The organism is Collinsella sp. SGI.178 (assembly GCF_050313495.1).
GTDB lineage: Bacteria > Actinomycetota > Coriobacteriia > Coriobacteriales > Coriobacteriaceae > Collinsella.
In genome coordinates this window covers 1-56,816 of record NZ_JBNPLM010000003.1, presented here as the reverse complement: position 1 = coordinate 56,816, position 56,816 = coordinate 1, and the positions used below count along the sequence as shown (strand labels likewise).

The window sequence follows — 56,816 nt, the reverse complement described above, 5'->3', positions numbered from 1 at the left end:
TTTGCACGTCGCGCGACAAGGACGTGTGGGCGGAGTTGAGCAAGAATCCCAAGTTTGAGGTATCGGGCTGGAAGCCGGGGGAGTGCTGGATCGTGTTAACTGGCGAGGCCGCACTCGAGGACGATGCATTCGTGAGTGACAAGGTGCGCCAGACGGGCTTTAAGCATATGGTGGGCATTGGCGAGCAACACGATAGTGCCAACGATGGCCGCCTTGCGTTCTTCTCGGTCCGCAACATCGCCGCGCGGTTCTGCGATATCGACGGCAGCGAAGAGCTCCTCGAGCTTTAATTTCCCAAATTAGCTGCCCATTCCAAAAAGACTGGTCAGATGACAGGAGGAAACGTGGACGGATTGAATACGGTGCTGGAGTATCTGACGTCGGTGCCGGCGTGGTACCTAGCGACGAGCGTGGATGGGCAGCCGCATGTGCGTCCGTTCTCGTTTGCGCAGATTCAGGACGGCAAGCTGTGGTTTGTAACGGCGCGCACCAAAGATGTGTGGCAAGAGCTGCTGCAAAACCAGCGCTTTGAGGCCACGAGTTGGTGGCCGGGCCATGGTTGGTTGATCCTGCGCGGGCGTGCGGGTCTGGACGACCGGGCTTCGGATGAAATGCGCGAGGTCGGGTGGAAGCATCTTGAGCGCTTGAGCGAGCACTATGAGGGGCCTAACGACCCCACGCTCGTCTTCTTTAGCGTCGAGGACCCCGAGGCTTTTATCTGCAATCACGACGAATGGGTTCCGGTCGAGCTCTAGGCTGCTCTGGGCGACCCTTAAGTTTGGTATTCCGTATAAGGTGGGCTCCGCATTGGCCAGCAGTATGATGCGCTGCGGCTAATGCAGAGCTCGCTTATTTTTTTGTCAATTCCTTCAAGCGAATGTGTCGGGTATGTTTCAATGCATGAAGACACAAATTATTTGCGTAAATATGCATTCTCGGGTGCTAAAGTTTCAACCTACCTCATAACGACAGCTGCGGAATGCGCAATGACGCATAAGACCGCAGACAAGGAGTCCGATATGTCTTTAAAGGTTGGAATCGTCGGCGCGGCTGGATATGCCGGCGCCGAGCTTATTCGCCTCGTGCTCGGCCATCCCGAGTATGAACTTGTTGCCATTACGTCCAACGCCGATGCCGGCCAGCTGCTGTCCGCGGTGTATCCGAGCTTTGCTGGCGTGAGCGATTTGGTTTTCACCACGCATGACGCCCCTGAACTCAAGAGCTGCGATGCGGTTTTTCTCGCCGTGCCGCACACGGCTGCCATGGCACAGGTGCCCGCTCTGCTTGCATCGGGTGTCTCTTGCTTTGATCTTTCGGCCGATTACCGTCTGAGCGACGCGTCTGTCTTTGAGACATGGTATGCCGCCGAGCACACGAGCCCCGAGTTGCTTAAAACACGTGCCTTCGGTCTGCCCGAGTTGTTCTGCCAGGACTTAGAGACCGCTGCATCCGACCACGCCGACGGCAAGCCCGTACTGGTCGCCTGCGCCGGTTGCTATCCCACCGCAACGAGTCTTGCTGCCGCGCCTGCCGTGCGTGCGGGCTGGGTGGCCCAGAGCGGCCCCGTAGTCGTCGACGCCATCAGTGGCGTGACGGGTGCCGGTAAGTCGTGCAACACCCGCACCCATTTTTGCAGCGCGGACGAGAATCTGGAGGCCTATGGCGTAGGAAAACATCGCCATACGCCAGAAATCGAGCAAATTCTGGGCCTTACCGATCGCGTCGTCTTTACTCCGCACCTGGCACCGCTCAAGCGCGGCCTGCTCTCTACGGTGACGCTGCCGCTCGCAACGCAGGCTCTCGAAGCGCTGACTCTTGAGGATGCCGTCGACCATTACAAGAAGTTCTACGCCGGTCGTACCTTTGTGCGCGTGCTCGATGCCGGCCAGCAACCCAAGACGGCTTCGGTTGTCGGTACCAATGCCGCCCAGATCGGCCTTGCGCTCAACAAGCGTGCGGGCGTGCTGGTGGCGACGGACGCCATCGACAATTTGTGCAAGGGCGCTGCGGGCCAGGCGGTCCAGTGCGCCAACATCGTCTTTGGTTTTGACGAGCGACGAGGCTTGCCCACAGTGGCGTGCCCGGTGTAGCACATTCGATTATTAACGATTTGGTAGTCGGGTATCGAGTTTGGCGCCACTTTTAAGCTGGTCTCATGATTGTGGCTGGCATGGCGCACCAACCGATGCCCATTTTTTGTTTGACATAAGGAGTCGTAAAGACGATGAATGCTGAGCAGTTCGATATCAAGATTCGCGCCGTCGAGGGCGGCGTAACGGCGGCAGCCGGCTTTAAGGCGGCGGGCATCCATGCCGGATTCCGCAAGAATCCCGAGCGCCTGGATTACGCGCTCGTTGTGCCCGATAAACCCTGTCCCGGGGCCGGCGTGTTTACGACTAACCGCTTTTGTGCGGCGCCCGTGCAGGTGAGCCGTGCCAACCTGGGCGGTACGGACAAGGGCTATGGCATCATCGCCGGTGTTTCAATCAACTCCGGCAACGCGAACGCCGCCACGGGCGAGACCGGCCTTGCCTGTGCGCGCGAGACGTGCAATATCGCCTCGCAGGTCATTGGCTGTGAACCCCAACAGATTTTAGTTGCCTCCACGGGCGTGATCGGACAGATTCTGCCGATCGACACGTTTGAGACGGCAATTCCGTCCGCCTACGAGGCACTCTCTGCCCATGGCGGCGCCGATGCAGCCCGTGCCATCATGACGACCGATACGCATTCCAAGGAGTATGCCGTTCGCTACAGCAGCGAGGCCGCGGGGCACGCAGGCAATACCTATACGGTGGGCGGCATGTGCAAGGGATCGGGCATGATCATGCCCAATATGGCCACCATGATCGCGGTCATTACTACCGATGCCCCCGTCGAGTCGGCGGCGCTCCACACCCTACTGCTCTCGACCGTTAAACAGACCTTTAATAAAGTGACGGTCGATTCCGATACCTCGACCAACGACACCTGTATCATGCTGGCTTCTGCCGCTGCCGCCGCGGATGCCGAGGCCATCGTCGAGGGCACTGACGCCTTTGACGAGCTGGCCTTTGCCGTGCACGAGGTGTGCGAGAGCCTGGCGCGTAACATCGCGGCCGATGGCGAGGGTGCGTCAAAGCTCGTGACGGTTAACGTCACCGGCGCCGCCAACGACGAGGAAGCCGATATCGCCGCCCGCGCCGTCGCCAACTCGCCGCTCGTCAAGACCTGCATCGCTGGCCACGACTGCAATTGGGGTCGCGTTGCCATGGCGCTCGGCAAGTGCGGCGTAAAGTTTAATCAGGAAGACGTTTCCATCGACATGATGGGCATGCCCGTCTGCCGCGAGGGCCTGACTGTTCCTTTTGACGAGGACGAGGCCCTGCGACGTTTTGAGGCGCCCGAGATCGTGATTTCGGCCGACCTGGGAGCAGGCGACGCGGCAACGACCGTGTGGACCTGTGATCTCACGCACGAGTACATCTCAATCAATGGTGACTACCGCTCCTAGACTCCAGGCACGCTGCGCATCTCGCCGCGATTGCGGGCAGCGGAGCACAGCGCGATAACGATACGAAAGACGAGGCAGATTATGAAATTCGCACGCGATTGTCGTTCGAGCGAATCCAACGAAGCAACTGCGCAGCTGCTGTTCGAAGCGCTGCCGTGGATTAAAAACCTGACTGGCAAGACGGTCGTTATCAAGTATGGCGGGGCCGCCATGGTAGACGAGCAGCTGCGTCGCGACGTGATGAGCGACATCGTTTTGCTCAAGATTATCGGCATGCGCCCCGTCATCGTGCATGGCGGTGGTAAAGCCATCAACGAGGCGCTGAGCCATTACGATATGCCCGTCGAGTTTAAGAACGGTCAGCGCGTGACCACGCCGGCGACCATGGATATCGTGCGCGAGGTGCTGGGCGGCAAGGTTAACCAAGAGCTGGTGGCGGCAATCAACCACCACGGTAACTTGGCCGTGGGCGTATCGGGCAGCGACGCCGGCACGCTCATCGCCGAGCCGCTCGACCCCGAGCTCGGACGCGTGGGCAAAGTGACGCATGTCAACACCGACTACATCGAGAACTTGCTCGATAGCGAGTATATTCCCGTCATCGCTACCGTCGCGGCGGGGGAGGACGGTGGCTTCTTCAATATCAACGCCGACACCGCCGCCGGTGCCGTTGCGGCGGCGCTCCACGCGCACAAGGCGATCTTTTTGACCGACGTCGACGGCCTGTACAAGGACTTTAGCGATAAAGACTCGCTCATCTCCAACCTAACGCTCGACGAGGTTAATGAGATGCTCTACGGTGGCGAGGTCGATAAGGGCATGATTCCCAAACTGCGCGCGGCCGTCGATGCGCTTGTCGGCGGCGTATTTCGCGCTCACATCATTAACGGTACCACGCCGCATTCGCTGCTCCTGGAGCTGCTGACCGATGCCGGCGTCGGCACCGTGATCCACTCTACCGAGACGGCCTACGAATTTGATACGCACCCGCACCCGCTTTCGACCTTTGCGGCGCGCCTGACCGAGAACCTCGACGAGGTCGAGAAGCTCCAGACGGTCTAGCTGGTTAGAAATCGTCACACCGTTACACCCACAGTCCGCGCCACCTGGCGCTTAACGAAAGGCATCTCATGTCACTTGCAGCTCAACAATCGCTCGAATCCCACTACGTTATGCAGACCTTTGGCCGCTCGCCGGTCGAGTTTGTCGAGGGCCACGGCATGAAGCTCACCGGCGACGATGGTCGCGAATATCTCGATTTTCTTGCAGGTATTGGCGTATGCAGCCTAGGCCACGGCAATCCGGCGGTGCTCTCGGCGCTCGAGGCCCAGGCCAAAAAGCTCCTGCATGTCTCCAACTACTTCTACATTGAGCAGCGCGGCCAGGTTGCGGCGTTGCTGTCCAAGCTCGCCAACGACGATGCGGACGGTGCGCGCGTGCTTGCCGACGCGATTGCCGCTGGCGACGAGACCACGGCGGCGGCGCTTGGCGCTCCGACTGCGGGCGAACAGGTGTGGGAGACGTTCTTTGCCAATTCCGGTGCCGAGGCCAACGAGGGCTCTATGAAGCTCGCGCGTCTGTACGCCAAGCGTGCCGGAAACGGTGGCAACACCATCGTGTGTATGCGCGGCGGATTTCATGGTCGTACGCTCGAGACCATTGCTGCGACCATGCAGGATTGGCTGCAGGACAGTTTCCGCCCGCTGCCGGGTGGCTTTGTGGCATGCACACCCAACGATGTAGATGAACTGCGTGCGATTTTTAAGCAGCTGGGAAGCGAGATTTGCGCTGTGATGCTCGAGCCGATCCAGGGCGAAAGCGGTGTGCATCCCATGACCGAGGAGTTTATGGCTGCGGCGCGCGACTTGGCACACGAGGTGGGTGCCGTGCTTATCGCCGACGAGGTCCAGTGTGGTATTTTCCGCTCCGGCAAGCCGTTCGCGTTCCAGACTTATGGTGTGGAGCCCGATATCATGAGTCTTGCCAAGGGCATCGCCGACGGCGTGCCCATGGGTGCCGTGGTGGCAAAGAAGGAAATCGCTGACATCTTTAAGCCCGGCGACCATGGTTCGACCTTCGGCGGCAGCTGCTTGGCCATCGCGGCGTGTGCCGCGACGCTATCCGCGCTTGTGCGCGGTGACTACGCAGACCATGCCGCCAAGGTGGGCGCCTATATGGAGGCAAGGCTCGCCAAGCTGCCGCATGTTACCGAGGTGCGTGGTCGCGGCCTAATGCTCGGCTGTGATTTGGACGATGCTGCGGGTGATGCGCACGACGTTGTGGCTCGCGCATTGGTGGCTGGTGCGGTGATTAACGCTACAGGTGCACATACACTGCGCTTCTTGCCGCCGCTCGTGTGCGAGGAAGCCGATGTGGACAGCTTAATCGAGATCCTGGCGGGTGTTTTAGCTTAGCGCCATCAGGCATAGCAATTTGAAGCGGGTTCCAGACCGTCACGTGCCGTTTGGCGCACGATTGGGCAAACTGGAGCCCGTTTTGCTATCGATTTACCATGGCTGGGATAGGCCGTGTGCAAACAAAAACGGTCCCCTTGCGAGGACCGTTTCCAATTCAGTGGTGGGCGATGAGGGATTCGAACCCCCAGCCTTGTGCGTGTAAAGCACCTGCGCTAACCGTTGCGCCAATCGCCCGCGGGAATTGAGTATAGCGGAAACCCTGCGGGGTTCACCGCTAATTCATAACGAAATCTAAGCGGAGACTTCGGTGCCCTTGTTCTCGTCGATAAAGAAGCGCTTGTACCAAATGAGGAACGTCAGCGTGGTATAGATCTTGCGCTGGTTGAGCGCGCGGCCCTCAAAGTGATCGTCGAGCAGCTTCATGAGCGCATCGGTGTCAAAGAAATCGGCAGCCCACGGTGCGGTGAAGTACTCCTTGACGTAGTCGTAGTATTTCTGCTCGCGCAGCCAGAACTTAACTGGCACCGGGAAGCCAACCTTCTTGCGTGTTGCCCACTCATCGGGCAGCGTGCGATTGGCGGCGTGGCGCAGGACAAGCTTGCAGCCCTCTTCGTTGACACGGTAGTTGGCGGGAATATGCTCGGCGAACTCCATGACCTTTTTGTCCAGGAACGGAACGCGGAGCTCCAGGGAGTGTGCCATGCACATCTTGTCTGCCTTGAGCAGAATGTCGCCCGGAAGCCACATGTTCATATCCAGATATTGCTTCTTAGAGAGCTCGCAGCAGTCGGGGACCTGCTTGTAGTACTCTGCGCACATTTCGGAGGCGTTCTTGCCGGTGTCGTAAGCTGGCTTGAGAACCTCGTCAACCTCGGACGGGTCGAACACCTTTGCCTGGCCCACGTACCAGCGCTCGGGGACCTCGGCGCACTTGGTCAGGAAGTTGTGACCCTTAAAGTAGGGGAGATGCTGAACGAGCGAGCCCAGGGCACGGCGCACGCCGAGCGGCACGCGCTTCTTGAAGGATCGCATCTCGGGGGTGTCCTCGTACCACTCGTAGCCGGCAAACAGCTCGTCGGCGCCCTCGCCCGAAAGGACGACGGTAACTTCCTCGGCGGCCATCTGTGCCAGATAGTACAGCGGTACGCTGGAGAGGTTCGATTGTGGCTCGTCCATGTGGTACTGGATATCGGGTAGCGCGTCGAAGAACTCGTCGGCGGTGATCATCTTGCGCACGTTCTTAATGCCAAGCTTGTCGGAAAGCTCGGCGGCGTAGTTGGTCTCGTTGAAGTTCTTGTAGTCAAAGCCGACGGAATACGTGGTATCGGGCATGAGGCAGGCGGCAATGTAGCTGGAGTCGACGCCGCCGGAGAGGAACGAGCCAACTTTAACATCGGCGATGCGGTGCGCGGCAACGCTCTCGTGCACGACCTTGTCGCACTCGTCCACGTACTCCTCGAAGCTCTTGGAGTTGTCATCGGTAAAGTCGCAGCTCCAGTAGCGCTTGATGTCCATAGTGTTGGTCGTAAGGTCGTACGTAAAGCAATGCGCGGGGGCAAGCTTGAACACGCCCTTAAAGAACGTCTCCTCCGTGGCAGGGAACTGCAGCGTGAGGTAGGGACGCAGCGCGTCGCGGTTGACGGCCTTCTCAAACTTGGGGTGGTCCAGGAAGCTCTTGATCTCGGAGCCAAACAGCAGCGAGCCGTCGGAGGCCCGGTAGTAATAGAACGGCTTGATGCCAAAGATGTCACGGGCGCCGAAGAGCTTGTTCCTGTTCTGGTCGTGAATCACGAACGCATACATGCCGCGCAGGCGGTTGACCAGGTCCTCGCCCCACTCCTCGTAGCCGTGCACCAGGACCTCGGTGTCGGCGTTGCAGTGGAAGACGTAGCCGGCAGCCTCGAGCTCGGCGCGAAGCTCCTGGAAGTTGTAGATCTCGCCGTTGAAGACGATGGTGACCTTGCCGTCATCGCTCGACATGGGCTGAGCGCCAGCCTCGGAAAGGTCGAGAATCGAAAGACGGCGGAAGCCGAGGGCGACGTTATCGACGATGTGCTGGCCACCCATATCCGGCCCGCGATGGATGATGCGATTCATCATGGCCGTGAGAACCAGCTCACTCTGTTCATCTGTACCGGTAAAACCGACAAAACCGCACATGCAAGATCCTTTCTGCTGACGGCTTAGGTGCGCTGCCGCAAGGTTTGCAGCAGTCGATATCAATCAATCCTTACTATCATGCCAATCTTTTGCTTCGTGATGGGGCATAAGCGCCGAGGGGACCGAAAAACCACGGCCCGCACGTTGGGTGAAGCGGCGGGCCGTGACTGCGCCGATTGCTGTGTGCGAGAGCGCGAGAGGGGCTAGCGCTTGCCGCGCTCGGCAAGGCGGTGCTCTACCTTGGCGACGACGTGGCTGAGCGGAATCGTCACAACCAGATAGTAGGGTGCGGCGCAAATGTAGGGTGTGATGTTGCCCGTGGTGGTCGTGAGGTTTTTGGAGAACAGCAGGAGTTCCATGACGACGACGCTCGAAAGCAGCGATGTGTCCTTGTAGAGCATGACAAACTCACTGGTCATCCCCGCATCGCGCGCATTTGTAGGGCGGGGGTTTTGTTATTTCGAATTAACCGTGCGCTGGTCCTTGCAATTTTTTAGGGTGCTGAGACACTCGCAAGGTCAGGTGGCATATTAGGATGGTTGATAATACAGGGGCGCGACCGGATTCATCTGGGACGGTTTTTGCTCTTTTAAGGTTAGGTTTAGCGAGAAAGGTCGTTATATGTCGGGTGCGACGAAGGAGAAGCTGGCTTTGATGCGCTATGTGGAGCTGCTCGAGGCCGAGGCCCTTGTTGTTTCCAAGCCGGATACTCTTTGCGACCAGCGCATCGAGTTTGCGACCGACGACTCGCGCCAGGTACGTCCGGGCACATTGTTTGTCTGCAAGGGCCGTGCGTTCAAGCCCGAGTATCTGGTCTCGGCGATTGCCGAAGGCGCCGTGGCGTACGTGTCCGAGGTTGATTACGACGTCGATATTCCCGCTGTGATCGTCAACGATATCCGCCGCACGCTCGCTGTGGTGGCGGACGCCTATTACGGTCATCCCTCGGGCAAGGTGAAGGTCTGCGCTTTTACGGGCACCAAGGGCAAGTCGACCTGCAGCTTTTATCTGCGTGGCATTCTTGCCAACGAGGCTAAGCTCACGGGCCGTCATCGACCAGCCCTCAACACGGGTATCGAGTTCGATGACGGTATCGAGGCCGGTCCTTCTAAGCTAACGACCCCCGAGTCCTTCCTTTTGCAGTCGCGTATCGCACATGCCGCCGAGGCGGGCGCTCCGTGGCTGGTCATGGAGGCGTCGAGCCAGGGCCTCAAATACGAGCGTACGGGCAAGATTGACTTTGAAGTGGGCGCCTTTACCAATATCGGTGAGGACCATATCTCGCCGATCGAGCACCCCACGCTCGAGGATTACTTTGCCAGCAAGCTCAAGATTTTTTCGCAGAGCCGCTTTGCCGTGGTCAACCTCGATATGGACCACGTCGACCGCGTGCTCGAGGCGGCGTCCCGCTGCGAGCGCACGGTGACGTTCTCGCTGACCGATGGACGCGCCGACGTGCGTGCGTTGGCCATTCGCAACGGCGATTGCGGCGTGATCGCCACGGTCCGCACGCCGCGCTTTACGCGTGACATCGTGATTCCCACGCCCGTCAAGTTCAACGTGTCCAATGCGCTTGCCGCCATTGCCTGCGCCGAGGCCCTCGGCATTTCCGAAGAGGGCATCGTCCATGGCTTTGAGGGCGTCTTTGTTCCCGGTCGCATGGAGCTCTATCCGTCTGCATCGGGCAAGATTTTGGGCGTCGTTGACTATGCGCACAACGGCATGAGCCTCGAGACGCTTTTGCGCGACCTGCGCGAGAACTATCCCGAGCGCGAGCTGGCGGTTGTCTTTGGTGCAACGGGAGGCAAGGGTGTCGATCGCCGTACTACGATGGGTATCGCTGCCGGCAAGTACGCCGATCGCATCGTGATTACCGAGGATGACCCGGGCCCCGAGGACGTCGAGGACATCTGCGCCGAGATTGCGCGCAATGTCCAGGCGCAGGGAAACGATAACTGGCAGATCGTGTGCGACCGCGCCGCCGCTATCGAGACGGCCGTGCGCGAGACCGACCGCCCCGCTGTGGTTATCGTGACCGGCAAGGGCGAGGAGGAGTGCATGCTGCGCAAGAACGGACCCGAGCCCTGCGAGCGTGATGGCTCGGTTCTCAAGCGCATCCTTGCGGCGTACGACGCCTAAGCGTCGCTGCCTTTAGGATGGCGTTTGCGAATCATCGACGCCCGATGATGCCGTGCCTCCCAAGCGTGTTCACCTTAGGGAAAACGCGGTACCAAGATTAAGCCTCTTCTACGTAATAAATGGAGTGACCATGTCCCACAACACCCTGCCGACCGTTGCCGAGCTTTCGGGCGAGATGCGCGAGCGCCTTGCCAAGGTCAAGTACGTCTTTACCGATCTGGACGCCACGATGCTCGCGCCCGGCTCGTGCGTGCTGCGCGACAACGACGGCAATCCCTCGACCAAGCTCGTCGAGGCCGTCGTGGCGCTTGCCCGCGCTGGCATCCAGGTAATTCCCACCTCGGGTCGCAACCGCACCATGATCCACGAAGATGCCCGCGTGCTCGGCCTCAACTCCTACATTGGCGAGATGGGTGGCCTGGTCATGTACGACCTCAAGGCCAACGACTGGGAGTATCTGACCGGCGACATGCCTTACGACCCCGCCTGCGGCCTTACGCCGCACCAGGTGATTGAGCAGACCGGCGTGTGCGAGAAGATTCTCGCTCGCTGGCCGCACAAGATCGAGTACCACAACGACATGTCGACTGGCTATAAGTACCGCGAGGTCACCGTCGGCATGCGCGGCGATATTCCCGATGACGAGGCGCAGGCCATCCTCGACGAGGCCGGCTGCGGTCTGGTTTGGGCCTGCAACGGCCACTTGACTCATCTGTCCAAGCCGACGACCCTCGAGCTCGATCGCGTCGAGGACGGTCGTGCCTTTAACATCAATCCGTCGGGTCTCGACAAGGGCGTGGCGGTCGCGCGTTTCTGCGAGCATCTGGGCATCGAGCGCGACGAGACGCTGGCACTCGGCGATTCCGAGTCTGATTTCTACATGGCCGACCACGTGGGCACGTTCTGCCTGGTCGAGAACGGTCTGACCAGCGCCGGCGCGTCCGAGTTTCTTGCGTCCTGCGATAACGCCTTTGTCACGCGCGGCAGGATCGTTGACGGCTGGGCGGCGACGGCGGAGCTGCTCGTTGCGGCCCGTTCATAGCGCAGTGCCGTTACGCTTGGCCATATCTTTTCGAGAGAGAATCTGGTGAGGTAATGTCCGATATCGAGAATCTGGCCGGTGATACGCGCCCCATTGGCGTGTTCGACTCGGGTCTGGGCGGCTTGACGGTTGCGCGCGCGATTGCGACGGCGCTTCCGCACGAGTCCGTCTACTACTTTGGCGATACCAAGCGCTGCCCTTACGGCACCCGCACCGAGGACGAGGTGCGCTCGTTTGCGCTACAGGCGGGGCGCTGGCTTTCGAGACACGACGTCAAGATCATGGTCATCGCCTGCAATACGGCGACGGCAGCGGCGCTTCGCCTGGCTCAGCAGGTGCTCGATGTCCCCGTGATTGGCGTAATCGCGCCGGGCGCGCGTGCCGCCATCAACAGCACCCGCACGCGCCGTGTGGGCGTGCTCGCCACCAACCTCACCATCCGCTCGGGCGCCTACACGCGCGCCATCCAGGACTTGGATGCCGGCGTGGACGTGTATGGCTGCCCTGCCTCGAGCTTTGTCGAGGTTGTCGAGCACGAGCTCGCCTCGGGCGCGCATCTGCAGGAGCAGTGGCTCGAGAACGAGGATATTTTTGATACGCCAGCCGTTCGCGCGCTGGTCAACGCCACTGTCGAGCCACTGCACGATCGTGGCATCGATACCGTGGTGCTCGGCTGTACGCACTTTCCGCTGCTGGTGGGCCCCATCCGTCATGCGTTGGGGCCCGGGGTGCGCGTGGTGAGCTCCGCCGAGGAGACCACCCGCGAGCTGACCGATATCCTCATGCGCCGTGAGCAGCTGGCGGGCAACACCGCCGAGCCGCAGCATCGCTTTGCCACCACGTCCGACAACATTGCCGAGTTTGCGGTGGCGGGCAGCTTTATCTTTGGCCAGCCGCTCAAAAGCATCGAGCATGTCGATATCGATGAACTCGGTTAGGCACGCAATGTCGCCGGAGTCTTCGCCACTCTTTTGCCGAAAGGATAGTTCCATGGAATATATGCAGGTCAACCGCGCCAACGGCCGCGCCGCAAACGAGCTGCGTCCCGTTAAGCTCACCCGCGGCGTCATGAAGCACGCCCACGGCTCGTGCCTGGCAGAGTTTGGTGACACGCGCGTGCTGTGCGCCGCCACCATCGAGGAGGGCGTTCCGGGCTGGCGCAAGGGCGCCAAGGCCGGTTGGGTAACGGCGGAATATGCGATGCTGCCGGCGTCGACCGGCAAGCGCTGCAAGCGCGAACATGCCAACCGCAAGGGCCGTTCCATGGAGATCGAGCGCTTGATCGGCCGCAGCCTGCGCACCGTCGTCAACATGAAGGCGCTCGGCGAGTACACCGTTACCGTTGACTGCGATGTGATCCAGGCCGATGGCGGCACGCGTACGGCGAGCATCACCGGCGCCTGGGTGGCGCTGCACGACGCCTTTGCCATGTGGGTCGAGGCGGGCAAGCTCGAGCGCATTCCGCTTACCGGTCAGGTTGCCGCTATTTCCATGGGCGTCGTCGACGGCAACACCCTGCTCGACTTGGATTATTCCGAGGACAGCCACGCCGAGGTCGACATGAACCTCGTCGCCACCGACTCCGGCGAGATGATCGAGCTCCAGGGTACCGGCGAGCAGGCGCCCTTCGACCGCAAGCGTCTCAACGCCCTGCTCGATCTGGGCGACAAGGGCATCGCCGAGCTCATCGAGCTTCAGCGTCAAGCCCTCGCCTAACCTGCCAAAAGGGGATGTTGATTTTGGCAGGTTTAATCTGCGAAAACGCCGAAGTATAAGACTGCCGTTGATTGAGAGGGGAGAGGCCGAGGCCCTCGTCGTCCTCTACACGGCATTGCTATAAGAGACAAGGAGGCCAGCTATGGCACTTGAGAAGATTGACATCGACACCCTCGACCCGGCGGCGACCATTGTTGTGGCCACGGGTAACGCCCATAAGCTCACCGAGATCGAGGCCATTTTGGGCAAGGTCATGCCCGAGGTGCGCTTTGTGGCGCTCGGCCAGCTGGGCGATTTTGAGGACCCCGAGGAAAACGGCACGACGTTTTTGGAGAACGCCATCATCAAGGCGCAGGCTGCGGTCGAGGAGACGGGCCTTATGGCCATCGCCGACGATTCCGGCTTGGTCGTCGACGCGCTGGACGGCGAGCCGGGTGTGTATAGCGCGCGTTATGCGGGCGTACACGGCGATGATGCCGCCAACAATGCCAAACTTCTCGTTAATCTGGAAGGCGTGGCAGACGAGGATCGCACCGCACGCTTTATGAGCGTCGTTGCGCTCATCGACCAAGACGGCCTGGTCACCTATGGCGAGGGTGCCTGCGAGGGCGTTATCGCACACGAGGGCCGCGGCGACCACGGCTTTGGCTACGACCCGCTGTTCCTGCCGGTCGATACGCCGGGCAAGACTATGGCCGAGCTCACAGCGGACGAGAAGAACGCCATCAGCCATCGTTTCCATGCACTCGAGCACCTGTCCGCCAAACTCACGGGCGAGGAGTAGGCCGTGCGTGCGGTGGTGCAGCGCGTGCTCAACGCCGGTGTGACGGTCGACGGCGAGTGCGTGGGCCGCATTGGGCGCGGCTATCTGGTATTGCTGGGTGTGGGCCATGGCGATACGCGTGCCGAGGCCGATAAACTATGGGGCAAGCTCCGCGGGCTGCGTATCAACGAGGACGAGAACGGCAAGACTAACTTGGCGCTTGCCGATGTCGACGGCGAGGTGCTCGTGGTGTCGCAGTTTACGCTGTTTGCCGATTGCCGCCACGGCCGTCGTCCGTCGTTTACGGATGCTGGCGCGCCCGATGTCGCCAACGAGCTTTATGAGTACTTTCTGACGCTCGTCGCCCAGGACGTCGACCATGTGGCGCACGGCATCTTTGGCGCCGACATGAAAGTCGACCTGGTCAACGACGGCCCGTTCACCATTGTCCTCGATACCGATAATCTGTAAGTAGCCTAATTAGCTACTTGCGTGGGGTTGTAACAGGGTGCTATAGTATTAGAGTTTTGTCTATCTTAGGGGTATTATCCCCTTTTTGAATTGCACCTTCTGGAGGCCCTGTTCATGGAAGAGATGGAAGTCAATTACGTCGACGACATCCACGAGAAGCTGACCGATATGGTGGGCGATCGCGTCAAGGTGAAGGCCAACATGGGCCGTACCCGCGTTGTCGAGCGCATGGGTACCATCAAGAGCGTCCACCCGGCTGTCTTTATCGTCGAGGTTGACGAGCGCCGCGGCCGCAAGTCGCGTCAGTCCTACCAGTACATCGACGTCCTTACCGGTCAGGTTGAACTGTTCGACCCCGAGAGCGGCGAGCACATCTTTACTCCGCTCGGCAACCAGCTCGAGGAGCATTAACGGTGACCGATCGGTCCCTCATCCTTACTGCGCCGGCAAAGATTAACCTCTACCTGGGGGTTCATACCGAGCGCGATACCCGCGGCTACCACAACGTCGATTCCCTGATGGCAGCTGTCGGCCTAGCCGATACCGTGACGGTCACGCCGGCGCAGGCGTTGACCGTCCAGACGGTTCCGGCATCAGATTTTCCCATGCAAAAGAATACTGCCTACCGCGCCGCCGTCGCCATGGCCGATCATTTCGGGCGCGAGGCAAACGTGTGCGTGACGATTGAGAAGCGCATCCCGCTGTGCGCCGGCCTGGGCGGCCCCTCGACGGATGCCGCGGCGGTTATCGTTGCCCTGGCTGAGCTGTGGGGCATCGACCGCACTGATCCTGCGCTGGACGAGATTGCGCGTGGCATCGGCGCCGACGTGCCGTTCTTTTTGCATACGAGCCCCGCATTCTACGTGGGTGGGGGAGACGTTCTGGCAACTGAGTACCCCGCGCTTCCTGTGACGCCCGTTGTGCTGGTCAAGCCTCGGGAGGCGCGCGTTTCGACAATTGAGGCCTATCGACGTTTTGACGAGGCCCCGGTGCCCGCGACTGCGCCCGGTGCCATTGCATCGGCTCTTAGCGTGAGTGATGCGAAGATGGCGTATTCGCTCATCCATAACAACTTGGGCGTCATTTCTGCTTTGATGGAGCCGCAGATCCAGGCGGTTCTCGACTGGCTGAGCGAACAGGAGGGAACCGTTGCCGTGGACGTGTGCGGGTCGGGTGCCTGCTCGTTTGCCATTTGCGACACCGCCGCCACGGCCGAAAGGCTTGCCGGGGCTGCCCAGCAAAATGGCTGGTGGTCCTGCGCGACTGAGCTTATTCACAACACGGTTCAAATCGACGCGCCAAAGAAATAAAAATTTCTCTAGCACGCGGCGAAAATCTTTGTTACTATAGTCGAGCTAACGGGTTGTGGCTCAGTTTGGTAGAGCACTGCGTTCGGGACGCAGGGGTCGCTGGTTCAAATCCAGTCAACCCGACCAGAGCATGAGGAGGGACCGCTTCTTGCGGTCCCTTTTTTTAGCTATTGTTGTGATACCGCGATACCCGCGGTATACTCATTCGAGCTTGTCTCGCTGTTTTGTGGAGGTCTACATGTTTGGACTGAGGGCTCCTGAGCTCATCATCATTCTCGTCGTTGTCCTGATTATCTTCGGGCCCAAGAACCTGCCGAAGCTCGGCAAGTCCCTCGGCTCTACCGTCAAGAATATCCGCGAGGGTATGGAGGGCGACGATAAGGACGAGACCAAGCAGGCCGAGGACGTTGTGGTCGAGGAGTCCGAGGAGGACAAGAAGATCGCAGAGCTCGAGGCCCAGCTCGCCGCCGCCAAGAAAAAGAAGGAAGAGGACGGCGACGCGGACGCAGAGTAGTCCCATCCCTTTGGGGTGAGCACCTGACCGGCTTGCCCGCAGGCTAGCCGGTCTTTTTCGTTATGTTGACAGTTGATTGTTACATCATAGTTGGGGAGATATCCGTATGGACGCAAGCCAGATCGTACTGACCGCTGAGGGCCGCCAGAAGCTCGTCGAGGAGCTCGCTTGGCGTGAGGGCGATTACGCCAAGGAGATCGTCGAGGACATCAAGGAAGCCCGCGCGTTTGGCGACCTTTCGGAGAACTCCGAGTACGATGCCGCCAAGGACAAGCAGGCTCAGAATGCTGCTCGCATTGCCGAGATTCAGGCTATTCTCGCCAACGCTCAGGTTGCTGCCACCACGGGCGATCTGACCGTCTCCATCGGTTCCACCGTTTCGCTGATTGATCCCAACGGTGAGGTCATGGAAGTCACGCTCGTCGGTACCACCGAGACCAACTCGCTCGAGCACAAGATCTCCAACGAGTCCCCGGTCGGCCACGCCATCATCGGCCACGGCGAGGGCGACTCCGTCGAGGTCGTTACGCCTTCCGGCAAGACTCGCGTCTACACCATCGCCAAGATCGCACGCTAGACCACGGTCCCGCGTAAAGGTATGTTTTCGCTCCCTGGGACCGAATCCTGGGGAGCGTTTTAGTTTGAGGAGCTAACTTATGGCAGAGAACCAAAACGCCGCCGAGCAGGCATCGACGCTCAACGACGAGCGCGCCACGCGCCTGGCCAAGCGCGCCGCCCTGTTCGAGGCGGGCCAGAACCCCTATCCCGAGCACTCCGAGATCGAGGACTACGTTGCCGACATCGAGGCTAAGTATGCCGATCTTGCCGATGGCGAAGACACCGAGGACGTCGTGAAGATCGGCGGCCGCGTGGTCGCCAAGCGTGGTCAGGGCAAGATCATGTTCATCGTCGTGCGCGACGCAACGGCCGAGATTCAGCTGTTCTGCCGCATCAACGACATGGACGAGGCAGCCTGGAATACGCTCAAGGCCCTCGACCTTGGCGATATCCTGGGTGTGACCGGTGTGGTTGTGCGTACTCAGCGCGGCCAGCTCTCCGTCGCCCCTAAGAGCGCGACCCTGCTCTCCAAGGCCGTTCGCCCGCTGCCCGAGAAGTTCCACGGTCTCTCCGACAAGGAGACCCGCTATCGTCAGCGCTATGTCGACCTGATCGCCAACGACGATGTTCGCGAGACCTTCCGCAAGCGCTCGCAGATCCTCTCCACCTTCCGTCGCTTTATGGAGTCCGACGGCTACATGGAGGTCGAGACCCCCATCCTGCAGACCATTCAGGGTGGCGCTACGGCTAAGCCGTTCATCACGCACTTCAACGCTCTCGATCAGGAGTGCTACCTGCGCATTGCTACCGAGCTGCACCTCAAGCGCTGCATCGTCGGTGGCTTTGAGCGCGTCTTCGAGATCGGTCGTATCTTCCGTAACGAGGGCATGGACCTCACCCACAACCCCGAGTTCACCACGATGGAGGCCTACCGTGCCTTCTCCGATCTCGAGGGCATGAAGGCGCTCGCCCAGGGCGTCATCAAGGCTGCCAACAAGGCCATCGGCAACCCCGAGGTCATCGAGTACCAGGGCCAGACCATCGATCTGTCCGGTGAGTGGGCAAGTCGTCCCATGACTGATATTGTCTCTGACGTGCTCGGCAAGAAGGTCACCATCGACACGCCTGTCGAGGAGCTTGCTGCCGCCGCGCGCGAGAAGGGCCTGGAGATCAAGCCCGAGTGGACTGCCGGCAAGATCATCGCCGAGATTTACGATGAGCTGGGCGAGGACACCATCGTCAACCCGACCTTCGTGTGCGATTACCCCATCGAGGTCAGCCCGCTCGCCAAGCGTTTTGAGGACGATCCGCGTCTGACCCACCGCTTTGAGCTGGTCATCGCCGGCCACGAGTACGCCAACGCATTCTCCGAGCTCAACGACCCGGTCGACCAGGCTGAGCGCTTTGCCGCCCAGATGGCCGAGAAGGCCGGCGGCGACGATGAGGCCATGGAGTACGACGAGGACTACGTGCGCGCCCTCGAGTACGGTATGCCTCCCGCGGGTGGCATTGGCATCGGTATCGACCGCGTGGTCATGCTGCTCACCAACCAGGCTTCCATCCGCGATGTCCTGCTGTTCCCGCACATGAAGCCCGAGAAGGGTTTCCAGTCCGGTGCCGCTGCCGCCAAGGCTGCCGAGGCCGGCAACGCCGCGAGCCCGTTCGTTAAGTCGCTCAAGCCCACGCTCGATTACTCCAAGATCGCCGTTGAGCCGCTGTTTGAGGAGTTCGTCGATTTCGATACCTTCTCCAAGAGCGATTTCCGCGCTGTGAAGGTCAAGGCATGCGAGGCCGTCAAGAAGTCCAAGAAGCTGCTGAACTTTACGCTCGACGACGGTACCGGTGCCGACCGCACCATCCTCTCCGGCATCCACGAATACTATGAGCCCGAGGACCTGGTCGGCAAGACCCTGCTTGCCATCACCAACCTGCCTCCGCGCAAGATGATGGGCATCCCCAGCTGCGGCATGCTCATCAGTGCCATCCACGAGGAGGAGGGCGAGGAGCGCCTCAACCTGATCCAGCTCGACGCCTCCATTCCCGCCGGCGCAAAGATGTACTAATTGGTTCCGCCGTTCTACCGAACGGCGGACCAGCCGACGCTGCGCGCCGCCCAGGGCGACAATTTGTCATTCAAAAGGCAAGGCATGACCAGAAGGTCTATGCCTTGCCTTTTTCATGCCAACTTGTTCGCCCTGGACGTCGCTCGCTGTCGTTGCCAAAACATCGGCGTTGCCGGAGTAGTCGTTGGGGACGTTCTTAAACGACTACCCAACGGCTATTGTGCACATGTCTCGCATGACAGTTGTCTCTTTTATGTTTCCTTTAGCTGTCGCTGTCTAGGATGGGGGTTAGTCGGCAGGAAGGGAGCGCCTATATGGACGATGCGAGCGAGCGCGCAATCGAAGAGGACATGCTCGATCAGTTCAATTACTTTGATGATGAGGACGAGGAGCTGATCGACCGTCGCGAGCCAGCGCCGCTTGATTCCTTTGATCTGGTCGCTGAAGAGGCTGATGAGGTTGAGGACGAATCAACGGAGTCCCCACAGTCTTCGCGCCTTAACTCGCTGCTTTCGAGAGCCCCCATGCACCACGGCGTTCGTGCCGGCGCGCTCCATATGAAAACTGACTGGCACCAGATCGTGACGGCAGGCGATGAACTTGCCGTCGATGCGCCGCTCACCGATAAATCATCCATCGTCTGCCGCACCGGTATGCTTATGCTCGCGAGTGGAACGGGTGCCTGGCGCGTACGCGATACCATGAATCGAGTCGCCGCCGTACTCGGTGTCACCATCCATGTTGACTTAAGTCTCCTGTCGTTTGAGTGTACTTGCATCGAAGATGGCCACTGCTTTAACGAGGTCGTCAGTCTGCCGACAACCGGCGTCAACACCCATCGCATTTGGATGATGGAGAGCTTCCTCAAGGAAATCGAGACCTATGGTCGTCGCTTCACGGTGCACGAGTACCACGAGATGCTCAAGACCGTTGAGAGTTCAAAACCTGATTACGCGCCCTGGCAACAGGGCCTTGCGGCAGCCTGCGCCTGTGGCGCCTTTGTCTTTTTACTTGGTGGCGGTCCCATTGAGATGGCATGCGCGTTCGTGGGCGCGGGTGTCGGCAACTTTGCCCGCTCCCATATTCTCAAGCAAGGCCTTGGTCAGTTCAGCGCTTTGACGCTCGGTGTCGCACTGGCCTGTATCTCATATTTGCTGGCATTGCTCGGCCTCGCCCAGGTTGTTCCGGGTGCAATGTCGCACCAAGAAGGCTATATCGGCGCCATGCTCTTTGTGATTCCTGGCTTTCCGCTCATTACGGCAGGTCTCGACATCGCTAAGCTCGACATGCGAAGCGGTATCGAGCGTCTTTCGTATGCTGTGTCGATTATTGTGATGGCGACCCTCGTAGGTTGGATGGTTGCCGAGTGTGTGGGACTGGCGCCGGACGACTTTGCCCCACTGGGCCTTTCGCCGCTTACCCTTACGCTCCTGCGCGTGGTGATGAGCTTCGTTGGCGTATTCGGCTTCTCGGTGATGTTCAACAGCCCGGTAAAGATGGCCGCGGCAGCTGGGTTGATCGGCGCCGTGTCCAATACCCTGCGTCTGACCCTTGTCGATGCGCCGACGATGATTCCCTTCCTGGGCCTCAGCACGGGAATGCCTCCCGAGGCAGCAGCGTTTATCGGCGCGCTGGTATCGGGTCTGCTGGCAAGTTTGGCCGAAGTCAAGCTCACCTACCCGCGCATCGCCCTCACGGTGCCTTCGATTGTCATTATGGTGCCCGGTCTGTATCTCTATCGCTCTATGTATTACATGTGCACCTTCGACACAGTCAATATGCTCGGCTGGTTTGTGCGCGCAGTGCTCATCGTAGCGTTTCTGCCCGTTGGGCTGGGTGTGGCGCGTACGCTCACCGACCCTCGCTGGCGCTACACCAGCTAATTGGTACAAGGGGGACAGGTTACTTTGCACCAAATGAGTTGCGGTGAAATAGGGACTGAATTGCTGCTTAAAGGGTCAAAACAGTCCGTATTCCACTGCAACTTATGGGGTCGGGGGATTATCGGTGCCCTGCATCTTCATAAACTCAACGCTTACGAAGCGCGCGCCGTTCGTGTTAGGGTAGTTCCACCACATAAGTAGTCGCAGACGCACGTACCACGGGCGGGCGAGATGAAGTCCCAGTAGCTCCATCTCGCCCGCCCGTTTTTGTTGTGCACCGCGGCGTAACACAGAAAGGATTTTGCCCTTTATGCCTATCAATAAACGAGAGAGCTTGCTGTTTACTTTTATCATGTGCTTTTGCATGGTGCTCTGGATGAGCATCTACAACGTTGCCCTGCAGCATGGGGCCATCAACGGCGAGGTCATTGCCGACGCGTGGCTCGGCTTCCCCGTTGCCTATATTTTTGCCATGTGCTGCGACTGGTTTGTTGCCAGTCCCCTTGCCAAGGGTTTCGCTTTTAAATTCCTGGTCACGCCGGGGTTGCTCGCTTTGTCTTCCGACGCGCCTTCCCCATGGGAACCGTCTTTGAAGAGCAGCATATGGAGCTCGTGCGCATGCCGGGCGCTTCCGTTGCCGATGTCGTCGATGACGTTGCCGAGAGCATGGACGCCGAGCCCGCCTGCTAGGCAAGAGCCTCTAATCTAGAGCGCCCGCCGCACCCGGCGATTCCTTTTTTGTAGACGTTGTCGTATGGCTGCACGCGGAAAAGGCCACAGCGGTTAACATATACTCCATATGGGTAAAGAGACCAAAGCGCCGCCACGAGTGGCGCTTTGCGTTTGAAAAACTAGCTCGTCTAAGAGGAACTAGCATGTTGGACCGTTTTACCGATCGCGCGCGCAAGGTCATGTCCATGGCCAAGCAGGAGGCGCTCGATCTTCACTCAAATAAGGTGGGTACCGAGCATCTGCTGCTCGCGCTCGCCAAGGAGGACGAGGGCATTGCCGCCGAGGCACTGCGCTCACTCGATATCTCCTACGATGACATCATGGACACGCTCAAGGAGGTCCAGACCACCGTTCCCGAGCCCAGCGAGGAGACCGAGGCCGCTAAGCTCGCCTTTACGCCGCTCGTCATCAGCGTGATGGAGCGTTCCTTCCGCGTGGCGCGCGAGAACAACCAGACCTATGTGTCGACCGAGCACCTGCTCATCGGTATCGTCGAAGAGGGCAACGGCATGGCCATGGACATTCTCATGCGCCTGGGTGTTTCGTCCGCTTCCATTAAAAAAGCCATCGAGAAGCTTACCGCCAAGGATCAAGACAAGAAGCGCCCGCTCGCCGGTGCCGGTGCCGGGCGTCCCGGTACAGGCCTGCCGTTCTTTAGCGGCTCGGACGCCTCGCAGCAAAAGGGGAGCGGCACCGACACGCTCAAGCAGTTCGCCACCAACCTTACGCAGAAGGCGCGCGACGGCGAGCTCGACCCGGTGATCGGTCGCGAAAAGGAAGTCCAGCGCATGATGGAGATCCTTTCGCGCCGCACCAAGAACAACCCGCTTATCTTGGGTGACCCCGGCGTGGGCAAGACGGCCATCGTCGAGGGCTTGGCGCAGCAGATCGCTGCCGGCAACGTGCCCGAGAACCTTATGAACCAGAACATCTGGACGCTCGACTTGCCGGGTCTTGTCGCGGGCGCCAAGTATCGCGGTGAGTTTGAGGAGCGTCTCAAGAACGTGATCCAGGAGGCAACCGAAGCCGACGACGTCATCCTGTTTATCGACGAGATGCACACCATCATCGGTGCCGGTTCTGCCGAGGGATCCATCGATGCAAGCTCCATGCTCAAGCCCGTGCTCGCGCGCGGCGCTTTCCAGATCATCGGTGCCACCACGGCCGAGGAGTTCCGCAAGTACCTCACCAAGGACCCGGCCTTCGAGCGCCGCTTCCAGACCATCGATGTTGAGGAGCCAAGCGTCGAGGACACGGTCAAGATCCTGACCGCGCTCAAGCCACGCTACGAGGAGCACCACCACGTGCGCTATACGCAGGGTGCCATCGAGGCTGCCGCGAACCTCTCCAACCGCTACATCCAGGATCGCTTCCTGCCCGATAAGGCCATCGACCTCATCGACGAGGCCGGCGCCCGCGCCCGCATTGCCGCCAACCGTGCGCCTGAGCCGGTGCGCGAGGCCGAGCATCGCGTGGAGGAGCTCAAGGCTGCCGCGCAGGAGGCCACCGAGGGCGACGACATGAACAAGGCCGCCGAGATTACCGAGCAGCAGAAGGCTGCCGAGATTGAGCTCGCCGAGGCCAAGGCAGCTTGGACGGCCGAGCTCGACGCCAGCCCGCTCACCATCGATGTCGCCCAGGTTGCCGACATCGTGTCCGTGACCTCGGGCGTGCCGGTGTCTTCGCTCACCGAGAGCGAAAGCCGTCGTCTGTTGCAGACCGAAAGCGTGCTCAAGACCCGCATTATCGGCCAGGATGAAGCTGTCGAGGCCGTGGCCAAGGCAGTGCGCCGCAGCCGCTCGCCGCTCAAGGACCCGCGTCGTCCCGGCGGCAGCTTCATCTTCTTGGGTCCTACCGGCACAGGCAAGACCGAGCTCGCCAAGACGCTCGCCGAGTATCTCTTTGGCAGCAAGGACGCGCTCATCAGCTTCGATATGTCGGAGTTTGGCAGCGAGTTCGAGGTCTCCAAGCTTATCGGTAGCCCCCCGGGCTACGTGGGCCACGACGAGGGCGGTCAGCTCACCAAGGCCGTTCGCCGTCACCCGTACTCGGTCGTGCTGTTCGACGAGATCGAGAAGGCGCACCCCGATATCTTCAACATCTTGCTGCAGGTGCTTGAGGAGGGTCGCCTGACCGATAGCCAGGGCAAGACGGTCGATTTCCGCAACACCGTGATCATCATGACGTCCAACGTGGGCGCCCGCGAGATTGCGCAGGATGCGAGCGTTGGCTTTGGCACCACCGGTGAGCAGGGTCTTACCTCGAGCGAGATTAAGGGCCGTGCGATGGGCGAACTCAAGCGCCTGTTCCGCCCCGAGCTGCTCAACCGTATCGATGACATCGTGGTGTTTCAGAAGCTTTCGGGCGAGAACTTGACCAAGATCGCTCACCTGCTGGTGGACGACCTGCGCCAGCGCCTGATTGCCAACGGCATGAACATCAAACTCACCGATGCGGCCTACGACAAGATCGTAGCCGAGGGTACCGACCTCACCAACGGCGCACGTCCGCTGCGCCGCGCCATCCAAAAGCTCATCGAGGATCCGCTGTCCGAGGAGCTGCTGGCCGGCGAGTGGGGCAGCGGCGATACCGTCCTGTGCGACGTGGCCGACGGCAAGTTCGTCTTTAGCCACGGTACGGGCGAGATCCCGGCGCCGCGTCCGGCAGGTGCGCTTGGGGGCGATACCGCTCCGGCAGCGCCGCACACCGGAAACGCCGCGCCTGTGAGCAGTGGCGTAAGCTCGGGCCCCGGCGGCATGATGCAAGCCGGTTCCGGCGCGCTGTAGGGCGTAACAAAACCTTGTGTCCACGAGGGCGTTCCAAAGGAGCGCCCTTTTTTCTGTTGGAAAGGCCCCTCGTTCAATGTAAATCTCATTAAACATACCAACGGCGTATGCATAAGCGTTGGTCAAGCGTTGAGGTTGGTTGAAGGGTCCAACGTCCCTTCGGCGCGGTCCGTCTACCTGCTTTATCTTAATAAAGTGGCGTTTCCCCGCCGTTAGCCGATGATGCGAAAGCGCTCGGCGTTTTCGACTGGTTTATGCAAACGAAGTCTGGGAATATACAAGGCGCATGTCTTATTGTCTAACCAGTTGCGCCAAGGAGGCACCATGGACTACAAGATCACCGGCTATGAGCCCGCCCAGCTGTTCCATTTCTTTGAGGAGGTCAGCGCGATCCCCCGTGGGTCTGGCAACGAGAAGGGCGTCAGCGATTTCCTGGTTGCGTTTGCCAAAGAGCGCGGCCTCGATGTGTATCAGGACGAGGTCTACAACGTCATCATTCGCAAGCCCGCATCTGCCGGTGCCGAGAATGCCCCGACCGTAATGCTGCAGGGCCACATCGATATGGTGTGCGACAAATTGGGCTCCGTTGAGCACGACTTTACGACCGATGGTATCGACCTGCTCGTCAAGGACGGCGTTCTCACCGCTAACGGCACCACGCTGGGCGCCGACAACGGTATCGCCGTCGCTCTGATGCTCACTGTTCTCGATGACGATTCGATCGTTCACCCCGCCCTCGAGTGCGTATTCACCACCGACGAGGAGACTGGCCTGGTCGGCGCCGAGACACTCGACAAGTCCCAGATTAGCGCCCGCACCATGATCAACCTTGACTCCGAGGAAGAGGGCGTTGCCACCGTCAGCTGCGCCGGCGGCGTCGTCGTTACCTACACCTGCCCGATCGCGCGCGAGCACAAAATCGGTAGCACCCTCACGTTCGACATCTCCGGCCTGCTGGGCGGTCACTCCGGAAGCGATATCCACCTAGAGCGCGGCAACGGCAACCTCATCATGGCCCGCATCATCGACCGCCTGATGGTTGCCGGCGAGCCCGCCATCGTTAGCTTTAACGGCGGCACCAAGGACAACGCCATCAACCGTGAGTGCAAGGCTGTTCTGGTCTACGCCGACCACGCTGCCGCCGAGGCCGCGGCCCAGATCGCAAAGGGCATTATCGCCGACGTCACTGCCGAGCTCGAGGTCTTCGACCCCGGCTTTACCTGCACTGTCGAGATTGCCGACGACGCCGAGGTCGAGGCCATGGACGAGAAGTCCGCGCTTGCCCTCATCCGCGCCCTGCGTCTTGCCCCCAACGGCGTGATCCGCCGCAACGTTGCTACCGACGGCTCCGTCGAGGTTTCCTCCAACATCGGTGTGGTTGCCACTTCTGACGACGAGGTCAAGATCATGCTGTCCCCGCGCTCCTCGATCACCTCGCTGCAGAACGAGTTCAAGGACCGCCTGCAGACGCTGGCCGATGTCCTGGGCTTCGACGCCAAGTTTGAGTTCGAGTATCCCGGCTGGAGCTATGCCGAGCATTCGCCGGTCCGCGACGTCTTTGTCGAGAGCTATCGCGAGCTCTTTGGCTCCGAGCTGCGCATCGAGTCCATTCACGCCGGCCTTGAGTGCGGCCTGTTTGCCGAGGCCCTGCACGGCCTGGACGCCATCGCCGTGGGCCCGACGCTCTCCGATGTCCACACCCCGGACGAGAGCATGGAGCTCGCTTCTGCCGAGCGCTTCTACGAGCTGCTCATCGACGTCCTCAAGCGCCTTGCCGCATAAAGGTCGCCTTGGTTAAGCTGCTCTAAAACGGTTGGCTATGAAAACGGCCGCCTGGCGCAATGCCGGGCGGCCGTTATTCGTTACAGTGCGAGGATCCCAAGGTGCTCAAGTAGGATCTTAAGCCCGATGAGGACGAGTACGACGCCACCCACGATGGTGGCGGGTTTTTCGTAGCGCGCGCCAAAGGTGTGGCCGATCGCTACGCCGGCGACGGAGAAGATAAACGTTGTGACGCCGATAAGTGATACAGAGGGCACGATATCGACCGAGAGCGCGGCAAACGAGATGCCCACGGCGAGCGCGTCAATCGAGGTGGCGATGGCAAGGATTAGGTACTCGCCCAGGTCGATCTTTTCGGCATCTTTGCCGTCGCCTTCGTCCTCATCCTCGTCTTCGGTAAAGGTTTCCCACAGCATCTTGCCGCCGATAAAGGCCAAAAGGATAAAGGCGATCCAATGGTCTATGGGACCGATGATGCCCATGAACTGGCTGCCGAGTGCCCAACCGATTACGGGCATGCCGGCCTGAAAGCCGCCAAAGAACAGGCCGAGCACAACGGCGACTTTAAGGTTGATCTTTTTCATGCCGAGACCCTTGCAGATGGAAACGGCAAAGGCGTCCATCGAAAGGCCAACGGCGAGCAACACGAGCTCTGCGAGTCCCATAGTCTGGCTCCCTCTCTCCGGGCGAACCCGATTACACGACCACTCCCTCATTTATATGAGACCCGATGCTACCACATGAGCAGCCAAAAGAGCCCCGTCCCAAATGAGCTACCTAAGCGGTGTTCGCTCATTCTGTAAGCATCGGAATTTGCGGGCGTCACAGGGGCAAACCGTGAGAAACTTATTGACGTTTATGGAGCGTATACGATGGGAGCGATGCCTTGGATAAGAACGAGCTGCAAAAGCGTATGGAACAGGCCATCCGCCTGACGGCACCTGGTCAGCCGATCCGCACCGCCCTTGACATGATCATCGCCGGTCACCTGGGCGCGCTTATCTGCGTCGGCGACACCGAAAACGTGCTCGCTGCCGGTAACGACGGCTTCCCGCTCAACATTTCGTTTACCTCGAACCGCCTGTTCGAGCTTTCCAAGATGGACGGCGCCATCGTCATCGACGGCGACCTTACCCAGATCCTGCGCGCCAATTTCCACCTCAATCCCGATCCCTCGCTCGCCACGAGCGAGACGGGCATGCGTCACCGTACTGCCGCTCGCATGTCGGTGCTCACCGACGCCATCGTGATCTCGGTCTCGGCCCGTCGTGCCGTCGTCAACGTGTATGTGCACGGCAAGAGCTATGAGATTCAGCCCGTCACCACCATCATGAGCTCGGTCAACCAGCTCGTCGCTACGCTTCAGACCACCCGTCAGTCGCTCGACCGCTCCCTGCTGCGTCTGACGGCCCTCGAGCTGGACGACTACGTCACGCTCGCCGACATCACCGGCATTTTCTCGAGTTTCGAGATCATGCAGCAGGCAAAGACCGAGCTTAAGGATTGCATTGTCAAGCTGGGCAACCAGGGCAAGCTCGTGCAGATGCAGCTCGAGCAGCTCGCCGGCTCCAGCATGGATACCGAGTACGACTTGATGATTCGCGACTACGCAAGCGATTCCTCCGAGGCAAACGCCGAGAAGATCCGTGCCGAGCTTAGCCGTATGACGCCCAAGGACTTGTCCGACCCGCAGCATGTGGCGGCGGTTCTGGGTTACGACGACCTGGACGAGGACTCCGTCATGACGCCGCTGGGCCTGCGTACGCTTTCGCGCGTGTCCGTCGTGCGCGACGGCGTGGCCGAGAAGATCGTCGACGAGTATGGCTCGCTGCAGGAGCTCATGGACGACATCAGCAAGGATCCGGAGCGCCTGGGCGACTTTGGCGTTAACAACCCTGCCATTCTTGCGGACTCCCTGTACCGCATGAAGGGCACCAAACAGGGGAACGCATAATGGCGCCCGTATGCGCCGTGGTCGTTGCCGGTGGCAGCGGCCAGCGCTTTGGTAATCCCGGTGGCAAGCAGCTCGTCAATGTAGCGGGCCGTCCGCTTATGAGCTGGTCCATCCGCGCGTTTGACCGTAGCGATAAGGTCGGCCATATCGTCGTGGTTTGCCCTGCCGAGCGTCGTGCCGAGATGCGCCGCCTGGCCATCAGCCCGTATTCGTATAACACGCCCATCAGCTTCGCCGATGCCGGCGATACCCGCCAGGACTCCACTCGTGCCGGCGTGCATGCGGTGCCGGCAGGCTTTGAATACGTCGCCATTCACGATGGAGCTCGTCCGCTTATTACTACCGAGGTCATCGATCACGCTATCGACGTGCTCGTGAGTGACCGCTCGCTCGACGGTGTCGTGTGTGGCCAGCCCGCGATCGACACGCTCAAGATCGTCGATGGGGACAACATCGTCGAGACGCCGCCACGCGAACTCTATTGGGCCGCGCAGACGCCGCAGATCTTTAGTGTCGACGCCATGAAACGCGCCCATGCCGCGGCGATTGCCGAGGGCTTTATCGGTACGGACGATTCGTCACTGGTCGAGCGCATGGGTGGGAGCGTCCGCTGCGTCCAGAGCCCGCGCGACAACCTTAAGGTGACGGTGCCCGAGGACTTGCGTCCCGTAACCGCGATTTTGCTCGGTCGCATGGCCGAGGGAGAGGACCTTCCCCATGTTCAGTAACCTGCGCATTGGCCACGGCTACGACGTCCACCGTTTGGTGGAGGGGCGTCGATGTATCATCGGCGGGGTCGACATTCCCTACGAGCGCGGCCTGCTGGGCCACTCGGATGCCGATGTGCTCGCGCACGCGCTGGCCGACGCTATTCTGGGCGCCTGCCGCGGGGGAGACATTGGCAAGCTGTTCCCCGACACCGACCCCGCCTACGAGGGTGCCGACTCGATGGTGTTGCTTGCCCGCGTAATGGACTATGCGCGCGAGCTGGGCTTTGAGTTTGTCGATGCCGACTGCACCATTGCCTGCCAACAGCCTAAGATCACCCCGCACCGCGATGCCATGCGTGCCAACTTGGCCCATGCCCTGGGCGTTGACGTCGAAAACGTGGGCGTCGCCGCCACCACGACCGAAAAGCTCGGTTGGGAAGGTCAAGGCGAGGGAATTGGCGCCTGGGCCGTCTGCCTGCTACAGAAAACCGTTAAGGAGTAACGAATGCGTATCTACAACAGCGCTACCCATAAAAAGGAAGAGTTCCAGCCCATCGAGCCCGGCAAGGTCCGCATGTACGTGTGCGGCCCCACCGTCTACGACAACATCCACATCGGCAACGCCCGCACCTTCATCAGCTTCGACGTGATCCGCCGCTGGCTTATCGCGAGCGGCTACGAGGTCACGTTCGCCCAGAACCTCACCGACGTGGATGACAAGATCATCAACCGCGCAAACGAGCAGGGCCGCACGGCCGAGGAGGTCGCCACCGAGTTCTCCGATAAGTTCATCGGCGTCATGCGCGCCGCCAACGTGCTCGACCCGGATGTGCGCCCCCGCGCCACCAAGGAGATCGGCGCCATGATCGGCATGATCAAGACGCTCATCGAGGGCGGCCATGCCTATGCGGCCGACAACGGCGACGTGTACTTCTCCGTGCGCAGCGACCCCAATTACGGCGAGGTCTCCGGCCGCAACATCGACGACCTCATGGTGGGCGCCCGCATCGAGGAGAACGAGGACAAGCGCGACCCGCTGGACTTCGCCCTGTGGAAGGCCGCCAAGCCCGGTGAGCCCTCTTGGAAGAGCCCATGGGGCGAGGGTCGTCCCGGCTGGCACACCGAGTGCGCCGCCATGGTCCACCGCTACCTGGGCACCCCCATCGATATCCACGGCGGCGGCTCCGACCTCGCCTTCCCGCACCACGAGAACGAGTGCGCCCAGGCAACCTGCGCTTGGCACGAGGGCTTCTCCAACACCTGGATGCACACGGGCATGCTGCTCGTGGACGGTGAGAAGATGAGCAAGAGCCTGGGCAACTTCTTTACCCTGGCAGAGGTGCTCGAGAGGCACTCCGCCGCCGCGCTGCGCCTGCTCATGCTGCAGACTCACTACCGCAGCCCGCTCGACTTCTCCTGGGAGCGCCTCGAGGGCGCCGAGAACTCGCTTGCGCGTATCGCCGGCACGTGCCGCAATCTCAAGTGGGCGGCCGATCATGCGGAAGGCGAGCCGAATGCCGAGCTCGCCGATGCGCTGACCGCCGCCATGGAAAAGGCCGCCGCCGACTACGAGGCCTGCATGGACGACGACTTCAACACGGCCGGCGCCGTGGCCGCGTACTTCCAGCTGGTGACCGAGGCGAACAAGTACCTCGAGCAGGCCGCGGGCGCCGTGGACGAGGATGCCGCCCGCGCATGCGCCGCCGTGATCGCCGGCTCGTTCGCGCAGCTGGGCGTGGAGCTCCCCGTGATCGAGGAGTCCCTGCCCGCCGAGCTCGTCGCCGTTGCCGCCGAGCTCGTGGGCTTCGATGGCGATGGCGTCGACGCCGCCGCTGAGGCCATTCTGGCGGCCCGCGCCGAGGCCCGTGCCGCCAAGGATTGGGGCCGCGCCGACGCCATCCGCGATCGCCTGAAGGAGCTCGGTCTTGCCATCGAGGACACCTCCACCGGTTCCCGCCTCACCTCAATTTAGGGACAGACCCTAAATTGAGGTTCGCGCCGCGTCCGACTTCGGTTGGGCGCGGCGTTTTCGTAGGCCTTGTTGTAGTGAGCCGAGGCATTCTTTACGGGGTGTTCTTGCCTCGCTATAGTGGGAAAGGGCTTACTTTACGGGGATTCTCTTTTGAGCTCATGGATAACGGAGGCAGCAGATGATGTTATTTTGCCAGCTGGCGCTCATCGCGGCTTGTGGCTGCGCAGCTATGTTCGCAATCATTATATTGCCGACGTATTTTGGACTTTTTGGATATTTCGTCTATGTCGGATTCGTTTTTGTGCTCGCTGTTTTTGCGGGCAAGGGCGTTAAGCTGATCTCGTTATATTTTAACGATTGCGAAGAGTCTGAAAAAGAAACGGGGAAAGACGCTGTTTTGCTCAGTCGTACTGAAGATTCCGCGTCCACGAACCGCAGTCAATGGGAACGCAGTCTTGCGGCTTATGTGCGCCAACAACCTGGTTGCTCCGATGTTCGGGAAAATGATCGCACCTTGATCGTTGCGAGTGATGGGCACACGCCTCTCGAAATCGATATTTATATTCCCAGCCTGCGGCTTGGTATTGAGGCTAATGGAATCAAATGGCATGATCGTGAGGCATACCGTCGTGACCGTCGTAATGGTACTGAATATTCAGAGGAAATGTATAAGGAACGCTACTGTGAGCATCGTGGAATAAAATTGATTCATGTTTGGGATGAAGATGGCGACGATGAAGTTCATCGCCAAATCGACGCTGCGATTCGTGAACAACGGGCCAAGCTCTACTAGTCAGATGATGCGTCAGGCTACAATTCGCGAAATCAAAGTTAACTAACTACTTTAGTCAGAGTGAGATTAGGTTGCCCCATAAGATTCCCATGATTGGGGGCTCTCTCGTTCGTCTGTTCCTTGTATTTTTCACCGGTTCCCGCCTCACCTCAATTTAGGGACAGACCCTAAATTGAGGTTCGCGCCGCGTCCGACTTCGGTTGGGCGCGGCGTTTTCGTAGGCCTTGGGGCTCTCAGGAGCGTGGGGGAATCGCGCCTGCGGGGATCTGCTGGGTTGACGCGATAATTCCAGTCTCCGTACCATGGATGTCGAGAAAAGCCGATAGAAGGAGAAAGTAGTGGCTGAGAAGAGGCACATGCAGAAAAACGCGGGCGGCACCGGCAAGCAGCGCCGGGCAGGCGAGGACCGCAATCCCGGTGAGCGCGATCGCGGGAAGAGGCCTGCGGGCAGGCAGGGTCGCCCTGCCCGTCCGGGCGCGCAGGCGGCTGCTTCCCAGCGCCGAGGCGCGCGCGCTGCCGAGGCGCCCCGCGCCTTCGGCAACCACATCGAGGGGCGCCGTGCCGCGTTTGAGGCGCTGCGAACCGGCTTTCCCATCAAGCGCGCGCTGATCGCGCAGGGTGTGGAGAACGAGCCGGCCATCCGCGACTTGCTCGCCGGCCTTGGCGAGGCGGGCGTGAGCGTCAAGAGTGTGCCCCGCACTCAGCTCGATGCGATCTCGAGCCATGGCGCACATCAAGGCATCGTTCTTGAGGTTGGCAAGTTCCCCTATGCCGACCTCTCCGATATCATCGCCGCCGCACCGGCCGATGCGCCCGCACTCGTGGTGGTGCTCGACCATGTCACCGACGCCGGCAACTTCGGCGCCATCGTGCGCTCTGCCGAGGTTGTGGGTGCGGCCGGCGTGGTGATTCCCAACAAGCGGTCGGCCGAGGTCACCGTCGCAACGTACAAGACCTCCGCAGGAGCCGTCATGCACCTGCCCATTGCGCAGGTTCCCAACATTGCCCGTGCTCTCGAGGACCTCAAATCCGCCGGATTTTGGGTCGGCGGCGCCACCGAGCACGCGGAGGATGTGTGCTGGGATGCCCCGTTTGAGGGCCGCGTGGCGCTTGTTATGGGCTCCGAGGGCGACGGCATTTCGCGCCTGGTGCTCGAGAAATGCGACTTTTTGACCAAGCTTCCTCAGCGTGGCATGACCGAGAGCCTCAACGTTGCCCAGGCAACGACGGCACTGTGCTTTGAGTGGCTACGCCGCAACGCCGGCGAGCTCATGGGGGAGGAGTAGCGCATGTCCAAGAAGAACCGCGCCAAGTCTAAGGCCAAGCGCTTTGGCGAAGGCTCGGCCAAGCCGATTGTCTCGGCCGCGACCTACGGCGTGGGCGGCAATGCGTTTGCGCAGGCTATCGCCGACCCGGTCTCCACGGTGCACTCCAATAAGCCCGAGCTGCTGGTGGTCGACGGCTACAATGTGATCCACTGCACGCCGCGCTACGAAAAGCTCGTGTACGACCATTCCGACGATCCGTATTCCAGCGACGTTCACGATATGGCGCGCACCGCCCTTATCAACGACGTTGCCGCCTTTGCCCAGGGCCGCTACGAGGCCGTAATTGTGTTTGACGGTGCAGGCAATATCTCTAGCGAGCGTCCCAACCTGCCGGCTCGCGGCGTGCGCATCGAGTTTTCGCCGACGGGCGTATCGGCCGATACCGTGGTACAAAAGCTCTGCATCGAGGCGCGCGAGGAAGGCCGCGCGTGCTCCGTGGTATCGAGTGACGGCACAATTCAAGCCGTCGTCATGGGCAAGGGCGTTACGCGTATCTCGAGCCGCATGCTGGTGGACGAGATCAAACAGATCGATAACGACGTCCGCGAGGCAGAGGAAGCTCCGCAGATCAAGATGACTCTGGGCAGTCGCCTGAGCCCCGAGGCACTGGCCAAGCTCAAGGCCCTGCGCGGGAGGTAGGTAAACCTTCTATGGGGAGCTGCTTTCTCGATTGACCAACCAACTGGTTTGTAATCAATGGGTTGCGGCTTGACATCGCCAAAACGAATAGTTTTTGGTTCTGGCGAACAGATAAAACTATTCGTTCTGACGAATAGTTTTGAGATGTGGTCGGTCAAAGGGCCTGTTGCGCCTTGTCCGCAATTCCTTTATTCTTAATTAGCTTCGCGCGAAAGCGCCAAGTGTGCCAGTGTGGCGCAACGGTAGCGCAACTGATTTGTAATCAGTGGGTTGCGGGTTCGATTCCTGTCACTGGCTCCATGAGAGTTTCGGGCTCTGTTCCCTAGTGGGACAGGGCCCGTTTCTTGTGGGCAGCTAGATTCGACTGTCCGCCGTCAGTTTAAAAGCTTTCAGGTACAAGATGCCGCCGATAACGTACATGCAGGCATCAAGCGGATCTGGGGTACTAAACTCGAGCACCATGGGCGCAAGTACTTCCCAGCAGATTGAGCATCCCACCGATAATGCCAAGCTACTTGCAAAGTTGCATATCGGCGTTTTCCCACTCACCACTTCGCAGAGGACGTTTACGTAGGCGGGAAAAATGATTCCTCCGCACAGATCTCCGAGCTGATAATGGGCGAAGTCGTAGGGGAGGAAAAAGTCGAAGCTCGCAATGTATCTGTTAACGAGATACACGATGCCGGCAAGCAGCGGCAGAAGATTTGCGCTGGAAATAAGCGCAGATCTGAATCGTTTAGCCACAGACCGCAAACATAGTCAGGCCAAGGCAAATGCCCAAAGCAATGATGATGATCTGGCTGCAGCCGTTACCCGAAGGGACCATGACACTCTCTTTCTCGATACATTAGTAAATTAAAGTATGCCACAGCCAGCAGCGTATTTGTTGAGCAACAACCTGTGGCTAATACCGTGTTACACGGCCTTGCGTCGGCTGAGGCATCAGCCGAATGACCTGGCACCTGTCGTGATGGTGCTCGACGATGGCGTGAGCACCGTCTACGCCCGTGACGGGCTATCGGTAGAACACATCATCTGGCTTCGAATAATGGGGGCGAGTGCGAGTATTGGCGTTCCTCGAAACGCTCGTTGCGCTCGCCGATTAATAGGCAACCCGTTGAGACTCATTACGTAGCCCGATTTAAACTGCTGACTTGGGTACCGCATGCATTTCGCATAGCCGCGGGAGGCTGCGCAATCGCCTGACGCTATTTATGAGTCATGAGCTGTTTTGGTTATGCGAGATATCGAAAGGAATTCTAGGATGTCTGTAGATCTGAAAACAGTAAAAGATGCGATGAGCCTTGCGGCGAAGGTCCTGGTTGCGGCCGCGGACGTCATTGATGGCGCAAAGCAGCTCGGCGTCGATGTCGAAGCTGTCGGCGGTGCTGTAAAGGGTGCTGCGGATGGTGCTGCTAACGGTGCACGTGTCGTTGCCGATGGCATTGGCAAGGGGCTCGGTGTCGCGGCCGATGGCTTTGGCGCGGCAGTTGGCGCGCTGGGCGGCGCCGCGAAAGCGTTGCAGGACTCAAGAGAGGCCGCCGAGACTCGCAAGAAGATCAACGCCGCAAGGCAGTCGATTTTCGAAAGTGCGTCGACGGTGATGCCCCTGCACAAGTTTGTCTGCCAGCAGAAAAAGGCTGCCGATGCCGCGTTTAACGGCTTTGATATGCCTGGCTGCTACCTTATCGCAAAGTATCAAAAGGGCGATCACGATAAGAACTACAGTGACTATCTGGGAATTTATGTGGGCTCAAGCGAGCACATGTCGGAGGATATCGTTTCCACGCCCACGCGCTTGGGCGATCCGGATGTCTATGCCGATTACAAGTATCATCAAAACGTGATGCTGTTCGTGTTCCCCTGCGAACTGAAAGACCTCGATGAACGTCGCGAACTCCTGCTGCGATCGTTTGAAGGCAGCAGGCTCTACAACGGATCTGAGGTACTGGCTTAAGGGCTTGATTGGGGTTGGTCGACAATCTAGATCTGTAACACGAGGACGAGCATTCAGCTCCCAGCTGTTACAGATTTAGACAGTTTGGGGGCGAGCTGAGAAGTGTCTCAATCTGTAACAACTAGGGAAGGAAAACCGTTCTTGCTGTTACAGATTTAGATAAACGGGAGACCGCCAGGGAAACATCTCGATCTGTAACAAATAGGGGAGAAAATGTTCTCTAAATGTTACAGATCGAGACAAAGGCCGGACCGGTCCCAGTCATCCTGGTTGAGCGAGGATATTCGGACGCACGAGGATCGTTATCGAAAGTCGATACCGCAAGGGTACTCCACTACACCAAAGTGTTCCCTCGGGAAATGTCGCCAGCGCAGCCAAATCCGCCGTCCTTCATATCTAAATTCAGCAAAACCGCAGGTCAAAGGTATATAGATACGCCCGGCACCGTGTATTTAGAGGTTTTCGTTGACAGCCCCCAAGGTTGCATCGTATTATCTTTTTCGTTCGCGGGGGCGGAGGCCCAAAAGACCAAAGAACCTGCGGATACTTGAACGATTGGGAGTTTGCCCGAGTGGTTAATGGGGACGGGCTGTAAACCCGTTGGCTCTGCCTACATAGGTTCGAATCCTATAGCTCCCACCCGTCAAGTGCCTGTATAGCTCAGTCGGTAGAGCACTTCGTTGGTAACGAAGAGGTCACCAGTTCAAGTCTGGTTGCAGGCTCCATCCGGCGGTGTAGCTCAGTTGGTTAGAGCACACGGTTCATACCCGTGGCGTCACTGGTTCGAATCCAGTCACCGCTACCATAGGTAACACGGTGGCTTCTCAATAGTATGTTGAGAGGCCACTATGGTATAAAGGCATAGTCCCGTCCGGGGACGACCTGTTTAGAGGAGGGCTTTATGGCCAAAGAGAAGTTTGAGCGCACTAAGCCGCATGTTAACATCGGCACCATTGGTCACGTCGACCACGGCAAGACCACGCTGACCGCTGCCATCACCAAGGTTCTCTCCGAGACCGAGGGCTGCAAGGCTGACTTCACTGCGTTCGAGAACATCGACAAGGCTCCCGAGGAGCGCGAGCGCGGCATTACGATCTCCGTCTCCCACGTCGAGTACGAGACTGCTGCCCGTCACTACGCTCACGTTGACTGCCCGGGCCACGCTGACTACGTCAAGAACATGATCTCCGGTGCTGCTCAGATGGACGGCGCTATCCTGGTCATCGCCGCTACCGACGGCCCCATGGCTCAGACCCGCGAGCACATCCTGCTCGCCCGTCAGGTCGGCGTTCCCTACATCGTCGTCTTCCTGAACAAGTGCGACATGGTCGACGATGACGAGCTCATCGACCTCGTCGAGATGGAGACCCGTGAGCTCCTTTCCGAGTACGAGTTCCCCGGCGACGACATCCCCGTCATCCGTGGTTCCGCTCTGGGCGCTCTCGAGGGCGACGCCAAGTGGATGGACGCCATTCGCGAGCTCATGTCTGCCGTCGACGAGTACATCCCGACGCCTGCTCGTGACAACGACCTCCCGTTCCTGATGGCCGTTGAGGACGTTATGACCATCTCCGGCCGTGGTACCGTTGCTACCGGCCGTGTCGAGCGCGGTGAGCTCAAGCTCAACGAGCCCGTCGAGATCGTCGGCATCAAGGATACCCAGAACACCGTCGTTACCGGTATCGAGATGTTCCGTAAGTCCATGGACTTCTGCGAGGCTGGCGACAACGTCGGTCTGCTGCTCCGCGGCATCAAGCGCGAGGACATCGAGCGCGGCCAGGTTCTCTGCAAGCCCGGTTCGGTTACCCCGCACACCAAGTTCACCGGTGAGATCTACGTTCTGACCAAGGAGGAGGGCGGCCGTCACACCCCGTTCTTCGATGGTTATCGTCCTCAGTTCTACTTCCGTACCACCGACGTTACCGGTACGGTCAAGCTCCCCGAGGGCACCGAGATGGCTATGCCTGGTGACCACATCACCATCGAGGGCGACCTCATTCACCCGATCGCTATGGAGGAGGGCCTGCGCTTCGCTATCCGCGAGGGTGGCCACACCGTCGGTTCGGGCATCGTCTCCACGATCATTGAGTAAATTAGCTCTCTGATACAGCTGACTTAGAGAACCCGGCACTTATATGGGTGCCGGGTTCTTTTCTACGCTGGTCTTTTTGCCTGATGATTACGCTTAGCTCGCTCTTAAGTTGAGCGTGAGGAATCGATTAGATCTCGTTGGCTCCATTGATGTGTTCCAAATATGAATGGATCTACCGAGAACCAATTGATGCGAGGTTTTCATTGACAGCACTTACGTAGAGCTGATAAAGTACCAACTCGTGCCCGTACGGGGCGGATATGAAAGGTTCAGGATACATGCGTACTCTAGTTACTCTTGCGTGCACTGAGTGCAAGCGCCGCAACTATACGACCACTAAGAACAAGGCGAACATGCCTGATCGTATGGAGATCAAGAAGTATTGCCCCTGGTGCCGTCACCACACGCTGCACAAAGAGACTCGCTAGTCTCTAGTCACATACGCCAGTAGTTCAATTGGTAGAGCATCGGTCTCCAAAACCGAGTGTTGAGGGTTCGAGTCCTTCCTGGCGTGCCAGTCATTATTCCGTAAGCTCCCATTTGGGGGCTTACGGTTTACTCATGTATAAGCGCATTGCGCGGAGGTAACCCAAATGGCCAACAAGAAGAACAAGAAGAAGGCACAGCAGCAGGCGCCTGCCAACAAAGCTGCCGCCAACTCCAAGGTTGAGGCCAAGAAGGCCGTTGCCAAGAAGAGCGAGAAGGCTGCGAAGTCCAAGAAGAACGAGAAGCCCGGTTTCTTCGCCCGCACCAAGAAGTATTTTGCTTCGGTGAAGTCCGAGATGAAGCGTGTCACGTGGCCCGATAAGAAGGAGCTCGTGAACTACTCGGTCGTCGTTTGCGCTTCTCTGATCGTCGTCGGCGTCGTCATCGCTCTGCTCGATGCTGGCTTTGGCGAGGCTCTTGCTCTGTTCTCTGGATTGAGGGGCTAAACCATGTCTAAGCGTTGGTACGTCGTCCACACTTACTCTGGATACGAGAACCGCGTTAAGTCCGATCTCGAGCATCGCATCGAGACCATGGGCATGCAGGATCGTATCTTTGATATTGAGATTCCTATGGAGCGCGTCACCGAGATCAAAGAGGGTGGCAAGCGCGAGACCAAGGATTCTAAGATCTTCCCGGGTTATGTCCTGGTTCGCATGGAGATGGATGACGATGCATGGACGTGTGTTCGCAACACGCCCGGCGTCACCGGTTTCCTGGGCGGCAACGGCAAGCCCGCTCCGCTTTCCCGCGACGAGTACAATAAGATGACTCGTCGTCCCGGTAAGGGCGATTCGCCCAAGCGTACGTCGGTTGATATTGAGGTCGGTACGTCCGTCCGCGTCACCGATGGCCCGCTTACCGACTTTGATGGCAAGGTCTCCGAGGTTAACGCCGAGGCAGGCAAGCTCAAGGTCACGCTGATGATCTTTGGCCGCGAGACGCCGGTCGAGCTTGACTTTAACCAGGTCGCTGTCATCGCTTAAGTTTTCGTCCGTTCGCGCGAGCGTGCTTCTTCTGTGACTGCTCATCTCAGGAGTGCTTCTAACACGTGCGTGCTTACGATATAGCAAGTACTTCACACTCGTGATTCGAAAGGAATGACCATGGCTGAGAAGAAGGTTGCCAACGTCATTAAGCTCCAGATTCCTGCTGGTGCCGCTAACCCCGCTCCTCCCGTCGGCCCCGCCCTGGGCGCTGCTGGCGTGAACATCATGCAGTTCTGCCAGGCCTTTAACGCCGAGACGCAGGACAAGAAGGGCGACATTATCCCCGTTGAGATTTCTGTCTACGAGGATAAGTCCTTCTCCTTCATCACCAAGACTCCGCCGGCGGCTCACCTCATCAAGAAGGAGCTGAACCTCAAGTCTGGTTCCGCTAAGCCCCAGGCCGACAAGGTTGGCCAGCTCTCTCAGGAGCAGCTCACCAAGATCGCCGAGATCAAGATGCCGGACCTCAATGCCAACGACATTGACGCCGCCAAGAAGATCATCGCCGGTACCGCCCGTTCCATGGGCGTCACCATCGCTGAGTAGCGTTTTTCTAGGTAACGACGGGTGTTCCGACCGGGGCGCCCGTTAAATGTGTGCAATAGGGCACACGATACGATGTGGGAGGGCTCACGCCCGTTTAACCACAGGAGGTAATGCACATGGCTAAGCATGGTAAGAGCTATAACGCCGCTGCCGAGAAGGTCGACCGCGCCACGCTCTACACCCCCCTTCAGGCTGCCAAGCTCATCAAGGAGCTCGACACCGCCAAGTTCGACGAGACCGTCGAGGCCCACTTCCGTCTGGGCATTGATACTCGTAAGGCTGACCAGAACATCCGTGGTTCCATCTCCCTGCCCCACGGCACCGGCAAGACCGTTCGTGTTGCCGTCTTCGCCGAGGGCGAGAAGGCCCGCGAGGCCGAGGCTGCCGGCGCCGACATCATCGGTTCCGACGAGCTCGTCGCCCAGATCCAGAAGGGCGAGATCAACTTCGACGCCGCTATCGCTACGCCGAACATGATGGCCAAGGTTGGCCGCATCGGTAAGATCCTTGGTCCCCGTGGCCTCATGCCGAACCCCAAGCTCGGCACCGTGACCATGGACGTCGCCAAGATGGTCTCCGAGCTCAAGGCCGGCCGCGTTGAGTATCGCGCCGACCGTTATGGCATCTGCCACGTGCCCCTGGGCAAGAAGTCCTTCTCTGAGCAGCAGCTCGTTGAGAACTACGCTGCCCTGTACACCGAGATCCTGCGCGTCAAGCCCTCTTCTGCTAAGGGCAAGTACGTCAAGTCCATCTCTGTGTCTTCCACCATGGGCCCTGGCGTCAAGGTCGATCCCGCTGTCCAGCGTGACTTCCTGGCTGAGTAACTTCTAGTTACTGCCTGAGCAAAGCAAGCATTGCTAAAGGAACCCGGTTCTGTCTCGTGCAGGACCGGGTTCCTTGCTGTTTCGGGCCAAAACCAACACGAAGGAGATAGGCGCCTTTGTGGTGGTTTTGGTTCAAAATCCCCGTTGCGCGTCGTTTTGCCTGTGTTACACTTTAGCCTAATGTAGTGAATACCCGAGGCTGAAAGGAGCCAGACATGTTCTATAACAAACAGCAGCTCCTAGGCCTAGCGCTACTAGATTGGATAGCGCGCTAGGGTTGTAATTTCGCTATAACGATTAGTTGTACCCGGGTGCGCTATCTTCCGCCGCTTTTGGGCGTGATGAGCGACACGGGTATTATTCTATCTTGAGGCACTCCATCTCTCCTGAAAGCCATCTGTATCTTTAGCCTGTCAGGAGGAAATCATGAGCCGCAAAATCGCAATCTTTGACACAACGCTTCGTGACGGGGAGCAGTCTCCCGGCGCCAGCATGAATACCGAGGAAAAGCTCGTTATTGCACGCCAGCTGGTACGTATGAATGTCGACGTGATCGAGGCGGGATTTCCTATTTCGAGCCCCGGTGATTATCGTTCCGTACAGGAGATTGGCAAGATCGCGGGTGACCGGTGCACGGTATGCGGTCTCACCCGTGCGGTCGATAAGGATATCGAAGTAGCTGCAGAAGCCCTCAAGACGGCTCAGAGGCCCCGTATCCACACCGGTCTGGGTGTGAGTCCCAGCCATTTGCGCGACAAGCTCCATATGACCGAAGACGAGGCAATCGAGCGCGCTATTCACGCCGTAAAGGACGCTCGTAAGTTTGTCGACGATGTCGAGTTTTATGCCGAGGATGCGGGCCGCTCCGATCAGGAGTTCCTGGTCCGCATTATCGAGGCAGCAATCAAGGCCGGCGCTACGGTCGTGAATATTCCGGACACCACGGGCTATAACATGCCTTGGGAGTTTGGTGCTCGTATTCGCGATCTGCGCGAGCGCGTGGCCGGAATCGAGGACGTTACGATTTCGGTCCACACGCATAACGATCTGGGCATGGCCACAGCCCTTGCACTCGAGGCGGTCCGCAATGGCGCGACGCAGATCGAGTGCACCGTCAACGGCTTGGGCGAGCGAGCGGGCAACACGGCGCTCGAGGAGGTCGTCATGGCCATGAGGATGCACGAGCAGGACCTGGATGCACATACCGATATCGTGACGACCGAGCTCACGCGCGCATCCAAGCTCGTCAGTTCAATTACTGGTATTAACGTGCAGCCCAACAAGTCCATTGTGGGCGCTAATGCGTTTGCCCACAGCTCGGGCATTCACCAGGATGGCGTGCTCAAGGCGCGTGACACCTACGAGATTATCGATCCCAAGGACGTGGGTGCAGCGGGATCCGAGATTATCCTTTCGGCACGTTCGGGCCATGCGGCACTGCGCCATCGTCTCGCCGAGCTGGGTTATACGTTTGGCGATGAGGAATTCGAGTCGATCTATCAGCGCTTCTTGGAGATTGCAGATCAAAAGAAAGAGGTCTTTGACGAGGACCTGGAGTCGATGATTCAGGAGCGTCAGCGCGAGGTCAAGGCGATCTACACCCTCGACGCGCTCCAGGTTTCCTGCGGCGATCCGCTCATTCCTACGGCCACGGCGACCATCACGGACGAGGACGGCGCGACACGGGTGGTTTGCTCGACGGGTACTGGTCCGGTGGATGCGGCGTACAAGGCGGTCGACAAGGCCATCTCTGCCCATGGCGAGCTGACGGAGTTCAACGTTAAGGCCATTACGCGTGGTATCGACGCCATCGGTGAGGTGACGGTGCGCATCACCGCCGAGGATGGAAAGATCTACACCGGCCGCGGCGCGGATACCGACATTATCGTGAGCTCGGCCAAGGCTTACATCAACGCTATTAACCGCATGATTCAGACCAACCGTTCCAAGGCGGGCAAGTAACGATATTCGGCAGGGCAAAGCCCGCTTGAGAGGGGAATCACATGGCACGTCCCATGACCGTAGCAGAGAAAATTTTGGCGGCACACGCCGGGCTCGATGAGGTAAAGCCGGGCCAGCTGGTCGAATGCGACCTGGACATTGTGCTCGCCAACGATATTACCGCACCTATCGCGATCGATGTCTTTCGCGAGCTGGGTGCCACCGAGGTATTTGATTGCGATCGCATTTGCCTGGTGCCCGATCACTATGCGCCCAACAAGGACATTAAGAGCGCCGAGCAGACCAAGAAGATGCGAGATTTTGCGCACGAGCAGCATGTGACGCACTATTACGAGCAAGGCTGCGCGGGCATTGAGCATGCCCTGCTGCCCGAGCGCGGCGTGGTGGTCCCTGGCGATCTGATTATCGGTGCCGACTCGCATACCTGCACGTATGGCGCCTTGGGTGCGTTTTCGACCGGTGTGGGCTCAACAGACGCCGGCGTGGGCATTGCCACGGGGCGCGCATGGTTTAAGGTGCCGCCGACGATTCGCTTTGAGATTAACGGCGAGCTTGAGGACGGCGCCACCGCCAAGGACATCATCCTGCACATTATCGGCATGATCGGCGTGGACGGTGCCCTGTACCAGGCCATGGAGTTTGCCGGCAGCACCATCGAGGGCCTGTCGATGGAAGGTCGCATGACAATTTCGAACATGGCGATCGAAGCGGGCGGCAAGGCGGGCATTATCGAGGTCGATGATGTTGCCCGCGCCTGGCTCAAGGGACGCTGCGAGCGTGATTACGTTGAGTATCACGCCGATCCAGACGCCGAGTATGCCCAGGTTATTGCCATTGACGCGGCCGACATTAAGCCGTGTGTATCGTGGCCGCATCTGCCCAGCAACACCCATCCGGTGAGCGAGAGCCGTCACATCATGATCGACCAGGCGGTAATCGGCTCGTGCACCAACGGACGTATCGAGGACATGCGTGCTGCGGCCAAAGTCATGCGCGGCCATAAGGTTGCCGACGGGGTGCGTTGCATCGTGATTCCGGCGACCCAGGCGGTCTTCCGCCAGTGCATGAAGGAGGGATTGACCGACATTTTCCTAGATGCCAACTGTGTGTTCTCCACGCCCACGTGCGGTCCGTGCCTGGGCGGCTACATGGGCATCTTGGCGGCAGGGGAGCGTTGCGTTTCTACGACCAACCGCAACTTTGTCGGCCGTATGGGCGACCCCACGTCCGAGGTCTATCTGGCCTCGCCGGCCGTGGCGGCTGCTTCTGCCGTGGCGGGGCACATATGCTTGCCGTCTGACCTGTAGGGGCTACGGGGTCCTTCGACCTTTGCTCGCTACTGCGGACAGTCCTGGCACTTTTTTTGTTCGCCGAGGGCGAACGCTAACTTTCCATTAGCTTTTTTGTAGCCGAAACGCGAACGAGGGATTTGATATTTGCTTGCGTCGAGTTCCGCACGAGCCGGAGAGCACTTAATGTGCTCTCCGTGCGAGCAGGACTGTCCGAGTAAGTAAGTAAATATCAAATCCCCCGCATTCCATGTTTGAACGGAGAATGATATGAACTTTGAAGGCAAGGTATTTAGGTATGGTCGTGATGTTGATACGGATGTCATCATTCCTGCTCGGTATCTGAACTCGTCCGACCATGCGCACTTGGCGGCGCATGCTATGGAGGATATTGATCCCGCGTTTGCCTCTGCCGTGAGGCCCGGTGACATCATTGTGGCTGAGGAGAACTTTGGTTGCGGTTCTTCGCGTGAGCATGCCCCGGTTGCCATTAAGGCTGCAGGGGTGTCGTGTGTTATTGCCAAGAGCTTCGCACGCATCTTCTATCGCAATGCCATTAACGTGGGCCTGCCCATTATGGAGTGCCCCGAAGCTGTCGATGCGATTTGTGCCGGCGATACCGTGAAGGTCGATACCGATGCGGGTGTCATCACCAACGAGCGTACTGGCGAGACTTTTACAGCTGAGCCGTTCCCGCCATTTATTGCCGAGATTATCGAGGCCGGCGGTTTGGTTGCGCGCACGCGTGCCAAGATTGTCGCGGCAAAGGGTCAGGAGGCGTAAGCGATTATGACGGTCAAGCTGGATAATCCGTTTGCAAACGGGCCGAGTAGCGAGAGCTGGAGCTGCAACGTGAAGAAGACCTATAAGATCTGCTGTCTTCCTGGTGACGGCATTGGGCCCGAGGTCATTGCCGAGGGTAAGAAGGTGCTGGCTGCCGTGGGCAAGCGCGCTGGCGTAGAGTTTGCCTTTGAGGATCACCTGATTGGTGGCGCGGCGATCGATGCGTGCGGCAATCCGCTGCCCGATGAAACCCTTGCGGCGGCGAAGGCGTCGGACGCCGTGCTGTTGGCATCCGTCGGTGGCCCAAAGTGGGATTCGACCGATCCGGCGGTCCCGCGCCCCGAGCAAGGCTTGCTGCGTATCCGCAAAGAACTCGGCCTCTATACCAACCTTCGCCCCGTAAAAATCTACGACGCACTTGCCAGCGCATCGACGCTTCGTCCCAAAGTCATCAAGGGCGTTGACATGGTACTCGTCCGCGAACTTACCGGTGGCATTTACTTTGGCAAGCACGAGCGCTTTTATGACGAGGGCGGTGCGGGCACCGACGGCGTGGCTGGCCAGCGCGCGGTTGACGTAATGGAGTATCGCGAGTACGAAGTTGAGCGCATCGCCCGCCAGGCGTTCGAGGCAGCTCGCAAGCGCCGCGGCAAGGTGACAAGCGTGGATAAGCGCAATGTATTGGAGACGAGCCGCATGTGGCGTGAGGTCGTGCATCGCGTGCATGACGAGGAGTATCCAGATGTAGAGCTTGAGGATCTGCTCGTCGACAACGCCGCCATGCAGCTCATTAACCGACCGGCCGACTTTGACGTCGTAGTTACGGAGAACATGTTCGGCGACATTCTCTCCGACGAGGCGGCGCAGATTGCCGGATCGCTCGGCATGCTTGCCTCGGCTTCGCTGGGCGATGGTGTGTCGCTGTTTGAGCCGAGCGCCGGCAGCGCGCCCGACATCGCGGGGCTCGGTATCGCTAACCCGCTCGCGCAGATCCTGTCGGCGGCAATGCTGCTCACGTACGCGCTCGACATGGGTGAGCAGGCTGCTTGGATCGAAAATGCCGTGGCACGTGTGCTTGACGAAGGCTGGCGCACCCGCGACATTGCCGATGCCAGCACCCCTGCCGATAAGATCCTCGGCACGACCCAGATGGGCGATAAGGTCATCGCCGCGCTGTAGCGTCGAGATGTCCGGAACCACCACAAAGGTGCTTGTCCCCTTTGTGGTGGTTACCAGGGGGTTCTGGCGGTTGAGGACTCGATTGCCTCGTGGCGCTTGAGCTCGCGGCGCATGGTTTGCGAATTGAGCCAGGCTGCCTGCCAGCCACGGATGGGGTAGCGCGCGTCGTCCAGCTCAAACTGCGTATAGCCGCAGGCGTTGATGATCGTCGTCCCGCATGCGTGCTGGCGTTCGCGTTGAAAGTCGCGAACATAGCATTGGTGCACATGCCCGTGCACCATGTAGTCGGGATTCCATGTCTCGAGCGCTGTGTTAAAGCATTCGAATCCTCGATGTGTCAGATCGTCCAGATCGCCCATGCCGGCGGCGGGCGCATGGGTGAGCAAGATGTCGCAGCCGCCGACCATCCTCACTTTGCGGGACAGCTTACGCATGCGCTTGGCCATCTCGCGCTCGGTGTACATGTTAGCGCCATCTCGATAGCGTATGGAGCCGCCAAGCCCCGCAATGCGGACGCCGCGATACACGTACACGGTGTCTTCGACACAGATGCAGCCGCCCGGTGCATGACGCGCGTAGCGGTCATCGTGATTGCCACGCACGTAGATGAGCGGTCTGTTGATGACCGTAACCAAAAACTCAAGATAGTCCGGGTCCAGATCGCCAGCGGACAAAATTAGGTCGACACCCTCAAAGCGTTCCTTGCGAAAGCACTCCCACAGGCATCGCTCTTCGGTATCGGCTATGGCAAGGATTTTCATAGAGCACGGACCTTCGGCTCATCGTCAGGCTGCGGAATGGTGCCCACCACGTTGTCTGCCAGCCAGTCCATCTCGACGATTTGCGTGCTCGGCAGTGGGGGAAAGCCCTCAATCTGCACCACGCCGTCTTGGCTATGGAGCTCACCGCCAAATGGATTGATGGAGCCCTCGACGATGCCATTGCGGAGGAGCTGAACAAGCTTGCGCGTCTGATAGGGCAGACCCGGAGCGTAGCGAATATCGATAACGCCCGAGCTCATGCCATACCAGTAGTTGACGGCGCGAACTTGGCTGTCGTCACTGGTCTCATCCCAGGTGCCATGCAGTAGACTTCGCACGATAAGCTCGTAGTATCGGCCCCAGTTCCATACCGGCATGGCAATGCCGGTAACCTTGCCATCGACCAGGCGGTGGAGTCCGTAGGCCGTGGGGTCTTCGAGCGACTTTGACATATCGGCGCCGGTCATGACGCTCACGCCTTCGCGGCACATGGCCTCGGCAAGGCCTCCGGCGGGCACATCGCCCCAGGTTAGGATAATTTGCGCACGGGGGTCGAGCAGCGAGGCGCCAATCGCAAAGGCGTTGATCTCGCTGAGTGCGCCTGAGGCGAAGACCGACGCGTGGTAACCGATGCGGTGGTTGTCCGCCATGCTGGCGGCAAGGGCGCCCAGGAGAAACTTTGCTTCGTACATCTTGCCAAAGTACGAACGGACGCTTTGGTGAGGAAGGCCGATGGAGCAGTTAAGGAACCGAACCCGGGGATATTCAACGGCAGCCCTGAGCGTGTATTCCATCAGGCGGTGCGAGGTCGAGAAGATGACGTTTGCTCCATGTTTGACAGCCGTTTCCACGGCGGCGTAGAACACGTCCGGATCGTGACAGTCCTCAAACGCCTCGGTGCGCACGATACCGCCAAAGTGCTCATCGAGATACTGACGCCCTTGGTCGTGCAGGCTGTCCCAGCTCGACGTCGCACAGGTGAATTCATGGATAAAGGCGATGCGCAGGGGGTTGGCCGCCGAATAGACGGTCTTGCCCATAAAGAAGTTGAGCATGCCGGAGGTGGACTTGGCGGGCAACTCCTCCTCATCGACGTTAGGCGCTTCGACAAGATCGACCTTGTCCTCGTCACTTTTCCCGGCGATGACCAGTTCGCGCCAGATCTTGCACAGGCGGTTTACGACGATATCTGTCGGCGTATCCAGCAGGCGGTCCTGGTTGTACACATTGAGGTAGACGAGCATGGCGTCGGCGGGCGTAATGTCCAGGTGGTCGCCGCCCGCGCGAAGGTAGGCGCGCTTAAAGAGTAGGAAGGTGTGGCGCAGGTAATCGACCTTTTTTTGGGGCCATTTTTCGATAAGGTTCTGACCGAGCATCTTGGCGAGCGTTTCGTAGCTTCCTTCGCGCGAGAACTCGATCTCGTATAGGGGGCAGACACGCCAAAACGCGCAGAACTCGCCGTACAGGCGACTCTCGACGGAATCCCATTTGCCGGGGTAGAGGCGGGTGACCTTGGCCGAAACCGTCGGGGCGTCCAGGAATTTGAGGACGCTGACGCGCTTGTTGCCCTCCTGGACATAGAACCTATGCATGAACTCGGTGACGATGATGGGGTCGCGATAGCCCTCGGTTACCTGAATGTCGTAGAGGTTGGACCACTTGCGGGCGAACTCGGTGCTAAACGGCAGCAGGGGCATAAAGTTGCATGAAAAGGCGGACTGACGGCCCTTGGTAACCGTGCCGACAACCATTTCGAGCGGAATATCCCGCAGGCCGACATTCTCTCGCTGACCTAGGGGGAGCTGGGCAACCAAACTGTCGAGGTCCGTAAGGTATGGATGCTCGCTTTGGCTAATGGCGCGTCGACGTCCTTGCTCGCCGCGCTTGCGTGCTTGACGGTAGGCCTCTTCCATAGTTTGCTCCCTTAGTCGTTTAAACAACTGTATGAACTATGGTACCACGAATGAAAACCTCCCATTTTCCGATGTCAAAGAAATGGGAGGCAGTTCACTGTCCCCTTTGTGGTGCTTTAGGCGATGATGGGAGCGATAGCGCGGATGCAGGCGTCGGCAGCGGTGAGTGTGGTGCTGTCGTCACTGACGATAAAGATGATCTTGCCCTTGATGCCAAAGTCGCCGATTTCGCTAAAGAGCACGTAGGGCTCCTGGTCAAAGCCCGAGATGGGAAGCACGGCGGCCTTGGTGGCGCTGGTCAGCTCGTCTGCCAGCGCGTCAAGGGAAGCCCATTTAGACGTGTCCTTTACGGCAACGGGCACGGCCACGCGCCCAAAGGGCATCAGATGCACGAGCGTGTCCTTGGAGATGTTGGAGTTGGGCACAATGATGGTCTGCCCGTAGGCATCCTCGATGGTCGTGTGGCGCCAGGTGATGTCCTGGACCACGCCCGACACGCCGCCGACCTCGATATTGTCGCCGGGCTTGATGATGCCCATAAAGGTCACCTGCATGCCGCCGATAAGGTTCGACAGCGTGTCCTGAAAGCCGAGCGAGATGGCAATGCCGCCGACGCCAAGAGCGGCGACGAGCGCGTTTGCGTTAATGCCAAAGCAGTTGTCGAGGATAAAACTGCCGCCGATCATCCAGATGACGGCGCGCGCAATGTTGATGAAGATGCTCGATGCCGGAAGCGGGTTATCGTCGCGGTTGAGCAGGTGACGCAGCGTCTTGGAAACGACTTTGGTGGCGACAGCGGTACCTATCGCCAAGATACCGGCCCAGATGATGTTGTGGACCCACCGCTGCTCAAAGAAATGAAGGATCGGCTCAAACAATTCCATGTAGGGAAAACCTCCTCATGATCGTTCAACCATGATACCCACCAAAAAGCCCGTCCGATCACAACGGACGGGCCGATAACTTGAGATGGGGCGTCCGCGGTGGCGTAAGCTGGGACGCCGGCGAGTACGCCGGCAAGGAGCGCGGCGGTCAAGCAAGACGAGGAAGAGATCCTCTCATGGCAGTTTCCTTAGTTCTTAACCAGTGGTCCCTGCTGACGCTGGATTATCGACATAATATGCGAAAACCGCCGCAAAGGTGTCTGTCCCTTTGCGGCGGTTTTGACGTCTGCGCAGATAAAACCTGCCAAAATAAACCTGTCCCTTTTTGGTAGGTTTAGCTCAGCAGCATGCGGTCGTTGGCGAGCTCGCCGCCCGAGACCTCCTCGAACTTCTGAAGCAAGTCGGCCACGGTGAGCGATTTCTTCTCATCGCCCGCCACGTCGTAGATTACGTGGCCCTCGTGCATCATGATCAGGCGATTGCCCAGACGGATAGCGTCGTTCATGTTATGCGTGACCATGAGCGTGGTCAGGTGGTTCTCGTCGACGATCTCCTCGGTCAGATTGAGCACCTTAGAGGCCGTCTTGGGGTCAAGTGCCGCGGTATGCTCGTCGAGCAGCAGCAGGCGCGGCTTGGTGAGCGTGGCCATGAGCAGGGTGAGTGCCTGGCGCTGGCCGCCCGAGAGCAGGCCGACCTTGGCGTTGAGGCGCGTGTCCAGACCAAGGTCCAGGCGTTTGAGCAGCTTGACGTACTCGTCCTTCTCGGCCTTGGTGACGCCCCACGAAAGGCCGCGACGCTGGCCGCGACGCTTGGCGAGTGCCAGGTTCTCGGCAATTTGCATGTCGGCTGCGGTGCCGCGCATGGGGTCCTGGAACACGCGGCCCAGGTACTTGGCACGCTGCGACTCGCTCAGACGCGAGATGTCGGTGCCGTCGAGCTCGATAACGCCCGAATCAAGCGGATATACGCCGGCGATCATGTTGAGCAGCGTGGACTTGCCGGCGCCGTTGCCGCCAATCACGGTTACAAAGTCACCGTCGTTGAGGGTAAGGTCGACGCCGGTAAGAGCGCGCTTTTCGGTGACGGTGCCCTTGTTAAAGGTCTTCTTGACGTGCGAGAGCTTAAGCATCTGCCTCATCCCCCTTCGTGTAGGAGCTGCGGAGCTTATAGCGCTCCCAAACTACGGGCACGCATAGGGCCACGGCGACAATCACGGCGGAGAGCAGCTTCATGTCGTTGGCGTCCATGCCCAGCTGCAGCACGATGGCGCGGATGAGGAAGTACACCACGGAGCCAAAGACGGCGGAGGCAAGACGGACGCTAAACTGCGTGAGACCGCCGGGCAGCAGGCGGCCGAGCACCTCGCCGATAACAATGGCGGCGAGACCGATAACGATGGCGCCGGTGCCCATACCAATGTCGGCGTACTTCTGGCTCTGGCAGATGAGCGCGCCCGAAAGGCCAATGAGGGCGTTGGAGAGCACGAGGGCGATCATCTTAGTGGAGTTGGTGTTGACGCCCAGGGCACGGATCATGTACTCGTTGTTGCCGGTGGCGCGCAGCGCCGAGCCGATCTCGGTGCCAAAGAACCAATACAGGATGGCAACGATAGCCACGGCGAGCAAGATGCCCAGGATGATGGCAACGGTGGACTGCGGCAGGCCCGTCATATTGCTGACGGCCGAGAACACGGTGCCCTTGGCAAGGATGGGCGTGTTGGATTTGCCCATGATGCGCAGGTTGATGGACCACAGGCTGATCTGGGTGAGGATTCCGGCGAGGATCGCGGGAATCTCAAAGACGGTGGTCAGAATGCCCGTGACCGCGCCCGCAATGGCGCCGGCGCACATGCCGGCCAAAACGGCGAGCAACGGGTCGACATTGTTGCTGACGATGAGCACGGCGCAGACGCAGCCGCCGAGGGCAAAGCTGCCGTCGCAGGTCATATCGGGGATGTCGAGCAGGCGGAACGTGATAAACACGCCAAGCACCATAATGCCCCAGAGGACACCCTGCGAAACGGCGCCCTGCAATGCAATGAGCATGCTTCATACCTCCTAGGATAGGGTGGACACGTGATTTTCCATAATAGCGGTACCAATGCATAAAAGAGCAGCGGACGGACATTTTGTTTTACCAAAAACAAGCAGGGCGAACGCCGGTCTTTAGCGTTCGCCCCAATGACTCAGATATTGAATAACGCAGCTATGGCGCAAGCGCGTGCCTAGCTGCGTTACCGCGCATGGCGCTACTCGTCTAGAGCGGAAAGGTCGATACCCAGGGCCTCGGCCATCTCGTTGTTCTTGACGACGACCAGATCCTTGCTCGAGAGGTGCTTGATCGGCATATCCTCGGGCTTGGCCTCGCCCTTCAGAATCTTAACGGCCATCTCGCCCGCGGCGTAGCCCAGGTCCTCATAGTTGATGGAAAGGGTGAACAGGCCGCCGGCCATGCACATGCCCTCCTCGCCGGTCACAAAGGGAAGCTTGTTCTCCTTGCAGATCTGACCGACCTGCGAAGCGCCCGCGGCGATGGTGTTGTCAGTGGGGGAGTAGAGCGCGTCGACCTTGCCCACGGCAGACTCGACGACGGACTGGATCTCGTTGGAGCTCGAGACGGTGAAATCGGTGTACTCCAGGCCCAGTTTGTCGAGTTCCTTCTTGGCGGCCTTGATCTGGACGTCGGAGTTGGACTCGGCGGTGCAGTAGAGCAGACCGACCTTTTTAACGTCGGGCAGGACCTTCTGCATCATCTCGAGCTGCTCGGCGACCGGGGTGAGGTCGGAGGCGCCGGTGACGTTGGTGCCGGGCTTGTCGTTGTCCTGGACCAGGCCGGAGGCAGCGTAGTCGGTGATGGCGCAGCCCACGATGGGGATATCGGCCGTGGCGCCGGCGGCAGCCTGGGCGGCAGGCGTGGCGATGGCGTAGATCAAGTTGACGTTGTCGCCCACAAACTTGTCGGCGATGGACTTACACGTGGACTGGTCGTTCTGGGCGTTCTTCTGGTCGATCTTGACCTTGAGTCCGCTCTTCTTGATGGCCTTGACAAAGCCGTCGTTGGCGGCGTCGAGCGCGGAGTGCTCAGTGAGCTGCAGAACGCCGATGGTGTAGTCGGAACCGGCGGCTGCAGAGCCGGAACCAGAGTTGCCGCCGCATCCGGCGAGCGGGGCCAGTGCGAGCAGGCCGGCGGAGACCAGAAGGCTCCTGCGGCTGATGGTGATGTCGTTCATGTCATTACCCCCAGTATAGAAATTGCTGGAAACACTGCACTCAAACAAAGTGCAAGTGGGTCTATAGTAGCGCCGATGCCCATTTTTTCAACAACCTGTCGGGTTTTTTAATACTGAACCGGATGGACGGCGGGGGATTCGGCGGGCAACGGCAAGACTTAGGCGGCGGGCGCGGGCCGCTCCCCCTCGTCCAGCGCGGCAAAGAGCTTCTTGCCGTCGAGCAGGCGCGTGCTAACGTTTCTCATGCGGCCGACCTCGACGGTGCGTAGGGTGTCGTCTGAGCCGTGCCCGTCGACGACCGTTCCCAGCAGATACGAGACGCCGTCTCGCTGTTTGATGGCAAAAGGCCGAACGGTCATCCTCGTCACTTCGATCTTGTCATGTGTCGTGACGCTTGAAATGTCAAAGCTCACCGTGGTTCCGTGGTCGATGGCCCGCTCGATGAGCTCGCAGGTATCGATGCGTTTGGCGGGCGGTCGCGTGGTCTTGGCGGGTTTGCCTTCTGCGCTTGGTGCCGGCTCGGACGTATCGAGATAGCCGCGAACGTCGGCGCTTGCCATGGCGACCAGATGGCGCGCTATGCTTTTCCTGGTCGCGATGGGTGTGGAGCGGTTGCGCATGACCATGCCATGGAGTCGAATGATTTCCTCGTCGGAGAGCGGTCGGGTGAGAAGTCGGTAACCCGCGCCGCGCTTGTACTCAATCTCGTATCCGGCATGTCGCAGGGCGGAAATCGCGGTATGGATACTGCGTCGCGCTGCCGAGATGGGCATGCGAGCGGGGTCGTCGGGATGGGCGAGGCGCTCGATCAGCTCATCGGGAGGAAGCGCTTTGTCCTCACCGGTATGCTCGCTTAAGAGTTGCAGGATACGCACAGCGCGATAGGCTGCCATGGAAGCAGCACCCCTGGTCGTGGCCTCGTAGTTCTCAACAGCGGGTTTGGCCATTGCGTTCACGTCCTTTCCGATTTTGGGTGATGACGCTACGGAGCCTAGGACACGGGGTTTGCTTAGGGGCACAGGGCGCTCTGGGTGGTCGATAGTCGTCGGCAAGCGGCGGGTCGAGTTTTCAACAGCCCTGCTCAGCTGACCAAAAACCTGACAAAAGCCTGACGGATGCTGTTGAAAAAAGCGCCCCTCGGCTTGCCGAGAGGCGCTGGTGCGACACGCTGTAACGCGCGGGACGGAGCTGTGGCGATTAGAAATCGGCGTTGCCCACGGTGCGGGGGTGCGGAAGGACGTCGCGGATGTTGCCCACACCCGTCAGGTACATGACCAAGCGCTCGAAGCCCAGGCCGTAGCCGGCGTGTTTGCAGGAACCGTAGCGGCGCAGGTCAAGGTAGTACTTGTACTGCTCGGGGGCCATGCCCAGGTCCTTGATGCGGGCCTCGAGCAGATCCAGGCGCTCCTCGCGCTGGGAGCCGCCGATAATCTCGCCGATACCGGGAACCAGGCAGTCGGCGGCGGCGACAGTCTTGCCGTCGTCGTTCATGCGCATGTAGAAGGCCTTGATCTCGGCCGGGTAGTCGGTCACGAAGGTCGGGCGCTTAAAGTGCTCCTCGGTCAGGAAGCGCTCGTGCTCGGTCTGCAGGTCAATGCCCCAGCTGACAGGATAGTCAAACTTGTGACCGGCGGCGACGGCCTGCTCCAGGATCTCGACGGCCTCGGTGTAGGTGACGCGGGCAAAGTCGGAGTTGGCCACGTGGTTCAGGCGCTCGATCAGGCCCTTGTCCACAAACTTGTTGAGCATGTTGAGCTCGTCGGGGCAAGTGGCCATAACGTCCTTAAGAACGTACTTGAGCATGGCCTCGGCGTTATCCATGTAGTCGTTCAGGTCGGCAAAGGCCATCTCGGGCTCAATCATCCAAAACTCGGCGGCGTGGCGCGTGGTGTTGGAGTTTTCGGCGCGGAAGGTGGGGCCAAAGGTGTACACGTCGCCAAAGGCCATGGCAAAGTTCTCGGCATTGAGCTGGCCGGACACGGTAAGGCTTGCATGCTTGCCAAAGAAGTCCTGGCTCCAGTCGACCTCTCCGGACTCGGTGAGAGGCGGATTTTTGGGGTCGATCGTGGTCACGCGGAACATCTCGCCGGCGCCCTCGCAGTCACTCGTGGTGATGATGGGGGTGTTGACGTAGACAAAGCCCTGCTCTTGGAAGAAGCGGTGGATGGCGGCAGCCGCGACAGAGCGGATGCGGAACACGGCACGGAATAGGTTGGTGCGCGGGCGCAGGTGCTGCTGGGTGCGCAGGAACTCGACGGTTGCGCGCTTCTTCTGCAGCGGGTAGTCCGGGGCGCTCGTGCCCTCTACCTCGATGGAGGTGGCAGAAAGCTCGAAAGGCTGGGGCGCATCGGGGGTCAGCTTGACGGTGCCGGTGCAAATGAGTGCAGCCGAGACGTTTTGGTGGGCGATCTCGTCGTAGTTGCCGAGCGTCTCGCGGTTCATGACGACCTGCAGGTCGCGGAAGCAGCTGCCGTCGTTGAGCGTGACGAAGCCAAAGTTCTTCATGTCGCGGACGGACTTGACCCAGCCGGCGACGGTGACGGCCTTGCCGCCGAGCGACTCGGAATCGGCATAGAGCTGCGCGATTTTGGTGCGGTTCACGTATCCTCCCATAGCGGTTGAATGATAGTTATCCATACAGTTCGATATTCTAGCAGCTCGGCTCATTTGGGCTATACAGATAAGGCATTGACGGGACGGTTTTCAAACGAAAAGCGCCCGCGGCCAGATGGTCGTGGGCGCTTGGCGTGTTGCCTATTGGCTGTACGGCGCAGGACTCGTTACTTGGTCTTAGCCACCAGCAGCGGGTCGCCCAGCTTGACGAGCGGGTTGCCGCCGATAAGCGTTCCAGACTCGCCGACATGGTCGATGCTCTTAAGACGATCGAGCTCGGAGATGATGACGGTCACGATGTCCTCGTGGCCAGCGGCCTTAATGGCATCGCGGTCGAAACTGATGAGCGGCTGGCCTGCCTTGACCACATCGCCCATCTCGACAAAGCGGGCAAAACCCTTGCCGTTCATTTGTACGGTGCCCAGGCCGACATGGATGAACACGCGAAGGCCGTCCTCGGTGATCATGCCAATAGAGTGGTTGGTGACGGTGGTGGCGCCGATGCGGCCGTTAGCGGGCGCATAGATGGTGCCGGTGATGGGCTCGATGCCGTAGCCCTGGCCGAGCATACCCGAGGCGATGGTCTCGTCGGGAATCTCGTTTAGATTGACGAGCACACCGTTAACGGGAGCGTAGATGACGCCTTCGCGGGTGGCGAAGCTTGCTGCGGGCGGTACGGACGCCTCGCCCGACGAGTTGAACGTGGACTTGAGCGAATCGAGTAGACCCATAGATGCCTCCAACGTATCAAGTGCGCATGTAGCGCACGCGTAGTTTTGCCGGAAACGTTTCGTGTGTGTTACCGGCTCGGTCAGCGTCTCTATTTTACGCTGCTCAACGACGGCCCTGAGCTGGGATTATGTGATATATCAGTTGAAGGGAACTTATTGCGGATACGTTTCGATGCCGTGCGTCCAAGTGGGGTACGCTTGAAGGCGATACATAACGTGCGCACGAATCGCGCGAAGGGAGCATATATGATTGTCGAGAGCCATGCGCTGTGGGGCGAGGAGCCGACCGAGGAATATCCGGCGACGTTTACCTATATGGGGGCCGAACCGCTGCCCGGCAAGCCCAATGGTCGTCGCCCGGCAGTGATCATCTGCGGCGGAGGCGCGTTTACGCACATCGCCCCGCATGAGCAAGATCCGGTGGCGTTTGCCTTTTTGGATCACGGGTACCAGGCCTTTGTTCTCAACTATGTCACGAGTGGCACGGGTGACGTGAGCTTTCCGCACCCCCAGGCAGATCTTGCCAAGATGGTCGCCACGGTTCGTGCGAATGCCGACGAGTGGCATGTCGATCCCAAGCGCGTGTGCGTCGTGGGATTCTCGGCGGGTGGCATGATCTGCGCCTCGCTGGCAACGCAGTGGAAGACCGGCCCCTTCGCGGCACTTGCCGGGGCGCGTCCGGACGACATTCGTCCCGATGCCGTGGTGCTGGGCTATCCATTGCTCGACTTTGCCTATGTCCGCGACATGCAGACGCGCGATCCGCGCATCGACTTGCGCGTGCCCAAGACAGGTGGCAAGACGGGGCGCGATTTGCTCAACGACTACCTGTCGATGGTGACCGGCGGCGAGGCCACCGAAGAGCACCTGGCCGATATCTGCCCTACCACGCATGTTTCGCGCCAGATGCCGCCGACCTTTGTGTGGGGCGTGTCCGATGACAAAACGGCGCCGATCGCGCAGGTCTATCCGTTTGCTCAACGCATGGCCGAGGAGGGCGTCGCTTGCGAGATGCACGTCTTTGACCAAGGCGGTCACGGCCTTTCGCTCGGCAATGCCAATACCGCGGTCGACAACGAGGACAAGCAGGTGGCAGTCCGCCCTTGGATTCGCCTAGCCTTCCGCTTCCTGGAGCGCCATCTGTAAGAGTAAGAGGGCCAGCCCCATCCCGTCCCTCATAACTTGCGGTGAAATAGTTCCTGTTTTTGCTGGTTAAAGCCCCAAGCAGGAACTATTCCACCGCAACTTCGTTTTGATGCCCGGACCGGAAACCGCGTCCCAGTTTTGCCCCTCAAGGTGGGATACAGTTTCTCGCAGAGGGTCGATCGGGAAAATGCGTCCCGGTCTGAGCGA

The 56,816-nt window shown here is 59.6% G+C and carries 52 protein-coding genes and 7 tRNA genes (1 of these 59 running past the window's edge); 45 read left to right on the top strand and 14 right to left on the bottom strand.

Annotation, left to right across the window (positions count from 1 at the left end):
* The 6 genes from ACQRAQ_RS01745 to ACQRAQ_RS01720 all read left to right on the top strand — a co-directional run.
* Window positions 1-290: the 3' portion of a pyridoxamine 5'-phosphate oxidase family protein gene (locus ACQRAQ_RS01745; protein WP_427726998.1), read on the top strand. The gene continues 157 nt to the left of window position 1, outside the view; only the last 290 of its 447 coding nucleotides appear in the window; the start codon falls outside the window, past its left edge; it ends in the stop codon at window positions 288-290.
* Window positions 291-344: 54 nt separating this feature from the next.
* The gene (locus ACQRAQ_RS01740; protein ID WP_427793607.1) at window positions 345-755 is read left to right on the top strand and encodes a pyridoxamine 5'-phosphate oxidase family protein; all 411 of its coding nucleotides are present in this window, start codon (window positions 345-347) and stop codon (window positions 753-755) included.
* Window positions 756-1,019: 264 nt separating this feature from the next.
* Window positions 1,020-2,090 (top strand): N-acetyl-gamma-glutamyl-phosphate reductase, encoded by a 1,071-nt coding sequence (gene argC, locus ACQRAQ_RS01735; RefSeq protein WP_427793605.1) that lies wholly within the window; start codon window positions 1,020-1,022, stop codon window positions 2,088-2,090.
* Window positions 2,091-2,224: 134 nt separating this feature from the next.
* Entirely contained in the window at window positions 2,225-3,493 is a 1,269-nt protein-coding gene (gene argJ, locus ACQRAQ_RS01730) for a bifunctional glutamate N-acetyltransferase/amino-acid acetyltransferase ArgJ (protein WP_427793603.1), read from the top strand.
* A gap of 81 nt (window positions 3,494-3,574) precedes the next feature.
* A complete protein-coding gene (argB, locus tag ACQRAQ_RS01725) occupies window positions 3,575-4,555 on the top strand; it encodes an acetylglutamate kinase (RefSeq protein WP_427718310.1) in 981 nt (326 codons plus the stop codon).
* 68 nt (window positions 4,556-4,623) lie between these two features.
* Window positions 4,624-5,907, top strand: a complete 1,284-nt coding sequence (locus ACQRAQ_RS01720; protein ID WP_427793601.1) for an aminotransferase class III-fold pyridoxal phosphate-dependent enzyme — start codon at window positions 4,624-4,626, stop codon at window positions 5,905-5,907.
* 161 nt (window positions 5,908-6,068) lie between these two features.
* Here ACQRAQ_RS01720 and ACQRAQ_RS01715 read toward each other — a convergent pair.
* The 3 genes from ACQRAQ_RS01715 to ACQRAQ_RS01705 form a co-directional block, all read right to left on the bottom strand.
* Window positions 6,069-6,144, bottom strand: a tRNA-Val gene (locus tag ACQRAQ_RS01715).
* 57 nt (window positions 6,145-6,201) lie between these two features.
* Entirely contained in the window at window positions 6,202-8,070 is a 1,869-nt protein-coding gene (asnB, locus tag ACQRAQ_RS01710) for an asparagine synthase (glutamine-hydrolyzing) (RefSeq protein ID WP_154514792.1), read from the bottom strand.
* 203 nt (window positions 8,071-8,273) lie between these two features.
* Complete coding sequence (locus tag ACQRAQ_RS01705; RefSeq protein ID WP_427793599.1) at window positions 8,274-8,489, bottom strand: hypothetical protein; 216 nt, start codon at window positions 8,487-8,489, stop codon at window positions 8,274-8,276.
* Between the two features lie 202 nt (window positions 8,490-8,691).
* On the opposite strand from ACQRAQ_RS01705, the gene ACQRAQ_RS01700 reads away from it, so the two are divergent.
* The 13 genes from ACQRAQ_RS01700 to ACQRAQ_RS01640 all read left to right on the top strand — a co-directional run bounded on the left by ACQRAQ_RS01700 (window position 8,692) and on the right by ACQRAQ_RS01640 (window position 20,529).
* Window positions 8,692-10,209 carry a Mur ligase family protein gene (locus ACQRAQ_RS01700; protein ID WP_427793597.1) on the top strand — a complete coding sequence of 506 codons (1,518 nt, stop codon included), beginning with the start codon at window positions 8,692-8,694 and terminating at the stop codon, window positions 10,207-10,209.
* 130 nt (window positions 10,210-10,339) lie between these two features.
* Window positions 10,340-11,251: an HAD family hydrolase gene (locus ACQRAQ_RS01695; RefSeq protein ID WP_427793596.1), complete on the top strand. Its 912-nt coding sequence runs from the start codon at window positions 10,340-10,342 to the stop codon at window positions 11,249-11,251.
* A gap of 53 nt (window positions 11,252-11,304) precedes the next feature.
* Window positions 11,305-12,189, top strand: a complete 885-nt coding sequence (murI, locus tag ACQRAQ_RS01690; protein WP_427793595.1) for a glutamate racemase — start codon at window positions 11,305-11,307, stop codon at window positions 12,187-12,189.
* A 52-nt stretch (window positions 12,190-12,241) separates the two neighbouring features.
* Window positions 12,242-12,967: a ribonuclease PH gene (rph, locus tag ACQRAQ_RS01685; protein WP_427793593.1), complete on the top strand. Its 726-nt coding sequence runs from the start codon at window positions 12,242-12,244 to the stop codon at window positions 12,965-12,967.
* Between the two features lie 142 nt (window positions 12,968-13,109).
* Window positions 13,110-13,751 (top strand): RdgB/HAM1 family non-canonical purine NTP pyrophosphatase, encoded by a 642-nt coding sequence (rdgB, locus tag ACQRAQ_RS01680; protein WP_118206636.1) that lies wholly within the window; start codon window positions 13,110-13,112, stop codon window positions 13,749-13,751.
* A 3-nt stretch (window positions 13,752-13,754) separates the two neighbouring features.
* A complete protein-coding gene (dtd, locus tag ACQRAQ_RS01675) occupies window positions 13,755-14,201 on the top strand; it encodes a D-aminoacyl-tRNA deacylase (RefSeq protein WP_117797049.1) in 447 nt (148 codons plus the stop codon).
* 114 nt (window positions 14,202-14,315) lie between these two features.
* Window positions 14,316-14,612 (top strand): Veg family protein, encoded by a 297-nt coding sequence (locus ACQRAQ_RS01670; protein ID WP_118206416.1) that lies wholly within the window; start codon window positions 14,316-14,318, stop codon window positions 14,610-14,612.
* Between the two features lie 2 nt (window positions 14,613-14,614).
* Window positions 14,615-15,511, top strand: a complete 897-nt coding sequence (ispE, locus tag ACQRAQ_RS01665; protein WP_427793592.1) for a 4-(cytidine 5'-diphospho)-2-C-methyl-D-erythritol kinase — start codon at window positions 14,615-14,617, stop codon at window positions 15,509-15,511.
* Window positions 15,512-15,560: 49 nt separating this feature from the next.
* A tRNA-Pro gene (locus tag ACQRAQ_RS01660) sits at window positions 15,561-15,637 on the top strand.
* A gap of 112 nt (window positions 15,638-15,749) precedes the next feature.
* Entirely contained in the window at window positions 15,750-16,025 is a 276-nt protein-coding gene (gene tatA / locus ACQRAQ_RS01655) for a twin-arginine translocase TatA/TatE family subunit (protein WP_427793590.1), read from the top strand.
* A 106-nt stretch (window positions 16,026-16,131) separates the two neighbouring features.
* On the top strand, window positions 16,132-16,602 hold the full coding sequence (gene greA, locus ACQRAQ_RS01650) for a transcription elongation factor GreA (RefSeq protein ID WP_006234960.1): 471 nt from the start codon (window positions 16,132-16,134) through the stop codon (window positions 16,600-16,602).
* Between the two features lie 79 nt (window positions 16,603-16,681).
* Window positions 16,682-18,646: a lysine--tRNA ligase gene (lysS, locus tag ACQRAQ_RS01645; protein ID WP_154514782.1), complete on the top strand. Its 1,965-nt coding sequence runs from the start codon at window positions 16,682-16,684 to the stop codon at window positions 18,644-18,646.
* A 314-nt stretch (window positions 18,647-18,960) separates the two neighbouring features.
* Window positions 18,961-20,529, top strand: a complete 1,569-nt coding sequence (locus ACQRAQ_RS01640) for a threonine/serine ThrE exporter family protein (RefSeq protein WP_427793588.1) — start codon at window positions 18,961-18,963, stop codon at window positions 20,527-20,529.
* 102 nt (window positions 20,530-20,631) lie between these two features.
* Here the strand turns inward: ACQRAQ_RS01640 and ACQRAQ_RS01635 are convergent, their stop codons facing one another.
* Complete coding sequence (locus tag ACQRAQ_RS01635) at window positions 20,632-20,913, bottom strand: hypothetical protein (RefSeq protein WP_427727022.1); 282 nt, start codon at window positions 20,911-20,913, stop codon at window positions 20,632-20,634.
* Window positions 20,914-21,404: 491 nt separating this feature from the next.
* Between ACQRAQ_RS01635 and ACQRAQ_RS01630 the strand changes: the two genes are divergently transcribed.
* Window positions 21,405-24,047, top strand: coding sequence for an ATP-dependent Clp protease ATP-binding subunit (locus tag ACQRAQ_RS01630; RefSeq protein ID WP_427747689.1), 2,643 nt, complete (start codon window positions 21,405-21,407; stop codon window positions 24,045-24,047).
* A gap of 324 nt (window positions 24,048-24,371) precedes the next feature.
* Window positions 24,372-25,829 carry an aminoacyl-histidine dipeptidase gene (locus tag ACQRAQ_RS01625; RefSeq protein WP_427793587.1) on the top strand — a complete coding sequence of 486 codons (1,458 nt, stop codon included), beginning with the start codon at window positions 24,372-24,374 and terminating at the stop codon, window positions 25,827-25,829.
* A gap of 80 nt (window positions 25,830-25,909) precedes the next feature.
* On the opposite strand, the gene ACQRAQ_RS01620 is transcribed toward ACQRAQ_RS01625, so the two are convergent.
* A complete protein-coding gene (locus ACQRAQ_RS01620) occupies window positions 25,910-26,494 on the bottom strand; it encodes a manganese efflux pump MntP family protein (protein ID WP_427793585.1) in 585 nt (194 codons plus the stop codon).
* Window positions 26,495-26,742: 248 nt separating this feature from the next.
* Between ACQRAQ_RS01620 and disA the strand changes: the two genes are divergently transcribed.
* The 23 genes from disA (at window position 26,743) to leuB (ending at window position 45,332) form a co-directional block, all read left to right on the top strand.
* Window positions 26,743-27,783 (top strand): DNA integrity scanning diadenylate cyclase DisA, encoded by a 1,041-nt coding sequence (gene disA / locus ACQRAQ_RS01615; protein ID WP_370450554.1) that lies wholly within the window; start codon window positions 26,743-26,745, stop codon window positions 27,781-27,783.
* Window positions 27,783-28,511 (top strand): 2-C-methyl-D-erythritol 4-phosphate cytidylyltransferase, encoded by a 729-nt coding sequence (gene ispD, locus ACQRAQ_RS01610; protein WP_427793583.1) that lies wholly within the window; start codon window positions 27,783-27,785, stop codon window positions 28,509-28,511. Before disA ends, ispD begins: the two co-directional genes overlap by 1 nt.
* Window positions 28,501-28,995 carry a 2-C-methyl-D-erythritol 2,4-cyclodiphosphate synthase gene (gene ispF, locus ACQRAQ_RS01605; RefSeq protein WP_006234975.1) on the top strand — a complete coding sequence of 165 codons (495 nt, stop codon included), beginning with the start codon at window positions 28,501-28,503 and terminating at the stop codon, window positions 28,993-28,995. Before ispD ends, ispF begins: the two co-directional genes overlap by 11 nt.
* 3 nt (window positions 28,996-28,998) lie before the next feature.
* Window positions 28,999-30,465, top strand: a complete 1,467-nt coding sequence (gene cysS, locus ACQRAQ_RS01600; RefSeq protein ID WP_427793581.1) for a cysteine--tRNA ligase — start codon at window positions 28,999-29,001, stop codon at window positions 30,463-30,465.
* 178 nt (window positions 30,466-30,643) lie between these two features.
* Window positions 30,644-31,258 (top strand): hypothetical protein, encoded by a 615-nt coding sequence (locus tag ACQRAQ_RS01595; protein ID WP_427793580.1) that lies wholly within the window; start codon window positions 30,644-30,646, stop codon window positions 31,256-31,258.
* A 338-nt stretch (window positions 31,259-31,596) separates the two neighbouring features.
* A complete protein-coding gene (rlmB, locus tag ACQRAQ_RS01590) occupies window positions 31,597-32,544 on the top strand; it encodes a 23S rRNA (guanosine(2251)-2'-O)-methyltransferase RlmB (protein ID WP_427793578.1) in 948 nt (315 codons plus the stop codon).
* A 3-nt stretch (window positions 32,545-32,547) separates the two neighbouring features.
* Window positions 32,548-33,225, top strand: a complete 678-nt coding sequence (locus ACQRAQ_RS01585; RefSeq protein WP_154514764.1) for an NYN domain-containing protein — start codon at window positions 32,548-32,550, stop codon at window positions 33,223-33,225.
* 225 nt (window positions 33,226-33,450) lie between these two features.
* Window positions 33,451-33,525: transfer RNA gene (locus ACQRAQ_RS01580), tRNA-Thr, on the top strand.
* A gap of 964 nt (window positions 33,526-34,489) precedes the next feature.
* Complete coding sequence (locus ACQRAQ_RS01575; protein ID WP_427793577.1) at window positions 34,490-35,182, top strand: hypothetical protein; 693 nt, start codon at window positions 34,490-34,492, stop codon at window positions 35,180-35,182.
* 557 nt (window positions 35,183-35,739) lie between these two features.
* Window positions 35,740-35,821: transfer RNA gene (locus tag ACQRAQ_RS01570), tRNA-Tyr, on the top strand.
* Window positions 35,822-35,831: 10 nt separating this feature from the next.
* Window positions 35,832-35,907: transfer RNA gene (locus ACQRAQ_RS01565), tRNA-Thr, on the top strand.
* 3 nt (window positions 35,908-35,910) lie between these two features.
* Window positions 35,911-35,987, top strand: a tRNA-Met gene (locus ACQRAQ_RS01560).
* Between the two features lie 96 nt (window positions 35,988-36,083).
* A complete protein-coding gene (gene tuf, locus ACQRAQ_RS01555; protein WP_154514756.1) occupies window positions 36,084-37,274 on the top strand; it encodes an elongation factor Tu in 1,191 nt (396 codons plus the stop codon).
* A 278-nt stretch (window positions 37,275-37,552) separates the two neighbouring features.
* Complete coding sequence (rpmG, locus tag ACQRAQ_RS01550) at window positions 37,553-37,702, top strand: 50S ribosomal protein L33 (RefSeq protein ID WP_102372646.1); 150 nt, start codon at window positions 37,553-37,555, stop codon at window positions 37,700-37,702.
* 13 nt (window positions 37,703-37,715) lie between these two features.
* Window positions 37,716-37,791: transfer RNA gene (locus ACQRAQ_RS01545), tRNA-Trp, on the top strand.
* A gap of 76 nt (window positions 37,792-37,867) precedes the next feature.
* Window positions 37,868-38,206 (top strand): preprotein translocase subunit SecE, encoded by a 339-nt coding sequence (gene secE / locus ACQRAQ_RS01540; RefSeq protein WP_154514754.1) that lies wholly within the window; start codon window positions 37,868-37,870, stop codon window positions 38,204-38,206.
* A 3-nt stretch (window positions 38,207-38,209) separates the two neighbouring features.
* On the top strand, window positions 38,210-38,746 hold the full coding sequence (gene nusG, locus ACQRAQ_RS01535) for a transcription termination/antitermination protein NusG (RefSeq protein WP_427718370.1): 537 nt from the start codon (window positions 38,210-38,212) through the stop codon (window positions 38,744-38,746).
* Window positions 38,747-38,866: 120 nt separating this feature from the next.
* Complete coding sequence (gene rplK, locus ACQRAQ_RS01530) at window positions 38,867-39,295, top strand: 50S ribosomal protein L11 (protein WP_022093893.1); 429 nt, start codon at window positions 38,867-38,869, stop codon at window positions 39,293-39,295.
* Window positions 39,296-39,411: 116 nt separating this feature from the next.
* Complete coding sequence (gene rplA, locus ACQRAQ_RS01525; protein ID WP_154514750.1) at window positions 39,412-40,119, top strand: 50S ribosomal protein L1; 708 nt, start codon at window positions 39,412-39,414, stop codon at window positions 40,117-40,119.
* Window positions 40,120-40,545: 426 nt separating this feature from the next.
* Window positions 40,546-42,081 (top strand): 2-isopropylmalate synthase, encoded by a 1,536-nt coding sequence (locus tag ACQRAQ_RS01520; RefSeq protein WP_427793576.1) that lies wholly within the window; start codon window positions 40,546-40,548, stop codon window positions 42,079-42,081.
* Between the two features lie 41 nt (window positions 42,082-42,122).
* Window positions 42,123-43,388, top strand: coding sequence for a 3-isopropylmalate dehydratase large subunit (gene leuC / locus ACQRAQ_RS01515; RefSeq protein ID WP_427793574.1), 1,266 nt, complete (start codon window positions 42,123-42,125; stop codon window positions 43,386-43,388).
* Window positions 43,389-43,640: 252 nt separating this feature from the next.
* Window positions 43,641-44,153 carry a 3-isopropylmalate dehydratase small subunit gene (locus ACQRAQ_RS01510; RefSeq protein WP_427793572.1) on the top strand — a complete coding sequence of 171 codons (513 nt, stop codon included), beginning with the start codon at window positions 43,641-43,643 and terminating at the stop codon, window positions 44,151-44,153.
* A 6-nt stretch (window positions 44,154-44,159) separates the two neighbouring features.
* Complete coding sequence (gene leuB / locus ACQRAQ_RS01505; protein WP_427793571.1) at window positions 44,160-45,332, top strand: 3-isopropylmalate dehydrogenase; 1,173 nt, start codon at window positions 44,160-44,162, stop codon at window positions 45,330-45,332.
* Between the two features lie 50 nt (window positions 45,333-45,382).
* Here the strand turns inward: leuB and ACQRAQ_RS01500 are convergent, their stop codons facing one another.
* The 9 genes from ACQRAQ_RS01500 to ACQRAQ_RS01460 form a co-directional block, all read right to left on the bottom strand.
* Window positions 45,383-46,093, bottom strand: coding sequence for a metallophosphoesterase family protein (locus tag ACQRAQ_RS01500; RefSeq protein WP_427793569.1), 711 nt, complete (start codon window positions 46,091-46,093; stop codon window positions 45,383-45,385).
* Complete coding sequence (locus tag ACQRAQ_RS01495; RefSeq protein WP_427793567.1) at window positions 46,090-48,006, bottom strand: BMP family ABC transporter substrate-binding protein; 1,917 nt, start codon at window positions 48,004-48,006, stop codon at window positions 46,090-46,092. Before ACQRAQ_RS01495 ends, ACQRAQ_RS01500 begins: the two co-directional genes overlap by 4 nt.
* A 116-nt stretch (window positions 48,007-48,122) precedes the next feature.
* On the bottom strand, window positions 48,123-48,890 hold the full coding sequence (locus ACQRAQ_RS01490; protein ID WP_427793566.1) for a mechanosensitive ion channel family protein: 768 nt from the start codon (window positions 48,888-48,890) through the stop codon (window positions 48,123-48,125).
* A gap of 334 nt (window positions 48,891-49,224) precedes the next feature.
* A complete protein-coding gene (locus tag ACQRAQ_RS01485) occupies window positions 49,225-50,019 on the bottom strand; it encodes an ABC transporter ATP-binding protein (protein ID WP_117839998.1) in 795 nt (264 codons plus the stop codon).
* Entirely contained in the window at window positions 50,012-50,935 is a 924-nt protein-coding gene (locus tag ACQRAQ_RS01480) for an ABC transporter permease (protein ID WP_427793564.1), read from the bottom strand. The genes ACQRAQ_RS01485 and ACQRAQ_RS01480 overlap by 8 nt, the downstream gene beginning before the upstream one ends.
* Before the next feature lie 203 nt (window positions 50,936-51,138).
* A complete protein-coding gene (locus tag ACQRAQ_RS01475; RefSeq protein ID WP_427793562.1) occupies window positions 51,139-52,119 on the bottom strand; it encodes an ABC transporter substrate-binding protein in 981 nt (326 codons plus the stop codon).
* Between the two features lie 158 nt (window positions 52,120-52,277).
* Entirely contained in the window at window positions 52,278-53,066 is a 789-nt protein-coding gene (locus ACQRAQ_RS01470) for a hypothetical protein (protein WP_427793561.1), read from the bottom strand.
* Window positions 53,067-53,316: 250 nt separating this feature from the next.
* Window positions 53,317-54,720 (bottom strand): asparagine--tRNA ligase, encoded by a 1,404-nt coding sequence (gene asnS / locus ACQRAQ_RS01465; protein ID WP_427793559.1) that lies wholly within the window; start codon window positions 54,718-54,720, stop codon window positions 53,317-53,319.
* Between the two features lie 179 nt (window positions 54,721-54,899).
* Entirely contained in the window at window positions 54,900-55,463 is a 564-nt protein-coding gene (locus ACQRAQ_RS01460) for a PTS sugar transporter subunit IIA (protein WP_154514730.1), read from the bottom strand.
* 246 nt (window positions 55,464-55,709) lie between these two features.
* Between ACQRAQ_RS01460 and ACQRAQ_RS01455 the strand changes: the two genes are divergently transcribed.
* Window positions 55,710-56,609, top strand: coding sequence for an alpha/beta hydrolase (locus ACQRAQ_RS01455; protein WP_427793558.1), 900 nt, complete (start codon window positions 55,710-55,712; stop codon window positions 56,607-56,609).
* The last annotated feature ends 207 nt before the right edge of the window (window positions 56,610-56,816 follow it).

What these genes read in the sequence shown, in the direction of transcription:
- ACQRAQ_RS01500 (WP_427793569.1), bottom strand. Translation starts at nt 46,093, where the DNA reads ATGAAAATCCTTGCCATAGCCGATACCGAAGAGCGATGCCTGTGGGAG.
- rplA (WP_154514750.1), top strand. Translation starts at nt 39,412, where the DNA reads ATGGCTAAGCATGGTAAGAGCTATAACGCCGCTGCCGAGAAGGTCGAC.
- ACQRAQ_RS01485 (WP_117839998.1), bottom strand. Translation starts at nt 50,019, where the DNA reads ATGCTTAAGCTCTCGCACGTCAAGAAGACCTTTAACAAGGGCACCGTC.
- ispF (WP_006234975.1), top strand. Translation starts at nt 28,501, where the DNA reads ATGTTCAGTAACCTGCGCATTGGCCACGGCTACGACGTCCACCGTTTG.
- ACQRAQ_RS01460 (WP_154514730.1), bottom strand. Translation starts at nt 55,463, where the DNA reads ATGGGTCTACTCGATTCGCTCAAGTCCACGTTCAACTCGTCGGGCGAG.
- argB (WP_427718310.1), top strand. Translation starts at nt 3,575, where the DNA reads ATGAAATTCGCACGCGATTGTCGTTCGAGCGAATCCAACGAAGCAACT.
- lysS (WP_154514782.1), top strand. Translation starts at nt 16,682, where the DNA reads ATGGCAGAGAACCAAAACGCCGCCGAGCAGGCATCGACGCTCAACGAC.
- secE (WP_154514754.1), top strand. Translation starts at nt 37,868, where the DNA reads ATGGCCAACAAGAAGAACAAGAAGAAGGCACAGCAGCAGGCGCCTGCC.
- greA (WP_006234960.1), top strand. Translation starts at nt 16,132, where the DNA reads ATGGACGCAAGCCAGATCGTACTGACCGCTGAGGGCCGCCAGAAGCTC.
- ACQRAQ_RS01720 (WP_427793601.1), top strand. Translation starts at nt 4,624, where the DNA reads ATGTCACTTGCAGCTCAACAATCGCTCGAATCCCACTACGTTATGCAG.
- murI (WP_427793595.1), top strand. Translation starts at nt 11,305, where the DNA reads ATGTCCGATATCGAGAATCTGGCCGGTGATACGCGCCCCATTGGCGTG.
- ACQRAQ_RS01630 (WP_427747689.1), top strand. Translation starts at nt 21,405, where the DNA reads ATGTTGGACCGTTTTACCGATCGCGCGCGCAAGGTCATGTCCATGGCC.
- rplK (WP_022093893.1), top strand. Translation starts at nt 38,867, where the DNA reads ATGGCTGAGAAGAAGGTTGCCAACGTCATTAAGCTCCAGATTCCTGCT.
- ACQRAQ_RS01575 (WP_427793577.1), top strand. Translation starts at nt 34,490, where the DNA reads ATGTCTGTAGATCTGAAAACAGTAAAAGATGCGATGAGCCTTGCGGCG.
- ACQRAQ_RS01670 (WP_118206416.1), top strand. Translation starts at nt 14,316, where the DNA reads ATGGAAGAGATGGAAGTCAATTACGTCGACGACATCCACGAGAAGCTG.
- ACQRAQ_RS01490 (WP_427793566.1), bottom strand. Translation starts at nt 48,890, where the DNA reads ATGGAATTGTTTGAGCCGATCCTTCATTTCTTTGAGCAGCGGTGGGTC.
- tatA (WP_427793590.1), top strand. Translation starts at nt 15,750, where the DNA reads ATGTTTGGACTGAGGGCTCCTGAGCTCATCATCATTCTCGTCGTTGTC.
- nusG (WP_427718370.1), top strand. Translation starts at nt 38,210, where the DNA reads ATGTCTAAGCGTTGGTACGTCGTCCACACTTACTCTGGATACGAGAAC.
- ACQRAQ_RS01640 (WP_427793588.1), top strand. Translation starts at nt 18,961, where the DNA reads ATGGACGATGCGAGCGAGCGCGCAATCGAAGAGGACATGCTCGATCAG.
- ACQRAQ_RS01475 (WP_427793562.1), bottom strand. Translation starts at nt 52,119, where the DNA reads ATGAACGACATCACCATCAGCCGCAGGAGCCTTCTGGTCTCCGCCGGC.
- ACQRAQ_RS01620 (WP_427793585.1), bottom strand. Translation starts at nt 26,494, where the DNA reads ATGGGACTCGCAGAGCTCGTGTTGCTCGCCGTTGGCCTTTCGATGGAC.
- tuf (WP_154514756.1), top strand. Translation starts at nt 36,084, where the DNA reads ATGGCCAAAGAGAAGTTTGAGCGCACTAAGCCGCATGTTAACATCGGC.
- rph (WP_427793593.1), top strand. Translation starts at nt 12,242, where the DNA reads ATGGAATATATGCAGGTCAACCGCGCCAACGGCCGCGCCGCAAACGAG.
- ACQRAQ_RS01470 (WP_427793561.1), bottom strand. Translation starts at nt 53,066, where the DNA reads ATGGCCAAACCCGCTGTTGAGAACTACGAGGCCACGACCAGGGGTGCT.
- ACQRAQ_RS01455 (WP_427793558.1), top strand. Translation starts at nt 55,710, where the DNA reads ATGATTGTCGAGAGCCATGCGCTGTGGGGCGAGGAGCCGACCGAGGAA.
- ACQRAQ_RS01520 (WP_427793576.1), top strand. Translation starts at nt 40,546, where the DNA reads ATGAGCCGCAAAATCGCAATCTTTGACACAACGCTTCGTGACGGGGAG.
- ispD (WP_427793583.1), top strand. Translation starts at nt 27,783, where the DNA reads ATGGCGCCCGTATGCGCCGTGGTCGTTGCCGGTGGCAGCGGCCAGCGC.
- rpmG (WP_102372646.1), top strand. Translation starts at nt 37,553, where the DNA reads ATGCGTACTCTAGTTACTCTTGCGTGCACTGAGTGCAAGCGCCGCAAC.
- rdgB (WP_118206636.1), top strand. Translation starts at nt 13,110, where the DNA reads ATGGCACTTGAGAAGATTGACATCGACACCCTCGACCCGGCGGCGACC.
- ACQRAQ_RS01595 (WP_427793580.1), top strand. Translation starts at nt 30,644, where the DNA reads ATGATGTTATTTTGCCAGCTGGCGCTCATCGCGGCTTGTGGCTGCGCA.
- disA (WP_370450554.1), top strand. Translation starts at nt 26,743, where the DNA reads ATGGAACAGGCCATCCGCCTGACGGCACCTGGTCAGCCGATCCGCACC.
- ACQRAQ_RS01480 (WP_427793564.1), bottom strand. Translation starts at nt 50,935, where the DNA reads ATGCTCATTGCATTGCAGGGCGCCGTTTCGCAGGGTGTCCTCTGGGGC.
- ACQRAQ_RS01585 (WP_154514764.1), top strand. Translation starts at nt 32,548, where the DNA reads ATGTCCAAGAAGAACCGCGCCAAGTCTAAGGCCAAGCGCTTTGGCGAA.
- ACQRAQ_RS01695 (WP_427793596.1), top strand. Translation starts at nt 10,340, where the DNA reads ATGTCCCACAACACCCTGCCGACCGTTGCCGAGCTTTCGGGCGAGATG.
- argC (WP_427793605.1), top strand. Translation starts at nt 1,020, where the DNA reads ATGTCTTTAAAGGTTGGAATCGTCGGCGCGGCTGGATATGCCGGCGCC.
- ACQRAQ_RS01510 (WP_427793572.1), top strand. Translation starts at nt 43,641, where the DNA reads ATGAACTTTGAAGGCAAGGTATTTAGGTATGGTCGTGATGTTGATACG.
- ACQRAQ_RS01495 (WP_427793567.1), bottom strand. Translation starts at nt 48,006, where the DNA reads ATGGAAGAGGCCTACCGTCAAGCACGCAAGCGCGGCGAGCAAGGACGT.
- leuC (WP_427793574.1), top strand. Translation starts at nt 42,123, where the DNA reads ATGGCACGTCCCATGACCGTAGCAGAGAAAATTTTGGCGGCACACGCC.
- asnB (WP_154514792.1), bottom strand. Translation starts at nt 8,070, where the DNA reads ATGTGCGGTTTTGTCGGTTTTACCGGTACAGATGAACAGAGTGAGCTG.
- ACQRAQ_RS01635 (WP_427727022.1), bottom strand. Translation starts at nt 20,913, where the DNA reads ATGCTCATCCAGAGCACCATGCAAAAGCACATGATAAAAGTAAACAGC.
- leuB (WP_427793571.1), top strand. Translation starts at nt 44,160, where the DNA reads ATGACGGTCAAGCTGGATAATCCGTTTGCAAACGGGCCGAGTAGCGAG.
- ACQRAQ_RS01625 (WP_427793587.1), top strand. Translation starts at nt 24,372, where the DNA reads ATGGACTACAAGATCACCGGCTATGAGCCCGCCCAGCTGTTCCATTTC.
- ACQRAQ_RS01705 (WP_427793599.1), bottom strand. Translation starts at nt 8,489, where the DNA reads ATGACCAGTGAGTTTGTCATGCTCTACAAGGACACATCGCTGCTTTCG.
- cysS (WP_427793581.1), top strand. Translation starts at nt 28,999, where the DNA reads ATGCGTATCTACAACAGCGCTACCCATAAAAAGGAAGAGTTCCAGCCC.
- ACQRAQ_RS01700 (WP_427793597.1), top strand. Translation starts at nt 8,692, where the DNA reads ATGTCGGGTGCGACGAAGGAGAAGCTGGCTTTGATGCGCTATGTGGAG.
- argJ (WP_427793603.1), top strand. Translation starts at nt 2,225, where the DNA reads ATGAATGCTGAGCAGTTCGATATCAAGATTCGCGCCGTCGAGGGCGGC.